Source organism: Inconstantimicrobium porci, from assembly GCF_009696465.1.
GTDB lineage: Bacteria > Bacillota > Clostridia > Clostridiales > Clostridiaceae > Inconstantimicrobium > Inconstantimicrobium porci.
In genome coordinates, this window is the sequence record NZ_VULX01000013.1 from 1 (window position 1) to 57671 (window position 57671).

A 57671-nucleotide genomic window follows, 5' to 3' on the forward strand; every position below is an offset into this window, starting at 1 on the left:
ATCATCCTCATGGGGATAGTATACCCTTTTTTGAGTCACTTTATTAATAAAAAACCTAACTTTTCCAAAATATTTCTCTATATCAATATTAAATTTTTAAAGATCAATTATGCTCATGTCTATTTTATTTTTATAATCTAACAATCTTGTTAATTGCTTATATCATTGCTTTTCTGAATTTATAATAGTTGTAAGCTTGTCTATAGAAGAGCTCATTATTTCTATTGTTTCATCATCCAAAATACATAGAAGTCTTTCAACATAACTACTATCTGCTTCATTTGATATCTTTTTTAGTAATTCTTTTCCCTGTGTGCTTAACTTAACACGGCTTATTCTCCTGTCAGATTCGTCTTTTACTCTTACAACCAGATTCATCTTTTCAAGTCTAGTAACTCTTTCAGAGATTGTATTCTGAGATAAATTCCTTCTGCTTGCAATATCACTTATTTTAGGTCCAACGTTATCTGGAACCTTTATTTCCAGTTCCTCCAGTTCCACAAGAAGATGAAACTGATCAAGTGTCAGCCCGTATTCTTTAGCTGTCTTATGAAATCTTAAATTAACATGCTCCTCTATGAAATCTATTCCTTCAACAATCTTCTTTATCTTATCTATCTTATTCATATTATCTAATCATCATCTCCAAAGATAAAAATAAATCGTGCAGCGATATAATCGCCTCACGATTTATTTTATACTTCTATTTTTGCTTTTTCAATATTTAAATTATTAATTTGCTATAAAAGCTTAATTTATTTTTATATAGGCCTATAAAATCTTTTTAATTATCTTTTCATACTTTAGAAATATTTTAAAGTTAAAACTAATGCTATAATAATCTTATAGGGGGTTTTGTAATGACAAGAAAATATCATACTCGAAGAAGGAAAAAACGAAGGAAATTCAAGTTCAAAATAGATAAACATCGTATAGAATTATTTCTTATACTACTGATTATTATTCTTATTGCAATTTCCTCATCATTATCTTCATGCATAAAGACAAAGTACAACTCATCTTCAAAGAATATATTTTCTGAAATGAGATTAAAACGTCATTTAAATAAGTCTTACCCTGTAAAAATTAATGAAGTAACTTATAACTGGAAATCTCCACTAAATACTAAGGATTTTATCCCAACACAAATAGTACTTCATCATACAGCTACAAGTACTGCAAACCCACAGCTTGTTAATGCTGCACATTTAGCAAATGGCTGGAGCGGTATAGGTTATCATTTTCTTATAAGAAAGGATGGTACTATCTATAGAGGGCGTCCAGAAAACGCCATTGGTGCTCATGTTCTGAATTACAATGCCCAGTCCTTAGGTATCTGCCTTGAAGGCAACTTTGAGAATGAGAACATAACAGCTGCACAGGAAAAGGCAGTCACATCACTTTGTGGTATGCTTATGGACAAGTATAGTATAAATAAAATCTGCAAACATTCTGATTTATATAATACAGCATGTCCCGGAAAAAAGTTTCCTTTTGACAAAATATATTCAGAATCAAAAGAAAAAGCGGAAGAATATAAAAAACTACCAGATTAATAGATTAATTTATTTCTTATTAGTTTGTTGCAAAAAAAACGCTTTTTCACAAAAAACTTTCTATTAAATCATTAACTTTTTAACAAATAAGTGATAAAATATATAATTAATTTATATGTTTTACATTTCACTGCACACAGTTAATTACTCAATTTCATGTATAAAATAAGGAGGGATTGTTTTGAGTAAAGATGTAAATATTGATTGGGAAAATCTTGGTTTTAATTATATAAAAACAGATTTTCGTTATATTTCAAAATGGAAAGATGGCAAATGGGATGATGGCAAATTAGTTACTGATAACAAAATTTGTATAAGTGAAGCTTCAACTTGTCTACATTATGGCCAGGAATGTTTTGAGGGATTAAAAGCATACAGAAGAAAAGATGGCAAAATCCAATTATTCAGAGTTAATAAAAATGCTCAAAGAATGAAGACAAGCACAGACAAACTTCTTATGCCTGAGTTTCCTGAAGACAAATTTATTGATGCCTGCATGCAGGTAGTAAAAGCAAACGAACACTATGTTCCACCATATGGTACCGGCGCCACTTTATACTTAAGACCTTACATGATTGGTGTTGGAGATAATATAGGTGTTAAACCTGCTCCAGAATATATATTCAGTATATTCTGTGTTCCAGTTGGACCTTACTTTAAGGGCGGACTTACTCCTTGCAACTTCAACGTAGCTGACTATGATAGAGCAGCTCCTAGAGGAACAGGCGGATACAAAGTTGGAGGAAACTACGCTTCATCATTACAGTCACATAAATTAGCTGCTGAAGCTGGATTTGCAGACTGCATCTACCTAGATCCTGCAACTAACACAAAAATTGATGAAGTTGGTGCTGCAAACTTCTTTGGTATAACAAAGAATGATGAATTTGTAACTCCACATTCTCCATCAATATTACCAAGTATAACAAGAATATCTTTAATGCAGATTGCTAAGGATTATCTTCACATGCCTGTTTATGAAAGAGAAGTTTTCATAGACAAGCTTGATGAATTTAAAGAGGCTGGTGCATGCGGTACAGCTGCTGTAATTACACCAATCGGCGGCATAGAATACAAAGGAAAAATGCATGTATTCTATGATGAAAAAGAAGTTGGACCAGTCGTTAAAGAATTATATAGAATCTTAAGCGGAATCCAGTTTGGAGATGTAGAAGCTCCAGAAGGATGGATATACGTAGTTGAATAAAAGAAATAAGCTGCCTTGGCGGGCAGCTTATTTCTTTTATTCAATAATTTATAATTTAAAATTTATAATGTATAATTGTGGATTAAACTCCGCTAAAGCGGAGTTCCAAAAAGAAGGCTACGCCCTCTTTAAAATACCTAATTATATAGAGGTTTGGATGCAAAGCCTCCATTAAAATAAAAAAGGGTGAAAGACATATTCCGAAGCCTCCGTCGTTCCCTGCGGTCTCTCCAAGTCGTTTCTTCATATGTCTTTCACCCCTTGATGACTAAAGGACGAAATTGCATTCTACCATTCTTTTACACAAACGTGTAAACCCTTTATTATCAAAACTTTATGTTATTAAAAATTGCAGTTTTTGAATGCAATTTCCTATACAATAAAAAAGAATCCCTGCCAGGGATTCCTTCCTTCAATTCTAAATTTTAAAATCTAAATTCCAAATTATTTTTTATAATGTTCTTCAATTTCCTTTTCCATATAAGAAATGACTTTAATCTTTTTCTTATTCTGATGTACCCACAACATAATCGCTATGATAAGCGCTGTAATTGTTCCTGCAATTATGTCTGACATTGTATCTACAAGACTGTTGTTCTGGCATAGAAGTCCCAATAGATGATCTACTGTGAACTCATATATCTCCCATATCCCTGCACAGGCTGAACCAAACAAGAAAGAAAATATTACACTACACCATGCGTTCATCTTTTCTCTTGCTTCTTTAGGTACCAGATTTAAAAATACTACATATCCCAGCATTCCAAGTATAAGCCCTGACGTAAAATGAAGTATCTTATCCCAATGCTTTATTTTAAAGTATAACTCCATAGCATTTCCAAGATACTGTGACATAAAAATAAAAATAACAGTACTTATATATATAAGGCTAGGCATTTTTATTCTTGTCTTAAGCAGGACCACATAACTAAGTATAAGTGTCCCAAAACAAAGTAAAATGATCTGAAGCTTCTTAGGATTATTAAATACAAAAAATATTGCTGTTACTGCTAAAATTAGAATATATAAAATAGTAACTATTTTATTTACATTATGCTTTTTCATTTTCTCCTCCAATTACTTCTTTCATATAGTCATATATAAATATATCATAAATATAATATTCCTCGTCGCAATTATTTATATTTATAATGTATAATTTTTGTTTAAAGAATTCATTTAATAATATCATATTTATAATTTATAATCATAGATTTTATTATAAGAAATTATATAGGAGATTATCGCTATGATGTCCAATGAAGAATGTGATAAAAAATTTTTTTTAGATACTCCCTATCCTGAAATAAAGGTATCTTCACCTAATCCTGATTACGCAAAGATATTGCTAAAAGATTATGCCGGTGCTATCTCCGAATTTTCAGCTATAGCCCAATATGAATATGGCGCTTTCAGATTATCTAAGGCTTATCCTAAAATATCAAATGCACTTGCCTGCATAGCTAGAACTGAAATGAAGCACTTGAAAATAATAGCTTCTCTTATTGTAGAACTTGGCGAAGATCCTAAGTACGGTATACTAAGAAGAAATAGAACGCTTTTCTGGGATGCCTCATTTGTAAATTATGATGCAACTGTAGAAGCTATCCTAAAACAAAACATACAAGATGAAACAATGCAAATAGCTGAATATAATGAAACAATAAGTGCTATTCCTGATCCAGATATACAAGCTGTACTTAAAAGAATAATTCAGGATGAACAGCTTCATATCCAAATCCTTAATGCTATAGTAAAAGCCACTCCTCAACTATATTAAAATAAGAATTTAAGACCTATTCTGAGCCCTACCTCTCATAATCTAAGTTTGCTCTGCATAAGTCTTAAACTTCAACGCTTACTATAATAAAAGAATCGGATTTTTATATCCGATTCTTTTTTACTATATTTCTTTATTCAAATTATCAACCACTATTTTGTTAATTGACTTCTTATAACTGTAAGTTAAAAATAATCCTATGGCTATAACGCATAGTCCAGCACACAGTGCAAATGAAAACTGCAGTGATTTGTCTGCGGCTTTTCCAAGCACAGGATTTATAAATGCTGACACAACATCGCTTACAATAGAATATAGCGAAAGCATTGTTGCTCTGTCATTACCTATAATCGATTTATTTTCTATATCCATTGCTAAAGGATTCATTAAGGCTATTGAAACTGAAACCATCATAATACAGAGAATACTTATGACTGCATTAACTGTAAATATAAGACTTATACAGCTTAGAGCCATTATACTGTAAAGCGCTATTATTATTTTCCTTCTGCCAAACCTTTCTGTTATCTTATATGACTTAGCAGCCCCAAGTCCCATAATCTGAATAAGGGCAAGAAGAATTCCAAAATATTTTATATCAATGCCGCTCCTTGAATATTGAGCTTGGTTAAGAAATACTGTAACCGTCTGATTCACTTCTGTAACAAGGGCTAAAGATACAATAAACAGTATAATTTCCTTTTTCCCGAACAGTTGTTTAAAACTTTCCTTGATTCCTGTTTTCTCTTCTTTTTCTTCATGTGTTTCAATAAGAAAAAAACTTAGAATAGCCGCTGCTGCGTATGGAAATATAGTAAGAATTGCTGTAAGATCAACGGATATCTTAACTATAAAACTTGATGATACAGATGCTACCAAAAATCCTGCCGTTGAAAACGCACTATATTCCCCAAAAACTTTTTCAGATTTATCCTCATCTATGGATGAGTACAAAATCGCACTATCACAACCTGATATTCCTGATAAGGCTATAGATATAAAAACTCTTTCAAGAAGGAACATTACAAGGGAATGAGCCTGCCAGAATATTATTTTTGATATAAAATACATAATATTCGATATTATTATAGTATTCTTATAGCCAAACCTATCAGCAAAGTATCCCCATGGAACTTCTAATAAAATCATCAAAACCCATGATACTGATTCTATTAAAAATATATCATACAGAGATATACCTCTTCCCTGCCTGTAAACTGTCGCTACTGATCCATAGAACACCAATCCTTGAAGGAAAACAATAGCGTACATCAAATACACATTTCTCTTTTTATTCAATTTAACCATCTCCTAAACTGCATTGCAATACAGAGCCGTTGTACAAATTTGCCTTAACTTATATTCATTTTCTTAACTACAACTTAAAAAGTTTAGGGATATGAGATTAGGGATTAGAGTAAAGGAGGAAACTTATTCGCTTATGCCTTGGCTTGAAACTCCCAAAAGGAGTTTCATCCGATTCTCTTCTCTCTTAGTTCTTAACTCTAATCTACTCTATAATTAAGTACAACAACTTCTAATTTTTCTTGTTTAGATATTGGTTAAATTGGATTATGCATAAGAAATGTGCTCCTTTATCTATTTATTTTTTATGTTCTTGCTGCACTACTTTGCTAAAATCTTTCCTGCTGTGAACAATTGCATATTTTTATTGTTCTTATATGAGTCTGTTTCAAGCAAAGATTTAAGAACTGGTAATCCTTCGCCACGCTTTATTAACGTTTCATTTGTATTTTCAATTATATACTTTAGAAACTCATATTACAAGTTATTCCTTTTCAATACATCCCCACTTAATCTTTAGTTCTCACCTTTAACAACGTCTAAATACTTTCTTATAAACTTTTCCGGACTCCATGCAGCTATCTTCATCCACTTAACCATAGACTTGCCATATCTAGGAGTTCTCATTTTTGCTTTCATTAAATATCTATGTACACTCTTATCATCTAAAATATCTAGGACTTCTTCAGCATTATCCTTATTCAGATATCCCAATATCTGATACATTATATGTTCAGGTATAAATTCTCCAATAATAGGCTTTTCCAGTGATACATCCATTTCCTTATATTCTATAAACTTAAGTACATCCTCAAATGCATCTATAACTGTCATATTTTTTTCTATATTAATATTGTTTGTAAGAGATTCTTTTCTCTGGCAGTAATATGATAAAACATAATTAATTACTTTTACCCTATCTGTACTTAAAAGTGCTTTAAATTGAAATCCTAAATCTTCTGCCGCATGCGCTTCAGGACAGAAAATAATTTTCTTCCTTCTTAAAAATTCCCTTCTGTATATTGCAGAAGATGTCCACATGTTAAATTGATTTTCCTTATACTTTTTAATAATCTCACAACCAGCTACATTGTCATCTGAACTTAAGCTGATCTTATTTTCTCTTGTTGTTCCATCTTCATCAACTCTCTTATAATCAAACATCAATATATCAGGCTTTTCCAAAACTGCTTGCTTACATTCTGATACAAGATTCTTAGATACAATGTCATCACTATCAAGGAATAGAATGTATTCACCCTTTGCACTCTGCATACCTATATTTCTGGCAATACTCTGTCCCTGATTATTCTTTTTTATAACCTTATGATTTATATATGAATTTTCTAAATATGATACTGCTGTTTCATATGACTTATCAATAGAACCATCATCTACTAAAATAACTTCAAAATCATTGTCAGTCTGTCTAATTATTGATTCAAGACATCTATCTATATATTTTTCCATATTAAACACAGGAATTACTACACTTAAAAACATTTAAATTACTCCAATCTGAACTGCTAAGCTTACTATTATAAATATACTTACAGTATAAACTAACTGACATAAAAATTCATCAATATTTTATCTTAAAACTGCATATGCAGTTTAGCTACTAATTGTTCATAGAACCTTTTGTTCCCACAAAAATATACTATATTGAAACTATATATGAAGGAGGTTCTTATGCAAGAAATTATGGCTGCTCTTGTGCTTGCAGTATCTGCTAATTTAGATACTTTCTCTGTAGCAGTTTCCTACGGAATTAAAAAGATTAAAATACCTATGGCCAGCAATATTCTCATTTCATTACTTACAACTATTGGTACATTTCTTTCAATGGAATTTGGTCTTCTAATATCAGAATTTATCCCCTCAATCTTAGCTAATGCCATTGGAGGCATTGCAATAGCATTGATTGGAATATGGTTTCTTATAGATTACTTTAAAAAAAGAAATAAAGATACTATTCCTATGGCTGATTCTGATAATTCTGGTGACATAAGTTTACAAGAAGCACTTCCACTTATAATCGCTCTTACAGTAAATAACCTGGGAGTAGGAATCTCAGGAAGTATGGCAGGTGTAAGCACAATATACACAACTACTTTTACCTTTATAATTACAGTATTATTCTTAGTAATCGGAACATTTGCAGGAAAAACAGTATTTGGTAGACTCTTTGGCAAGTATACACCGTTAATATCTAATATATTATTAATACTTCTTGGTATATACGAAATCTTCTTTTAGATCAATGAATAGTGAATAGCGAACAACGAATAGAAAAGGATGAAACTCCTACAGGAGTTTCAAAAAAGAGGTTTGGAGGATTAGTCCTCCATTATTTTAAATTCATAAGCGCAGCGATATGAATTTAAACCTTCATTTGGCACTTGGGATCTGGCATTATAAAAAGTGGACTTCCTAAATATTTAGGAAGTCCACTTTTTAATGGTTCTATTCAACTTTATACGAGTCCACATCTATTATCTCCGGTGTATTTTCTCTTACAGCTGGAGCCTCAACTTTTCTTATCTTGGGAATTAATAGTATAAGCTGACCATTTTTAAAACTAGCAGCAAGCTTTGAAACATCAACTTCACCAATATAAAAATTCTTTTCTAAATCTCCGCCGCTCTGCATAATTGTCATCATAGCATTTTTGCCATTAGAATATGTTCGCTTATTCTTTATTGACAGTATAGCTTTATTCTTTTCAAAATCTATATCTATATCCTTAGGGCTTACACCTGGAAGATATCCTGTAATCATATAGTAATCATCATATTCTTTCATCTGAACATTATACTCACTCTGCTCCTGCATCATCTCACTTGTAGCAGTTCTGATAAAATTACTGTCGAAAATTTCATCAACCATTCCACCTATAAAATCCATATTAAAAAAGTTCATAAAAGGATTCATTCTGGTGAGATTAGAAATTGCATTGAAAGCATTGTTTCCACTATTTAAAGGATTATTAAATAAAAAAGGAAACATCCCAAACATATATTATTCCTCCCTATAGTAAAGCAATATACTATATATGTATTAAAATACTTCCTTTTTGTTACAATTTAATGTAATGCTGCTGTATTTTTATTCTTTTAACTATATAACTTACAGATATATCTTTATTTCAGGAAGCTTTGGAAACTCATACTGTTGAAATGGCAAATCCTTAAGAACATTTATAACTTCATCAAAGTTATCTTCAAGATTAATATTCTTCTCTCTAAGCATCATTTCCAAAGAATAATTTTCCCAATCTATACATCTCACATAATTCTCACGTTCTTCAATATATTTTTTGTATTCTTCCATATGGCTTATTTTATTAATTACCTCATCACAAATAAAAAAATTACATACATAGCTTCTATACTTAGCAGGTAATGTACACCCCTCCCCAGACTTAACAAATGGACATGTCCTAAAAAATATTGATTTATCCTTTGCTTCAGAATAAGGTTTGTACTCATTCATCATATACATATTGTATGCTTTTTTATCAAATGAACCTTTAGCATGTATATAGTAATGATATATAATCGTCTTTGGCATGCTTAGTATCCTTTTAAGAATAGCTAGTCCCTTTTCACTCTTTACCATCCTATGAATTTCATATAATGTGAATTTAGGAAAGTACCAACAGCATCCTCTATTTTTTATAGCACATAAACTCTTTGAAAATAAACTGTCACAACTACCGCAACAATTACATGAATATTGAGGAGTACCTTCACTTAATTCAGATTGAATTTTTATCATGCACTCATCCCCTATTTTTATAATATTTACCCTACCTATATTATAGTCCAATCTTATTATACACCTAAAATTATCTATATAAACCGAAACCTAACAACTAAGTCATAGGTCAAAAGTCACAGGTACAAGGTAAGGAAATAGGCTTTGCCTCCAAACCACTAAATTCTTGAAACCTAGAGGTTTAGAGGTGCAACCTCCATTTTGAAACTCCATCAGAGTTTCATCCTTACTTTGTTCTTTCGACCTGTGACTTATTTAATTCTCATTTATCAAATAGTTTTATATTGATGTTAAAAAAAATAACTACTGTAATTGCTTTTATTTTATACACCATAGATTGGCTGTTGCAAATCTCTTTCATATATTCCTAAAGCTCCTCTGTAAGAATAAAAACTGCTCAACATTCCAAGCACATTACCAATATTTATATCTATATTAGGCTGAAGTGAATAACTTATTTCTCCATTTTCATAACTCTCATACAGCTCATTATATTTTATAAAACCTATTTGCATAAAATTATACCTTGAAATAATACCAAACAGCAGTGACTGTATTGCCAAAATATCTGCAGCATAAAATAATGATTGATCAATTGCTTCCAACCTGTCATTATTCTCATGCTTAACATTTAACAACTCGATACCTGCAAGCGTAGAATAGTATGAAAGCATACTAGAAGAAAATATCAGCATCTGATTCCTTAGCTGTTCCTGTAATAATGCCATATTATGTTCATAATTATTACCATTTGTACTGTTGCTTTTTTGAGTATTATTACGACTTTTTCTACTTGAATGCCTCCCCATATTACTACTCCCAAATACATTTCTATAATATATACTATGACTTCTTATTTAAAAGTAACCACAATATATATTCACATTCCCATAATTATTACTCACAAATAATTTTTTAATATTATTGACACATAATGTATTCTCATGTTATTATTTAACAAAATATACCAAGAAGGAATGTGCCCGATGTCACTTAGAACTCGTTAACAGACTTTATCATAATAAAAAAATCATTTTTCAGCTTATTTTAATAGGCTTATTTGTGATGCTTTTATGTTGTTAACAATGAGTGATATCTTACATTCTTACTAATTTAATTTTTATATCATGTGTATTTTTTATTTTAAAAAATTTATGGTATATAAATTTCTATATATTCAGAATAGAATTGAAATGTAAGAAAGCCTTTTCTTACATTTTTTTATTTTATAACTCTTTAAATCTCGTTGTTACTCCATTATTGTAAGCAATTTATATAGATACGGGGGAAATAATTATGTTTGAATTATCATTTAATAGTGTAAAAAAATATCTTGATGCAAAACTAATACTTCAAAATGTATCATTTAATATATTTGATGGTGAAAAAGTCGGAATTGTAGGTATTAATGGATGTGGTAAAAGTACTATCTTAAAGCTTATGGCAGGTATACATACAATGACTAAAGATGATAAAGGTCTTGTACTAATGCCAAGAGGTGCTACTGTTGCCTATCTAGAACAATCTCCTAGCTTTGATGGAGACCTGAAGGTTAAAGAAGTTCTAAATTTAGCATTTAAAAAAGCAGATGATATTGAGCTTGAGATGCGCACTATCGAAAATAAAATGAATACTTCTGTTTCAACAGAAGTAGATTCTCTTCTAAAAAAATATGCTAAGCTTCAAAGTGACTTTGAGGCAATTGGTGGATATGAAAAAGCTGAAAAATTAAGTAAAGTCTGCATAGGCCTTAATTTTTCAGAAAGTTTTCTTGAGAAGCAGTTTGACCTTTTAAGCGGAGGAGAAAAAACTACTGTAACCCTAGGTAAAATTCTTCTTGAAAATCCTGACATACTACTTCTTGATGAACCTACTAACCATCTTGATATACAAGCAGTTGAATGGCTTGAAGAATATTTAAAAGCTTATAAGGGAATTGTCGTAGTTGTATCACATGATAGATACTTTCTTGATAATGTGGTTAATAAAATTATTGAAATTGAAGATGGCGAGGCTACTACATATAAAGGTAACTATTCAAGTTTTACAAAACAGAAAGAAGAAAATATGCTTATACAGTTTGAGCAGTTTAAAGAGCAGCAAAAACAAATTAAGGCTATGGAAAATACAATTAAAACTCTTAGAGACTGGGCGCAGAGACCTGGCGCTGCTGGTGAAAAATTCTTTAAAAGAGCTGCTAGCATACAAAAACAGCTTGATAAAATTCAAAGAATACAAAAACCTAAATTCGATAAACCAAATATGAAGCTTGATCTTAAAGAAGCCGAACGTTCTGGTAGCGAAGTAATTAAAATAAAGAACTTCTCTAAAAGATTTGACGACAAAGTCTTATTTGAGGACAGTAATCTTCTTGTTAAATTCAAGGAAAGAGCTGCACTTGTAGGTCCTAATGGTTGTGGAAAGACTACTCTTTTAAAAGTACTTCTTGGCGAAAAAACTGCTGATAAAGGTGAAGTAGTCCTTGGTGCCAGCGTAAAATATGCTTATCTTCCTCAAAACATCAAATTTGATGATGAAGAAGCTACTGTAGTTGATACATTTAGAAAAGATCTCTTCATGGGTGAAGGCGAAGCAAGACAATATCTTTCTAAATTCATGTTCTACGGAAGTGCTGTATTTAGAAAGGTTAAACAATTATCTGGCGGAGAAAGAATCAGGCTTAAATTAAGCAGGCTCCTTTATGATGACATTAACCTTCTAATTCTTGATGAACCTACAAACCACCTTGATATAGATTCTATTGAAAACTTAGAAGAGACTCTTGATAACTTCAACTGCACATTATTCTTCATATCTCATGACAGATATTTTATAAACAAGATTGCTACGACTATAATTGAAGCAGACAATCATAAGCTTAAAAAATATAATGGCAATTATGATTACTTCAAGCATGAAAAAACAAAACTTCTTGCTGCTGCTAAAGAAGCCGATGCTCAAAAAGAAAAAGTGGTAAAACCAAAACAGGTGAAACAAAGAGACCCTCAGCCAAAGAAAAAGAATGTTTATAAAATCACTAAACTTGAAGAAAAAATTGAAGAGCTGGAAAACACTCTGAAACAAATAGAACAAGATATGGCAGAAAACAGTACAAACTATGACAAACTTAATGACCTGTACAAAACTAAAACAGACACAGAGTCAGAACTTGAATCTGCCATGACAGAATGGGAAGAACTACAGTAGTAATGTAGAATTTATAATTTAGGATTGAACTCCTTTACGGAATTCTAACTAATTCATAATCGAACATGCCAAATCGAAGATTTGGAGGCTCCACTTTCATTAAAATAAAAAAATTAGCAGTTAAAAACCGCTAATTCTCTTCTATCTCAACTAGTAAAAAGTTTCAAAGAAGAACTCCCCCTAAGGGAGTTCAATCAATAATCATTGTTTATACAATTCCCTGTGCCATCATTGCATCTGCTACTTTTTTGAATCCAGAGATATTAGCACCCATTAATAAGTTACCTTCATGTCCGTATTCAGCAGCTGCCTTTTCTGAATTCTTGTAGATGTTGACCATTATATTCTTAAGCTTTTCATCTACTTCTTCAAATGTCCATGATAATCTCATGCTGTCCTGTGACATTTCAAGTGCAGAACATGCAACACCACCTGCATTTGCAGCTTTTGCTGGTCCAAATGCTACGCCATTATCCTGGAATACCTTTATTGCTTCTAATGTTGATGGCATGTTTGCACCTTCACTGACAACTTTAGTTCCATTAGCTACTAATATCTTAGCGCTTTCTTCATCTATTTCACCTTGAGTTGCACAAGGAAGAGCTATATCACATTTTATAGTCCATATTCCTCTACTGCCTTCAGTATAAGAAGCTGTACTTACATAATTTAAGTATTCTTTAATTCTGCCTCTCTTTACTTCCTTTATTTCCTTTACAACATCAAGATTGATTCCATTTTCATCATATATATATCCATTAGAATCACTTAATGCTACAACTTTAGCACCAAGCTGCATTGCTTTTTCTGTTGCATATATTGCTACGTTTCCAGATCCAGAAATAACAACAGTCTTTCCTTCAAAGCTATCATTTTTAGACTTTAACATTTCTTGTGTGAAATATACAAGTCCATATCCAGTAGCCTGAGTTCTTCCAAGACTTCCGCCATATGATAATCCTTTTCCAGTAAGTACGCCTGGGTCATTAGCTCCTCTAAGCTTTTTATAATATCCATATAAATATCCTATTTCTCTTCCTCCTACACCAATATCTCCTGCTGGTACATCAGTATCCATACCTATATGTCTATATAATTCAGCCATAAAACTCTGACAGAATCTCATAACTTCTGCATCTGACTTTCCCTTAGGATCAAAATCAGCGCCACCTTTTCCTCCTCCAATAGGAAGTCCAGTTAATGAATTTTTAAATATCTGTTCAAATCCAAGGAATTTAACTATGCTAGCATTTACTGATGGATGAAATCTAAGTCCACCCTTATATGGTCCTATTGCACTGTTAAACTGAATTCTATATCCTCTGTTTACCTGTACATTACCCTCATCATCTACCCATGGCACTCTAAACATAATCTGTCTTTCGGGCTCAACAAGTCTTTCTAAAAGCCCAGCCTTTATATATTCAGGGTGCTTATCGAAAACAGGGATTAAAGAAGTAGTAACTTCTTTTACTGCGTTTAAAAATTCTGCTTCATTACCATTTCTTTTTTCAACATCACTTAAAACTTTTAATACATACTCTTTACCTGTCATATAAACCTCTCCATTCAATTAAATTTTTTAACATTTTAATATATAAAGCTTAATTTTGTTAACATTTATAATATAAATAAATTATAATATACATCCATTGTTAATTTCAATAGTCATTCAGTGATAATTTGTAAATTTCTCACTATAATATCCTATTCCACAAATGCAAAAGTATGAACGAAGAACAAAACTCTTCCATGGGAGTTTCTGGACAATGCATAAATAGACATACCAAATCTTCATTTGATATGTCTATTTAAATGACTACTTATCATTAAGTCTCTCTATATACTTATTAATGTATTCTGAGTTTCCTCTGTATTTTTCAATTTCTCTGCCGTTATGTTTTATATTGATAATTGCATTTCTTCTTATAACATTCTTACCTCGCCATCCACATGATGTACAGCTTATTTTTTCTTTAAAATACTTATTATCCATATCTGCATAAACTTCCGCATTTTCATTCATGTAATCTATTGTCTTAAAATCATCAAGAACATTACATTCTGCAACTTCATTATATGGACATTTAAGCTGACAAAAATCGCAGCCAAATATATTGCCTTTAAGCAGCTTAATCTCTTTATCACTTATATCCTTCTTCTGAGTTATATAAGACAGGCAGATGTTAGGATTCCTTCTATGATTATTAATAGCCTTAGTAGGACATTCCTCTAAACATATCTTACATTCTCCACATTCGGTATAATCTGATATATTTTCAAATGAACCATTATCTTCACATTCAAATTCTAAATCCGTGATAATTTCCCCAAGAAAAACGTATGAACCATATTTTCTAGTTATTATCATGTTATTTTTGCCTATAAATCCAACACCACATAAATATGCAATATATCTTTCTGGAAGTGAATTACTGTCCACAAAAGCTTCTGCTTTTCCTCCTAGTGTTTCTATAAATGCACATATTTGATCAAGGTATTTTCTTACCACCCTATGATAATCAAATCTCTTAGTATAAACAGAAAATCCATTGTTTTCTGCATGATCATCATGATAATAAGGAAAAGCTATTGAAATAATAGTCTTTCCATCATCCATATAAACATTAGGATTAATTCTTTTCTCTATATCATCTTCTTCAAACTCATTCTGAAGATTATTTTCTTTTCTATATTGATAAAAAGCACGTAATTCCTCAAATCTTCTACATCTTATAAATCCAATAGTATCTAGTCCTAATGATGCACAAAATTTTTCTATATCCTTCTTCAACATTGTTAATCACCTTTATTAAATATTTAGCTCAAATCTAACTTTATTACTGATAATTATAATACAAAAGATCTATGAAAAATACTAGATTACAATGGATGAAAGTACATCAGCTGACTGAACTTTCTTATATAATAAAAAGTGCTGTAAAACCTTTTATAGGCTTAACAGCACTTTAACTATATGAAAATATTCTATTTTCCAAAAACATTTCTTATTATGCTTAATATTTCAGTTGCAACTTCTAAGTTTGACTTAACATTATCCTTAGCAACAATAAAATCTGCAGTAACATCAGTGACAACTTCTGAAACATCTTTAATGTTTTCACTTGCATCACTTATATTCGTAACAAGCGCTGGCAGATCATCGATTGCTTCTTTTAATGATTGCTTATTATCTGCTAAAATTTCATTTGACTGTTTTAAAAGCTTGTTAAAATTCTTAAGTACAATAATAAGATAAAATACAGCAATGCAACCTGCTGATGCTAGGATAAAATATATTGTGTTTAATTCTATATACATCTTATTCCTCTATGTTTTCTTCAGTTTCCTGAACAGTTTCTACAGTTTCAACTTCTTCAGCATCTTCTTTAACTTCTTCAATCTTCTTTCTCTTTTCTAAGTATTCCTTAATCTTAGTCTTAGATTCGCTTACTTTTTCCTTAGTATTCTTAACACCTTCATCAAGTTTTTCTTTTGCAGTTTTTGACTTGTCTTTTAATTCTTCTCTAGTCTCTTTTCCAGACTTAGGTGCAAAAAGTATTCCTGCAGTACCACCAACTAATGCTCCTACTGCTGCTACAGCTGTTGCAACTGCTGCTTTCTTTCTCTTTTCTACTCTTCTTTGTTTCTTTCTCTTCATCTCTATTTTCTTTAATAAACTCATAGTTCTTATCTCCTGTAAAATTATTTTTATACTATATAGTCGGTTTTTTTCGAAAGAAATTTAGTATTTTTTTTAATAATTATTTAGAAATGCTTTCAATTAATAAGCGCAGCGTAATTAATTTCATCCTTAATTGATCATTAATCACCGATTATTGATCATTGGATCCTAGCCTATCATATCAAAGAAACTTACCTGGTCGCTTTCCTGTAGCCCGTTTAAACATCCAAACTTTCTTAAAAGATCTATAGAAGCATTTCCTATCTTTGCTCTTTTTCTTAAATTATCTATAGAACTAATTGGTGTCTGTTCATGACAAACTTTATATATTGCTTCTGCTGCTACATTACCCATACCAGAAATACTGTTAAGTGGTGGTCTAAGTCCATCTTCTTCAACTTTAAACTTAGTTGCATCTGATTTATATAAATCAATTGGCAAGAACTTAAATCCTCTTTCATACATTTCTAATACAAGTTCCATATCATCATACATATCCTTGTCTTTAGGAGCTGCATCATTTCCCTGCATCTTTATTTCCTTCATTTTTTCTTTGACTTTTTCTTTGCCGAAAATCATAAATTCAGCATCAAAAGCCTTTGCTCTTATACTAAAATAAGCTGCATAATAAGCTTTTGGTATGTGAACCTTAAACCATGCAATTCTAAATGCCATCATTACATAAGCTGCAGCATGGGCCTTAGGGAACATGTATTTAATCTTCTTACATGATTCTATATACCATTCAGGTACATCATGCTCTCTCATTAAAGCTTCATATTCTGCCCACTTTACAGGGTCCTTTAATGCTTTACCCTTACGTACAGTCTCCATTATCTTGAATGCAGTATCTTTAGGTAACCCCTGCTTAATTAGGTAAACCATAATATCATCTCTACAACATACTGCATCACTAATACTTGTTATTATTCCTGAATCAATAAGATCTTTAGCATTACCTACCCATACATCTGTACCATGAGAAAGTCCAGATATACATAAAAGGTCAGCAAAATGCTTTGGCATTGTATCAACAAGCATTCCCCTTGAGAACTTAGTTCCGAATTCCGGTATTCCGTATGTACCAACTTCAGAATTTATCTGCTGAGGTGTAACTCCCAATGCATCAGTTGAAGAGAATATGGACATAGTCTCTTTATCATCAAGTGGAATCTTATGCGGATTAACTCCTGTTATATCCTGTAGCATTCTAATTACAGTGGGATCATCATGACCAAGTATATCAAGCTTCAATAGGTTCTGATCAATTGAGTGATAATCAAAATGTGTTGTAATTATATCTGAAGTTGGATCATCGGCTGGATGCTGCACTGGACAGAATTCAAATATTTCTCTTCCCTTAGGTACAACTATGATACCTCCTGGATGCTGTCCAGTAGTCCTCTTTATTCCAGTACATCCCTTGGCAATTCTCATTGTTTCCGCCTTACTTATTGGTTTATTCCTTTCCTCAAAATACTTTTTAACGTATCCAAATGCTGTCTTTTCAGCAACTGTACCTATTGTTCCAGCCTTAAATGTAGTTCCTTTACCAAAAATAACTTCTGTATATCTATGAGCCTTTGCCTGATATTCACCTGAGAAGTTTAAATCTATATCAGGTTCCTTATCACCGTTGAATCCAAGGAATGTTTCAAACGGTATATCCATTCCATCCTTATCAAGTGGTTCACCACAGACTGGACAAGTCTTGTCAGGAAGGTCAAAGCCATTACTTACGCCATAATCGTTAAAATCTGAATATTTACACTTAGGACATCTGTAATGAGGTGCAAGTGAATTAACTTCTGTAATACCTGTCATATAGGCAACAAGCGAAGAACCAACTGATCCTCTCGAACCAACTAGGTATCCATCTTCATTTGATTTCCATACAAGCTTCTGAGCAATGATATACATAACTGAGAAACCATTCTTAATAATAGAATCAAGCTCTCTATCAAGTCTTTCCTGTACTATTTCAGGAAGCGGATCACCATAAAGTTCATGTGCTTTGTTATACGCAATATCCTTTATTGTCTGTTCACAACCATCTATATGAGGCGGACACTTTTCTGGGGAAATTGGGCTTATCTGCTCACACATATCAGATATCTTATTTGTGTTTGTAACAACTACTTCATAAGCCTTATCACTACCTAAATATGCAAATTCATCAAGCATTTCCTTTGTAGTTCTAAGATATAAAGGTGCTTGGTTATCTGCATCTTTAAATCCTTGTCCTGCCTCAAGAATTCTTCTGTATATTTCATCTTCAGGGTCCATAAAATGAACGTCACCTGTTGCTACTACAGGCTTATTAAATTTATCTGCCAGTTTAATTATTTTTTTATTAATTGTTTTAAGATACTCTTTATCTGGCACTTCACCATTTCTAACAAGGTAATCATTATTAGCTAATGGCTGTATTTCTAGATAATCATAATATTGTGCAATTTTCTCAATTTCTTCTTCAGCTTTTCCTAGAAGTACTGACTGATAAAGTTCTCCTTCACTACATGCACTTCCTACAATAAGTCCTTCTCTGTACTTATCCAGCATGCTTCTAAGTATACGAGGTTTCTTGTAGAAGTAATCAAGATGAGAATAAGATACAAGTTTGTATAAGTTCTTAAGTCCAACGTAATCTTTAGCAAGGATGATAACATGATAAGTTTTAAGCTTTTTATATGCTACCTTCTTTGACTCTTCAGTTGAAGCAAATTCATCTATATCGCTAACAGTCTTTGCTCCTCTTTCCTTAAGCTCATCTATCATCTTATTAAAAACTTTTACTGTAGTATCAACATCATCAAGTGCTCTATGAGCAACTTCAACTTTAATTCCTAGATTTTTAGCTATTCTGCCAAGCTTATAAGTTTTAAAATCAGGATAAATATCTTGTGCTAATGAAAGTGTATCTAAATAAGTAAAATCAAAATCATAACCTAATTCTTTTGCATAATGTTTTAAGAATCCAACATCAAATTCAGCATTATGTGCTACAAGAACTGAATCCTCTAAAAACTCAAGCATCTTAGGGAAAACTTTATCAATTGTTTCTGCATCCCTTACCATATCATCAGTAATATTAGTTACTTCAACAACTCTAGGCGGAATAGGTTTTTCAGGATTTACAAAACAACTGAAACTATCTATTACCTTTCCTTCTTTAACTTTCATAATACCTATTTCTGTTATCTTTTCAGTAATAGGTGAAAAACCTGTAGTTTCAAGGTCAAGCACACAATAAGTTGTATCTATATCCTGTCCCTTTATGTTCTTAACTGATGGTTTTTTATCTGGTGCAAGATAGCCTTCAACACCGTAAATAATTTTCATATCAGGATTGTCTCTTCCAAGAAGCTTATGTGCTTCAGGGAACGCCTGAACCACACCATGGTCTGTAATAGCTATTGACTTCATTCCCCACTTCATAGCTCTCTTTATAAGGTCTCCAGCACTTGTCATGCCGTCCATCTGACTCATCTTAGTATGCATGTGAAGTTCTACTCTCTTCACTTCTGCATCATCCATTCTTGTTACCTTCTTCATACCTTCAGTTTCAAGAATTGTATTTGCCAGCATTTCCACTTCTCCAGAGAAATTACTATGACTTGCTCTTCCTGCAAGCTTTACACCTCTGGCTTTTTTAAGCCTTGCGTATACTTCATCATACTGATCAGGCTGTACGAATGATTTACATGTCATAGAACTTGATCCATCATATAAGTCAAATGATATAAGCATTTTACCGCTTCTAAGTTCTTTTGATTCAAGATTTGAAATTTCTCCTTCAAGTGCAACAACGCCTTCATCTGGTGTTATATCTGTAATTTTGATTACCTTTTCTTTTATATAGCCATATCTTCCGTAAATGACATTGGCATCTTTCTTTTTAGTACCTTTGCCATTATCCTTACTATCACTATCAGAAGTATCTTTAGCTACTGCTACTTCTTTCTTCATAGTTGTATCAGTTTTAGGTGTAGCATGTATATGCTTTCTTGCTTCAGAAAGTATCTTTCTTTCCTCTTCCATCTTAATCTTCATAAGTTCCTCAGCACTTATGTTATCTACGAAATTTATCTTATATGTTTTACCATAAAAGTTTCTTATGGCATCTTCAATCTTCTTATCATAACTCATTCCTCTTAAAATATCTGATACCACTATTTTAAATTTAAAGTTAATGATTTTATCTTCAATTTCATAATCACAATTATTTAATGAGGCTTTTAAAAATGGATATCTATCACAAAGCATGACAATAATATCTTCAATACTCTCTTCTATAGGTTTTTTAGTTACTTCATCTGTATAGTTAATACTTATTATGGAATCATTAAGCATAAACCTTTTTCTTAAAAACGTATTAAGTCCCTGGACTTCATTTAGACTTATATATTTATCTGAACTTATAGTTAATTCTAATGTTTTTGTCTTTTTCCTCAGCGCCGCATTTTCCACAATTGCAGCACATATGCTGCCTCCAGACTTATAATCACTAAAAATTTCATTTACCTTTTTCATTGTTTTACCTTCCTAAAAAAATTTTTAGTATTTCTCGCTACAAAATATTATATCACATATAACATCTTAAATAGATTGTACATTATTACATTTAATCATAAAAAAAGAAGGCCTTACCGGCCTTCTCATTATCTATCTAGTTGCTTGATTTTATGTGCACCCATGCTGCATCGTAAATCTTCTTAACATCACTTGATAGATCCTTGTATATTTCGCATCTAGACATTACTTCCTTAGTCATATATGCATTTGGATTATTCTTTACTTCATCAGGCTGCATAGCTTTTGCTTCCTTGTTTGGAGTAGTATATCCTATCTCGTCTGCTATTCTTAAAGCTGCATCTTTATCACTTACAAAGTTGATAAACTTTTCTGCACCCTCTACATTTTCAGCATTCTTAGGTATGCAAAGACTGTCTATCCAGAAGTTCGCACCTTCTTTAGGTACTATATACTCAAGATTTGGATGTTCTTTCTGAAGGTTAAGACCTTCTCCTGACCATATCATATTGATAGCAGTTTCACCATTAGGAATCATTGTAGTTCCTTCGTCAACACCATATATAGGCTTAACAGTTTCTCTCTGCTTTATAAGTAACTCTTCAGCTTCCTTAATCTGATTCTTATCAGCTGAATTTAATGAATATCCAAGCTTCTTTAAAGCTGCTCCCATTGTGTCTCTGTAAGTATCAAACATAAAGATATTACCTTTATATTTTTCATTCCATAATATATCCCAGCTGTCTACCTGTTCTTTCACCTTATTCTTGTCATAAACAATACCTACAGTTCCAAACATGTATGGTACTGAATACTGGTTTCCCTTATCTATATCAAGATTTAAATAAACATCATCCATTTGTGATAAATTCGGTATGTTCTTCTTATCAAGCTTCTTTAGAAGATTCTGTTTTATCATTCTTGGCATTAAAGCATCAGATACAAGGATAACATCGTATTTTACGCTGCCACTGCTTACCTTCTGATACATAGTTTCCATGTCATCAAATGTGTCCATGTTAACCTTGATGCCATATTTTTTCTCAAATTCGCTTAAAGTCTTATCATCTATGTTTTCGCCGTAATTCAAAAAATTAACAACTTTAGCTTCATTCTTTTTGCACCCAACAAAAACTGAGCCCATTATAAGTACACAGATGCATAAACTCAATAATCTTAATTTTCTTTTCATGCTGCACTTCCTTATTAATAATTATTATCCTTTATAAACATACTATATTATAATCAGTCAATCAACTAATAATACTGATTTTCACATAATAATTCAAAGCAGGCATTCACTTCTTCATCAGTAAACAGCTCTTGATACTGTGGTTTAACAATTATTGCTTCCATAGTTAATTCAATATGTCCCTTTTCTGCTAACTTGTTAAAACAATCAGAAGTTCTGCCTTTTCTGATAATTTCCTTAGCAGTATTAACTATACCGAATCTTTCTATAGTACCTATAAGTCTTGTCATTTTACATCCATATTCTTTTTCTGCTGTTTTACAGCCTTTTAAAACTTCCTGCTGTAATTTCTTTTCTATCTCTGCCATCTTTCCACTCCTGTGTCATTTATCTATTTTTCTTTGTATATTATAACATCACCTTATATATTTTCTTACTTCTATTATGGTTTTAAATGTATTTTTATATGTATAATAAACTTATAGGGTATATATTGATGTGATTAAAATCAAATTTTATTTAAAAAGGGGATATAATCTATGAAATTAATTGAACAGCTGGAGAAGTATCAGCCTGTTAATGAGCAGGAAGAAAAAGATAAGTCATTTATCATTTCCTGTCTTAAGCAGTTTGATAATATTTTTTCAAGGGAAAATAATCTTGCCCACATGACTGCATCAGCCTGGGTGGTTAACAAAACACATGATAAGGTGCTGATGGCTTACCACAACATATATGATTCATGGTCATGGCTTGGAGGACATGCAGATGGAGAGACAGATCTGTTAAGCACCGCTATGCGTGAAGTTGAAGAAGAGAGTGGTATACATAATATTCATCCAGTTTCAGATGATATCTATTCACTTGAAGTACTAACTGTGGATGGACATATTAAGAGAGGTGAGTATGTTTCTTCCCACCTTCACTTAAATGTTACATACCTTATAGAAGCAGATGAAGCTGAATCTTTATCAATAAAACCTGATGAAAACAGTGGCGTTAAGTGGTTTGCACTTGATGAAGCCATAAAAGCCTCTTCAGAAAAGTGGTTTAGAGATAATATCTATAACAAGTTAAATGAAAAGCTGAAATATTTCAGATAAAAATAGCCTTAACCCTTGGTAATACTGGGTTAAGGCTAAAGTTCTGTCTTCGGCTTTAAATGACGTCCCGCTTAGACTGCGCTCAGAGAGGTAAGTACTTAAGGTCATCTTTTTACGCTATAAGCGTTTAATGGCATCCAACCTCGACCTTGCTCGGTTGGGCAAGTTCGAGAAGCCAAATCATAGATTTGGACTCTCACTTATGGTACGGTTCACCGTAACATGTCAAAAGGAGAGTTTTCATTACTTCCTCAATATAGCTCCCAAAATGAAAATTGTCTGGAGCAATCATAATAGTTGCTCCAAACAATTTGTAACCAACCTCTTGTTCTAAGATTCTTCATTATTAAATTCTGTAATACGTCAAGGTCTATAATATATACTTTTCGACCAGCAAATTACTAATTTACTCGTACCAGCCTCCATTGCTGATTATAGCCATTATTTGAGTACCACTGAATTACATTTGCTCCATTTTCATTAGATCCATACTCTACATCTAGCACCTTACCACTATTAATGTTCTGTAATATATAGTAACCATCATTAGTCTTTTTGATATTCCATCTTTGATTTGTCTGTCCATTAACAACATTATATACTGAATTTGATACAGTTTTAGGACCATATGATACTGCATCTTTATTTACCCAATCTATCTTTTCAATTTTTACTCTTGCCTTAGATGAGATAAATGAAGGTAAATTTCTAAATGTCGTATTAATTGTTCCGTCATTTGGACCACCAAAAATAAAGCTTACATATTTTTGATTGTTATCTACGCAAGCTACACCATCCACTTTATCACTATTATCATTAGGTGGAATAACATTAACCATATTACCAGTCATATCACCATACCACTTATAGAAGTACCATCCAGCTCCCTTTTGTGTATTAGTTGCTAGTAAACTTCCCAAACGTCCTGGTGCATTAGTAAACCACCATGATATTGCAGCACTGTCAATCTTATAACGCTCAAATTTTCCAATAAATCTTGCACTTGATCCAGGTTGTCCTTCAAGCTCATGCTTTGAATCGCAGTACTCATTTATAGATATTGGTAATTCTCTAATTCCTAATTCTCATTCTAACTTACGATATTCTTTTATATGGCTAGATACTCCACTAAGTCCAGAAAGTTCATGCCAACTCATAATATCAGGGAGACAATTGTTTGCTTTACAGAATTGTAAAAATGATCTCATTCTATTATGATTATACCAACTATCACAAGGTCCTATAATTTTTTCAGTTGGATCAAGTGATTTAAGTAAACGATAAGTTTGTTTCCACATTTTCTCAAATGAAACACCATTGTTTTTTGAAAGTACCATCTGGCTCATTCCAAATTTCATAACCATACCAGTTCCTACATCCAGATGCTTTTTTATCATTTACAAATGATCTTACTTGATTTAACCAGCCATCCATTCCTGGCCATCTATAAGGCCAATATGGTAACATATCTGCTAAATCAATTGAAACTCTTGCACTTGGTATACTTGAAAGTCGTCTTGCAACCTTTATAGCATCTCCATAAGGATGCTGACTTCCATTGCCGCCGCGTGCAGGATTTCTAAATACATATGGATGTAATGGTGCAACAAGTTCATTCAAATCATAGGGAACGTTTTCTATTAATCCATAAAGTGATCCATTTGCACAATGTGTTGCTCCTCTTATAACAGCGTTACAGTCTACAATCATTGTATCTGCTGCATGAGCTGTTATTCCATTTCCTACCAATCTTCCAATAATCAGCATAAATACAAGAACTGCTGATATTATTTTTTTCTTCTTTTCATACTTTTTCCTCCTTTTAATAAATATATTATTAAGCGGCCTTTACTTACATAAATATCCACCCCTATTCATAATACATTAGTTGTAAATAAACTTAACTATCTTATTCGTATATTGGCTATATGTATTCTTGAATAAATAAAAATACAAATTTGTTAGAGTATAATTTTTGTAGGCAGGAAAATTGATAAATAAAATAGATTTACAGGGAAGGGAAAAAATACAATTTATATGTAAAATAATGGATAATTAATAAAAAGTTTAAAAAGATATATTTTTGCCAACATTTACTTGACACAAACTACAAATTTTCAACAATTGACAATGTATTTTTTGAAGCGTATAATGCTTTTTTACTGACTAAAAAAAATTAGGGGGCTGAATATATGACATTTTATGAAGAATTGCAGTTAAACCAAGCAGGTTCAAAAGAGCTTATTAGAAATTCACAAAATAATAAAGAAAAATTAAGACATTTAGCTATTTATATTTTTAAGATTTTTATAACCATGGTATTTTGTATGGCGTTTGTAATTGCTTATAGCAAGTTTTTTGGTAATGATAACAGTATTGTTGGTGTTATTGTTCTTCTTTTTGTTTTAGTATTTAGAAATATAGATTTATCAATAAAAACATCCCATGCACTTCCTTCCTTAATAGCTATATTTGCAATTTTAGCTATAGGACCAAGATTAAGTAATGCTAGTAATATATACGTTGAATCATTAGTGAATAGTGTATGTATTTTTCTATTAATGTTTTTAGGATGTCATAATGAAAAAATGTGTAATCATTCTACATTAGTATTAGGATACCTTTTACTATATGGTTATGATGTATATGGAAATGCTTATATTAAAAGATTAGAGGCTATTGCTGTAGGTGCTATAATTACTGGAATAATATATTTTAGAAATCATAGAAAAAAGACTTATGAGCTAAACTTTTTAAGTTTCTTTCAAGAGTTTGATATCAACGCCCATAGAACAAAATGGCAGTTATCTCTTACTCTTGCTATATCTTCGATCCTACTTATTGCAAGAATGATAAATCTTCCAAGACATATATGGGCAGGTATTGCAGTTATGTCTATAGTAACTCCTTTCCCAACAGGTAAAAAGCAAAAAGTAAAGGAAAGAATTTTAGGAAATGTTTTTGGAGCTTTACTAGTATTTATTATTTATGCTTACTGTCCAGAATTTATGTATAATAACATTGGAACTATTGGAGGAATAGGGGTAGGACTTTCTGCAACTTATGGCTTCCAGTCAGTATTTAATACATTTGGAGCTATATCTGCTGCATCAACGCTTCTAGGCTTTCCAGCAGCTATATTCTATAGAGTTTTTAATAATGTTCTAGGTTCTGTATATGGAATAGTTTTTAATAAATATTTTTGTAAACTTGTAGGTAATGAAAGATAATTATAAAACCGCCAATATGGCGGTTTTACTTTTTAGATATTATTATTCTCATATTTTCATCATACTTAATCCCTAATTCCTTAGATAACTTATCATTTAACGTTGTAAGTTTATCATGATAATCTTTGTACTCACTACTTAATATTTTCATGTTAGGTATAAATACATCATAATATCCACTGCTATCAAAGAAATCATTAATCTGTTTTTTAAATTTATTAAATGGATTTATTAATTTTACTAGAGATTTATCATTTTGTTTTTCTATATTATCCAATAACTTTTTCTTATACCTTTCTAATTCCACACCTTCTGCATTTAACATATTATTTATCTCATTTCTCATATTTTCATTCATATGTTTTGCCATCTCTTCAGTTGTATTTTCATATACAGCTTGAATAATTCTAGGTACTTTTATATCCGGAACATTATCCAAAAATTCAACAATCTCCATCCATGCTTGATACTTCTCTTGTGTATCTATTGGTTCATTTAAATATGGCGCAAAGTGATATGATAAATATATACCTATACCATTTGGAAAAGCTCTAATTAATTCTTTTTTAATAAATTCACCATTATTTTTTTCTATTTCTATAATTTCTTTATTCATCTCTCTAATAAAAATTTCATTAAAATTATTATTTAATACTTTTTCTAGATATACCTTCTCTTTTTTTATCTGTATTTCTTTATCTTGTTTTTCTTTTATAATGTTATTAATTATGCTCTTCTTATCTTTACTATTTATTATTATTTTAATATCTTTAATAGCTATATCTAATTTTCTATATAATGATATTTCATTTAATAATGCTATGTCTTCTTTTGAGTATTCTCTATATCCATTATTACCTTTTCTAACTCTTATAAGGCCCTGTTTTTCATAATATGAAATTGCTTTCTTTGTTAATCCTGTTAAACTACAAACTTCTTTTATTAACATATAACCACCTCTAATTTATATGTTAATCTAATCCCCTAGGTATCAGTCAATAACAATTTATTATTTTAAAAATTTCATCTTATTTATACATATAAAAATAGTGCTAACCCATTTATTCCAATGGTTAACACTAAAAACATCACTTACTTGTGATACGGTTCTCCGTATCGGTATTAAGTGAGGTTTTACCATTTTATTCTTGTGTATATATTCTAGTTAATTATGGTATAATCCAAAAGTACAATTTAATAGTTGAATGTGGGCTACTGGTATCGCTCACCTTTCTTGTGAAAGGAGGTGATACTTATGAGTAACGATGATTTAATGTTACTATTTACAGCAGGTATATTCTTAATAGCATTATTAACTTTTATAGTGTTACTTATAGAAAAAATCACAAAAAAATAGTAGCCCCATCTCGCAATTGACAAGCTACTATTTTTATTTCATAAAAATCTAGTGCTACCAGTTGCCTAAGCAACTAGAATTGTATAAGAAGGGTGTTACAGCACTCTTCTTTTTTATTATCTGTATTTCTTATTTATATTATATCAAATTTTTATAAAAAATAAACATAATAAATTTAAAACTTAACGTTCTGCCATATATTTTTCTATTTCATTAGAATCTAATTTTCTCACTTCAGTATTAGGAAATTCTCTGTATTCTCTAACCGAAAAAACAGGAGACATTTTATCACAGAACTTTCCTTTATTCTTTTTTAAATAAACTTCTACATCTTCAGCATCAGCAAAAATTTTATATGATATTCTACCTTTATTATTCTTTATCTCATAAATACCACATGACTTCTTCATAGTATAATCAGCAGTTCTTAAATAAAGTTTTGCAATATCTAGAGATTTAAATGGGAAGTTCCATCTCTGTAGTCCTCTTTTTGAGTCATGCTCTATACATATACAACGTCCACAAGTTCCACAAATATATTGGGTATGATTCTTTAAACATTCTAATGGTTTAAGTAATGGCGTTATTCTATTATTATCTACATAGCATTCTTCACACATATATTATCCTCCACATTAAACTACAATTTCAAATATATTAACCGTACTTATTTACAATGATATTGTAACATATTCTGTAAATAAAATATTACTTATGATACGCCATTTTCACGTATAAAAATTGTGTTAACCCAGTATTGTGAAGGTTTAAGGCTAAAAACATCACTTATTTATGGTACGGTTCATTGTTTGCTATTCTGAAGTTTCTATATATCTGCTCTAGGAGCATTACTCTGAATAGCTGATGTGGAAATGTCATTTTTGAAAAACATAGTTTATAGTCTGCTCTTTTGATGACATCTTCTGAAAGACCAAGTGAACCTCCGATGACAAATGCCATGTTTGAGTTGCCCATTAAGCACTGCTTTTCTATAAACTTTGAGAATTCCACTGATGTAAGTTGCTTACCGTTAAGATCCATGGCTACAACAAACATGCTGTCTTTAATTCTGCTAAGGATAGCGTTGCCTTCTTTTTCTTTTATTGCAAGTTCTTCTTTCTCTGAAGCATTTTCAGGAGTCTTTTCATCCTGAAGTTCTATAATTTCAAGTTTGCAGTATCTTGAAAGTCTTTTTGCATACTCATCAATTGCTGCTTTTAAATATTTCTCTTTTAATTTACCAACAGTTATAAGTGTAATGTTCATAAAAAATCCTCCTAAGTGTATACAGATATTGTACCACAAAGGAGGATTTATAATAAATTAATTACTTAGTAATATATAGATAAACAAGCTTAATTGTATTCTCAAAAGCTTCATAATGAGTTCTTTCCATTCCATGAGAAGCATGAACTCCTGGTCCAACAAGTGCACCTCTTATATCATTTCCACCGCTAAGAGCAGCACTTACGTCCGATCCATATCTTGGATATATGTCTACAGCATAGCTTATACCATTAGCCTTTGCTAAATTTACAAGATCAGTAGTCATATTATAATCATATGGACCACTTGAATCTTTAGCACATATAGAAACATCATATTCTGTACAGCTTAAATCATCGCCAATACATCCCATATCAACAGTTAAAAGTTCTGTAATATCCTTTGGAAGATATGCAGCTCCATGCCCAACTTCTTCATATGTAGAAATAAGTATCTTCACATTGTATGAAGGAACAATGTTTTCTCTGCTCATCATTTCTAAAAGTCCTAAAAGACAAGAAACACTGCCCTTATCATCAATAAATCTTGACTTAATAAATCCGCTTTCAGTAATTGTAGTCTTAGGATCTATGAATATAAAATCTCCAGGACATATTCCAAGCTTTTCAACATCTTCTTTAGATTTAACCACTTCGTCAATTCTAACTTCCATATTTTGAGGTTCGCGTTTCTTGCTTGATGCGTCATCAAAAACATGAACAGATGGACTTGTGCTTAAGAAAGTACCTGTATAAATCTTTCCATCCCTAGTTCTTATCTTACAGTATTCTGAATCAAGAGTCGGTACACATGGTCCTCCCAGTAATGTGAACTTTAAAGTTCCATCTGCAGTGATAGACCTAACCATAGCTCCAAGTGTATCAACATGGGCAGACAATCCTATAGTCTTTTCACTACTTTTACCTGGAACTTCAATAACTGCACATCCCTTATTAGTTCTAGTAAGTTTATATCCAAATTCATTAACCTTCTTTTCAATTAAATCAACTATATCAAAGCAAAAACCTGTTGGACTATCAAACTTTAATATTTCTTCTGCTGTCTTTAACACGTATTCTTTATTTATTTTTAATTCCATTGATTAATCCTCCTCTTTATGATCTTTATTTAACAAATTTAAGAATTCATCAAAAGGTACTGGTTTACTGTAATAATACCCTTGATAATATGTGCATCCAATATTCTTCATCATGTCATACTGTTCTTTATCTTCTACTCCTTCACTTACTATATCAAGTCCTAACTTTTTAGCCATAGATGTTACCTGCTGAAGAATAATTCTATCCTTTGGTTCCTTCATACTACTATTCGTAAAACCTCTATCAAATTTAAGTTCATCAAGATGCATTTTTGAAAGATATGATAATGATGAATATCCTGTTCCAAAATCATCAAACGAAAATCTAAAGCCGACCTTTTTGAGTTTCCTCATTGTATCATTAACAAGTTCAATATTATTTATAAGCACTGATTCTGTTCCATCTCACAAGAGCTTCTGCTCCTGATATATTATTAGTTCCTAAAAAAGGCTTAGGCTGTAGATATACCTCCCAGCTGTCATGCATAATTGCATTCTTTAACTTTGCCTGCATATTAAGATTTTTTTTGAAGCTGCTCATACATTTTATATTCATATACAGAATATGATTCTGGACTTTTTTTAGCATTATCGCAAGCTAGTTCAAGTTCACTTAATAGTTTGTCAAACCCTATTTGTCCTCCATCAATAACAGTTATCCCCACATATGGTTCAAGATCTATCATACATGGTGAACTTGAACTTATTACTCCTATTGATATTAATATAAATGAAAAAAAGCTATAATCCTAGCGACTTTCTCTTTAATCCCTGCCTGTATACAAAAATATATAGTGACAAAGAGCGATGCTTCCAAAGAATAGGCTACAGAAAACTTTTTAATATCATCTATAGACTTAACATAATATTCATGTCTTGATAACTTATCTTCGTAATAGACAAAAAATATGTATGATGTTATTACAATTAAATTTAATACCGTTACTATAAATTCTAGCATCTGTCGAATAGTAGATATGTCCACGTCTTCACATCCTAATCTTAGTCCTTATATTAATATATTACTAATAACATGATACCTTGTCAATTTGTGCTTTATATAGTAAATATAATCAAACAACAGAGGCAGTTAATTAAAAATTAATTAACTGCCTCTGTACTATTCTAATTCATTTTTTGTTGTATACTATATGTTCTTACCACAACATTTTTTATATTTCTTTCCACTACCGCATGGACAAGAATCGTTTCTGCCAACTTTATTTTCGTTCACTATTATTTTTGATTTTCTAAATTCTTTAGCTAATTCTTTTCTCTTCTCCTGTGAGAATATAGCATCCCATTGTGGAAGTTGATATAAGTAATCTGCTTTTGCATCAATCATGTTTATGTATAATTTCTCAAAATCAATATCTAAAACCACTTCATCATCAGCTGTAATTTTTTCCAAGTCATATTCCTTCTTTAAGCTGTCATTGATTCCATCTAAGAATCCCATAGCAAATTCTACTGTTGTATCAGCTTTCTTTGCAAGTTCAGTTAAAGATGTCTTTACTACAGTTTCATGATTAGCTAATAGCTCCATGTATATTTTCTTTTCAATAGAACCATATTCTTTCCAAAAAGCAGGCTCTCCATTTTTCTTAACAAAATCTACAACCATATCAGTCCATTGTTTATATAAATTCATATCTCTCATTCTCCTATCAATACTAACTATACTACATAAATTATAAATATTTTTTACTTATTTTTCAAGTAGTCATATTTAAAATATATAACATTCACTAGCATTATTTCTTTCCGCTAATGATAAGTGTACATCGTTTCCTATCACTATTCCGTTATCCTCAAGAATATTACCTACTGTTTTATAAGCAAGTTCAGGATAATTATTCGTGTTACTTAAATGTCCTAAGAATATCTTTCTTTTATCTTTAATTCTTAAAAGATCAAGTATTGCATTACCGCAATCATCATTTGATAAATGACCAATTTCACTTAATATTCTTGTCTTAAGCGGATATGGATATGGTCCATACTTAACCATCTGTACATCATGATTACTTTCTATAAGCATTACATCTGATTCTTTTATATTATCCTTTATCTCTTCAGTAAAAGTTCCCATGTCTGTTGCAACACTACATATCTTTCCATTGCAACACATTGAATACCCAACTGGTGCAGCTGCATCATGTGGTATATTAAAACTTTTAATATCAAGATCTTTTATTGATACACTACTTCTTCTATCCATAAATTTAACGTTATGACTCTTTATATTACCAATACTTTTTTCCATAGCAATCCACGTAAGTTCATTTGCATATATAGGAATATCATATTTCCTGGATAAGACACCGACACCTTTTACATGATCAATATGTTCATGTGTTATAAATATACCATCTATATCTCTTGGATCTTCATCAATAGATTTTAATGCCTCATCTATCTTCTTGCCTGCCATACCTGCGTCTACAAGAATCCTTGCGTTTCCTGATGATATAAAAATACTGTTTCCACCGCTTCCACTATACAACGAACAAAACTTCATCTCTGTCCCCCATAAAACTAGTCGCTTACTCTTTCTATATTTGCGCCTAATGCTCTAAATTTTTTCTCTATATGTGGATATCCTCTATCTATATGTTCAATATTATGAACTTCTGTAACTCCCTCAGCTATTATTCCTGCTATAACCATAGCTGCTCCAGCTCTTAAATCAGTAGCCTTTACACTTGCTCCTGTAAGCCTTTCAACACCTTCTATTATTGCAGTTCTACCTTCAACCTTGATATTTGCACCCATTTTTCTAAGTTCATCTACATGCTTATGTCTTGCTTCATAGATAGTTTCTATTATAAGGCTTCTGCCTTTTACAGTAGATAAAAGTGTACACATTGGCTGTTGAGCATCTGTAGGGAATCCTGGGTAAGGAAGAGTTTTAATATTAACTCCCTTCATTTCTCCAACATATCTTACTCTTACAGAATCATCACCACATGTAACTTCTGTGCCCATTTCAACAAGCTTAGCTGTTATTGATTCTAAATGCTTTGGTATAACATTCTTAACTGTTACATCTCCATGGCTTGCTGCTGCTGCAATCATAAAAGTAGCAGCTTCAATCTGATCAGGTATTACACTATAAGAACATCCTTTTAATTCTTTAACACCGTTAATTCGTATTACATCTGTACCTGCTCCCTTTATTTCAGCTCCCATTGTATTAAGGAAGTTTGCCACATCAACAACATGTGGTTCTTTTGCTGCATTTTCAAGCACTGTAGTTCCTTCTGCAAATACAGCTGCAAGCATAACATTTATAGTAGCTCCGATACTTACAACATCAAAAAATATGTTTGTTCCAATAAGTCTGTCTGCCTTTACAATTACAGTTCCATGTTCGATACTGACTTCTGCACCTAGTGCTTCGAATCCCTTTATGTGCTGGTCTATTGGTCTTACACCAATAGGGCATCCACCTGGAAGATCAACTTTTGCATGTTTAAATCTTCCTAACAAAGCTCCTATAAAATAGTAAGAAGCTCTCATGTTTCTTACATATTCAGTACATGCTTCACAGTTTGAGATTTCACTTGCATCAACTTCAACAGAATTACTATCTATAGTATTAATCTTTCCGCCCAAATCAGTAATTATCTGTTTTAAACATTCTACGTCTTCAATTTCAGGTATATTATCTATTATGCACTTTCCTTTACTTGCCAGAACAGTAGCTGGTAATATAGCTACTGCCGCATTTTTAGCTCCATTTATGTCTACTTCGCCATTTAAAGTTGTACGGCCTTTAATAACTAATTTTTCCATCGTTTCCACCCTTATCAATAAATTTTCTCTATAAAAAATTTACTTTCATAATCGAAAAATTCCTTGCAATATTATAAGTAAAATTCTAAATTATCATGTTTTTTATTTATTATAATTAATTTTTGTCCATAGCTTCCATTATATCATATAAGCCTAATATTTAAAGATATTTTTTTATATACTATGTGGTAATTTTTCCTTGTTAATGATAGGATTGTTGTTTTATCTTCCAAGTATATGATATAATTTATGATAAGTTTAATAACTTATTTTGGAAAGGGGCTTAATATGAAATATTATTTAGTTGCTTCATTTGATAATGACTCATACAGTCATATAGAAGCTGTTCAAAAAAGAATCTCAAAAAAATATAAAACATCTAGAAACGCTACTAAGCCTCGAATCTTATTAGAAACTATAGAAGATCCTGATTTTGATAAACTTGATAAGATTATTACAGGTTTTCTAGCGCCTTATAAAAAATTTAAAGTTGAAGTACTAAACGTTTCTGCTCAGAATAATTCATACCATTCCCTTAATTTAAACATTGAATCAAAAGGATATATCAAGAGGTTTAATAGATGCTTTAACGCATTATTATATTCTAATGGCTTTAATGTTAAGTCTAACCATAATATGGATGAATTATGTATATTTTTAGGAAACCTAAACATTAAAGATCAAGTTAATATTTCTAATGTTGATATTCCTTTAAACTTTCAGACAATAAAAGTTAATAAAATAGAACTGACTAAATCTCTAAACAATAAACCTGACTCTATTATTAAGACATATACTTTAAGAGATTATTAGGTCGCTTATTTTTATATCCTCTATTGGTCATAAAAAACATTAAAATAATAAAATGTAAAAAAAATATTCTGATACCGTTTACCTCACTTTAAAATTTTTTTAATATTTTGTAAAATATTATTATGGTTTTTTCTAATAAAGATGGGAGGCTTTTTATGAATATTGGTAAATTCTATGATCAACAGAGGAAGTATAATAAGCTATTAGTAATAGACCCAAAAATAAACAAAGCAAAAATGTCTACAAGAAAATATTTGGCCTTAAATGTAAAGCTAAGTGCATTAGCTAATGAAACTCAGTGCTTTAAATATTGGATTGATAAGAATTACAAAATGATTAGTAGCAAAATATTTGACAAGTATATTGAATGCTTAAGTCACATACTTACAATTGGACTTGATAAAAATTATATCGATATCGAGGAAGTAGATGTACGTCCAAATGATTATTGTTTAAGCGATCAGTTCTTAAACTTATTTGTAGATATAAATGATATGATGATTTCATGTTCAATAGATCATTACCAAACACTTTTTGAAGACTTTATAAGTCTTGGAATAAGCCTAGGCTTTTCACAGGCAAAAATAGAAAAAGGCTTTCTAAACAGTTCAACATGTTTTAGTATAGCTCTGTAATTTTATACATTTATTAAGCGCCTATCGGAAATACTAATTTTCGGAGGTGTTTTTTATGTTCGGAATAATTTTTTCAATAATTGCAGGTGTTGCAATGAGTATTCAAGGAGTCTTTAACAGCAGGTTAGGTGAAAAAATAGGTCTATGGGAAACAAACACTATAGTTCAGGGTTCAGCATTTGTTTTAACTCTTATAATTACTCTATTATTTGGTAAAGGAAATTTCAAAGAAATTCAAAGTGCAAATAAATTATATCTTACAGGTGGAATAATAGGAGTTATTATAACTTTTACCGTAATGATGAGTATCCTGAAACTTGGTCCTACATATGCTATTTCAATAATCCTTGTGGCACAACTTATTGCTGCTGCATTAATCGACCTCTTTGGTTTATTCGATTCTGAGAAAATTGGATTTGGATTTACAAAAATAATTGGCGTAATAGTAATGATAATTGGTATAATTATATTTAAATGGAGAAGTTAACACATTTAATATAAGGAGTTTATTATGTCTTTTTTTAAAAATATTATTTTTTTGTCTAGAATGACATTTAGGAATTTATGTACAGTTCCAAAGCAAAGAAGAAACTGTCATACAGACTCATTAGAGGTGAATTCCGCTTTATGGCTTGGTCATGCTACCGTCCTTTTAAACATAAACGGTACAACAATACTTACTGACCCTGTTTTATGCGGCTATCTTGGATATATGAAACGAGTAGTTAAAATTCCTGTTGATATATCTAAATATCATGTAGATTACATACTTTTATCACACGGTCATACAGATCACATACACTTTCCTTCATTAAGAAAAATAAATAAGGATGCTATAGTAATTGTTCCTACAATATATAAGCGTTTTTTAAATCATATCGGTTTTAATAATGTCTATAAACTTTCACCAGGAGAAGTTTTTGAAGATGATAATATAAGAATCGAATCACTTGAAGCTATTCATGATGGAAGAAGATTTTATATTGGCAAATTTACTGAATCTAACGCTTATCTTATAAAATGCAATAATAAGACAGTTTTTTATGCAGGAGATACAGCATATACTGAAAACTTCAATGATATTAAAAGCGACATTGCATTGATGCCAGTTGGGTGCTATACACCTGAAAGATTTTCTGTAATGCATTGTTCACCAGAAGAAAGCTTTAAAATGTTTAAAAAAATGAAAAGTTCTATAATGCTACCTATACATTATAGAACATTTATCATTTCTCTTGATGACGAAGAACGCACAATGAAAAAACTTCAAGAACTGAATGATGGTTCAATAAATATTGCTGATATAGGGCAAAGAGTTAATTTTTAATTCTTTGTCTTTTTATTTTATGAGTACAACTTAAAGACTAATTAATCATATACATATACTGAAACTAATTTTAAGGAGTCTTTTTATGTTTAAACGAAAGCTTGAAGAGAATCTCTTATACTGTGTGAAACGAAACATATATAAAAAATATAGAGTACTTATAAAATACAACAATTTTTCAGATAAAATTATCTCTAAAATAGAAAAATCCAATGGTACAGTCTATTCTTCTTTAAAACATATATGCCTTATATGTGCAGAAGTAAAAAGCCTTACCTTAAACAGGCTTATTGAAATGCCAGAAGTAACTTATGTATGCTTTGATGATTATTGCCACATATGTGCATCTCCTATAGGTATAGAACCTGCTAACGGACTTCGCTTTTCTCATAATTATAAGTTATGCGGCAAAAATATCTCCATTGCACTAATAGATACTGGTGTTTATCCTCATAAAGATCTTACCGAACCTGTAAACAGAATAATATACTTCAATGATATCATAAACAACATTCACTATCCTTATGATGATAACGGCCATGGTACATTTATAGCTGGCATTATGTGTGGAAGCGGTCTGTACTGCAACAATATGTATAAAGGTCTTGCCACAAAATCAAATCTATATGTCTATAAATGTTTTGATGCTAAGGGAAAAGGATTTGTTTCAGATATACTTTATGCTCTTGATATAATTATAGATATGTATGAAGAAGCTAATATAAAAATAATCTGCCTTGCTGCAGAATACTTAAGTTATAACTCTTTTATAATCAATGCTTTTAATGATATGTTTAAAAAATGTTGTGATAAAAACATCATAGTTGTGGTACCATCAGGCAGCAGCAAAAACAGTGACTGCTCAATTAAAGGCTTCGCTACTTCAAAATACTGTTTTACAATAGGAGGCTATGATACTTACAAGACAGATAAACCATATGAATATTCTTCCAGCGGTCCTTATCTAAAGCTTACAAAGCCAGAATTTGTAGCAGCAGCTTCGAATATAACATCATTAAATTCAGATGTAACCTTTGTTTCAGAAAGGCGTGGTATAAAACTGTATCCTAGCAAACTTGAAAAGCTCTATACTGTTTATTCAGGCACATCATGTTCCTCTGCTTATATATGTTCAATAATTGCATTGCTTTTTGAAGATAACATAAACCTTACATTCAATGATATTTTATCACTCTTTAAGTTATCTGCAGTCTCACCAGATATAAACAAAGAATATGTAACAAAAAATATGGTAGGCTATGGACTTATAGATCCAACACAAATACTGAAGTAAAAGTAGAATTAAAGATCTATTTCGACTCCTCAATTGTTAAAATTGAAGCTCATAAAAATAATATAACAGGGCACAAGTCACAGGTCACAGATAATGACGAAACTTCCCTGTGGGCAGTTTCATAAAGAAAACAAAGCCTTATTCTGAATTTTCTTTTTAGTGGTTTGGAGGATATGCCTCCATTACTTAAAATCCATGAGCTTGCGAATAAATTTTCTCCTTTTCTGTGACCTGTGACCTATTACCTGTGTCCTGTTAAACAAATACTTAATTATTAAACAAATTAATTAAAGTTTATAGACGCTTATTAAAATATATTATTACATTATATATTTTGCCGGATTGATTGCAACACCATTTGTTCTTAACTCAAAATGTATATGTGGCCCTGTACTATTTCCAGTGCTGCCTACAAGTGCGATTGTATCACCCTTCTTTATAACGTCACCTTTTTGCACGAGTATCTTGCTGCTATGTCCATACAATGTTTCTATACCGCCTCCATGATTTACCTTAACATAATATCCATATACAGAATTATAACCTGTTTCATTTACTACCCCATCCAGGGCAGCCCCTATATTTGATCCGTAACATGCTGCAATATCAATACCGTGATGAGTTGCTCCATATCTTCTGCCATAATTAGAAGTAATAATTCCTCTTGATGGTCTCTGAAGAAACGGTACTCCATCAGCAATAGGATTTTTCACACCATGATAAACTATAGTATCAATTGCTGGAATTGTAACATTCTCTTTTATTGTCTTTTCACTATTTTTAATGCCGTTAACATATGCAATCTGCTTATCAATAACAGCCTTTCCAGGGCTACCTTTTATCATCCTCATATTGCCTATATACATGGTGCTGTCAGGCATCATTACCGTATCTTCCTTTTTTATTTCCTGTATTTTTTCAACAGCATCTATATGTACATTAACTACTGGATAAGTCTTATTTATTTCTTTTATCCTTTTTGCCGCATCCTTATTAGATATTATTTTAGAAAGCTGTACTCGTACTTTCTTGTAAGTGCTTTTTGTATCTATATCAACTGATTTTACATTTGCTTCTTTAAGCTTCAGGTCCTTTATATAGCTATCTCCAACAGATTGGAGAATCTTTCTTCCATCATCTCTTGATGATATAATTGCAATTTCTTTATTATTAAGATACATATCGTATGCATCAACTTCTATATCAAGTGTCTTCTTTAAATTCTCCTTAATTTCCTGCACTGAAGATGCGTTTATACTTGTATCATTAATAACTCTAAATGAAATATCCTTCTGAGGAAACCTTACATTGCTATACTTTGCTGCAATTTCATTCTTAAGTTCATTATATGCCTTATCAGCTTCACCTTTATCATTTACATAACCAACTATTATCCCCTGATTTTTCACTTCATACCTAGTTATAGTTCTATCTAAAGAAAACCACATAAATAAGGGAAATATTAAGCATAATAACTTAGGCGCCTTTATATTCTTTTTAATTTTATCCATAATACATCCTTCCATAATTATCTTAATTATTTGCAACACATCTTTTACTTTACCCATACTTTCATTTTTTATACAAAAAATCATTAGTTGTTACTTATTGCACCCTTTGATATAATTAGCTTTAAGAGAACAAATACGTTTTATAGTCATATTCATTCATTAATTAATATGATAAATTGAACTTATTATTAAATAAAATTTGGAGGTGATACTGTCCTATGAGTACTTTTATGCTAAAAAATTCTCCTATTGAATTTACTCCTGTAAGCAATATTTTTATAGATAAATATATGGCTGAAGCTCGTGGCGAATTTGTAAAAGTTTATCTCTTAATGCTGAAATATAGAACATCAGGAGAAGTTGGCGTAAATTCATCAATTGTTGCATCAAACCTTCATCTTCTTGAATCTGATGTTATGAATGCTCTTGATTATTGGAATACGGAAGGCATCATAAAATTAACTCCTATCGACAACATGGGAAACTATGATATAGACTTCTGTGATCTATCAAATGATACAAATAATAATGAAAGCGTTGATCTTCTTTCAGAACTTGATAACAACAATTCAAAGGATATGCTTAAAGATATAGAAAAACTTATATCAAGACCTCTTTCCACAAAAGAAATGTCAACTTACTTAAGTTGGCAGAAAGAGCTTAATTTTTCTTATGAACTTATTCTTCTGCTTATTGAATACTGTGTATCCAAAGGAAAAACAGATGTAAGATACATAGAAAAGGTTGCACTTGGATGGCATAATTCAGGTATACAGAATATTGAAGATGCTCAATCCTATATAGCAAAACATGAAGATAAATGGATACAATTTAGAAAAATATTAGACTTTCTTGGTATGAAAAATGCTGAGGTCATGAAACCACAGCAAGATATGATGGAAAAATGGATTTATACTTATAATTTTTCTATTGAAATGATAAAAAAAGCTGCAACTATATGTTTTAACAGGCTTAATCATTCAGATTTTAAATATATTGATGGCATACTTTCTAAGTGGCATGCAGATAATATAAAGACTATTAAAGATATTGAATTGAAAGATGCAGTAAGAAAAAATAATACAACTTACAACAAATCTAATACTACTGCTTCAAACAGCAAAAATAATGCTGGTCTTAAATTTAATAACTTTAAACAACGCGAATATGATTATGATGAGTTAGAGAAAAAATTATTAGGATGGGATGACAATGATTAAGGGATATAAAACTCAAATTATGGATTACTATGAAAAAATTCGTTACCATGAGAGAAAAGCTCTCCAGGAAAGAAAAGATAATATAAAAAGAGAACATCCTGAGATACTTGACCTTGAAAATGAGATCGGACGTCTTTCAATAAAGCTTTCTATGGATATACTTAGACACGGAAATGCTGATGATGTAGTAAGTAAAACCAGAGAAGCCATAACTGATCTTAGAGTACAGAAAGCAGAACTGCTTGTTGCTTACGGCTATGGGCAGGATTATCTTTCAATGCACTATCAGTGCAGTAAATGTAATGATACAGGTTACATAGGAACAAAGAGATGCTCATGCTTTGACAGATACCTTGTTAAACTTTATTATAAAAGTTCTGAACTTGCAGAATCAATAAAAACAAATAACTTTAATACATTCAACTTAGATTTTTATTCTCCAAGATCAGATGGAAGCGAAAAGTTTTCGCCTAGAGATAATATAGAACAAATATTATCTTATATTAAGAATGATTATATCCCTAACTTTAAAAACCATTCTGTAAATATGCTTTTTTATGGTGATCCTGGTACAGGAAAAACTTTCATGACTCAATGTATAGCAAAGGAACTCTTAGATAAAGGTTTCCTTGTTATTTATAAAACTTCTGACGAACTTAATAAGGATTTGAGAACTATAACATTTGATAATGATAAAGCATTAGAAGAATCACTTATAAATTGTGATCTACTTATTATTGATGACTTAGGTGCTGAACAGATAACAGACTTTTCAGTTACTAATTTCTTTACATTTCTTAATAAGAAACTTATTAAGAATAAGAAAATGCTTATTTCAACAAATCTATTACTATCAGACTTAACAAAGTCATATACAGAAAGAATTACATCAAGATTATTTGGAAACTTCAGGCTTCAGAAATTTTATACTGAAGATATAAGAATACAGAAAAAATCCTTAAGGCAAAATAGATTTTCAGAAAAAACTATACTTAATCAATAGATGCTCTTTTTAATATATAATTAATGATGAAACCAGCAGACCATGACTGCTGGTTTCTTTATTTTAATTAAATCCTTAATAATGCATATCGCATAATGAAGGAAAATTAAGTGAGTAACTTATAAATTATCTTATGTACAAAAAAGACTATTACAGTTATTGTAATAGTCTTTATATTTGGCGACTCAGAAGGGACTTGAACCCACGACATCCAGCGTGACAGGCTGGCACTCTAACCAACTGAGCTACTGAGCCACATATGGTGGTCACAATAGGGCTCGAACCTATGACCCTCTGCTTGTAAGGCAGATGCTCTCCCAGCTGAGCTATGCGACCGTATTGGTGACTTCTAGGGGAATCGAACCCCTGTTACCACCGTGAAAGGGTGGTGTCTTAACCGCTTGACCAAGAAGCCATATTATTTTTTATTTTGTATTGTTTTTAAAATGGAGCTGGCAATAGGACTTGAACCTACAACCTGCTGATTACAAGTCAGCTGCTCTACCAATTGAGCCATGCCAGCAGTATTTTAAAAAAATGGCGACTCAGAAGGGACTTGAACCCACGACATCCAGCGTGACAGGCTGGCACTCTAACCAACTGAGCTACTGAGCCACATATGGTGGTCACAATAGGGCTCGAACCTATGACCCTCTGCTTGTAAGGCAGATGCTCTCCCAGCTGAGCTATGCGACCGTATTGGTGACTTCTAGGGGAATCGAACCCCTGTTACCACCGTGAAAGGGTGGTGTCTTAACCGCTTGACCAAGAAGCCATATTATTTTTTATTTTGTATTGTTTTTAAAATGGAGCTGGCAATAGGACTTGAACCTACAACCTGCTGATTACAAGTCAGCTGCTCTACCAATTGAGCCATGCCAGCAGTATTTTAAAAAAATGGCGACTCAGAAGGGACTTGAACCCACGACATCCAGCGTGACAGGCTGGCACTCTAACCAACTGAGCTACTGAGCCACATATGGTGGTCACAATAGGGCTCGAACCTATGACCCTCTGCTTGTAAGGCAGATGCTCTCCCAGCTGAGCTATGCGACCATAATGGTGACTTCTAGGGGAATCGAACCCCTGTTACCACCGTGAAAGGGTGGTGTCTTAACCGCTTGACCAAGAAGCCATATTGTTTTGTTTTTTCAAGTCTCCCGACCTGACATAGACTATCTTACAAAAAATAAGCCTTTGTGTCAACATTTTTTTTTAACTTTTTTTATTTTATTATATTATTTAGTTTTTACTACTGCTTTTGATTCCTCCTCATCTCCTTTACTATAGCTGTTTATAGCCATTTCATAATGTTTAATAAGATCTCTTCTTCTTTTTATTTGTTTCTCCACCTCTGACATCTCAAACCTGCATCTTTCAATAAATTCTTCCTTATTTAACCTAGAAATATTTATATTGTAACTATCTTTCCTGAAATTTTCTCCATTACATAATATATTTAATGGAGTTGTATTATTTGCCTGAAGAAGAATTTCTTTTTCCCATCTTCCTCTTTTACTTGGTTGTTTATATATATCCTTTAGAAGATTTATATCATATAATCGTCCATTAATTTCTTCTTCTATAGAATCGATAAGTGCCTTATAAAAAAAACTTCCTACTCCTCTGGGAATTTTTATTTTCAATATAAATCTATTTTTTAAAAGCAGTTCATCTTTTTCGCATTCAGTAATATACTCTACATCTCTAGACGAAAAAGTCTTCATTCCATTACCCGTAGGATATGATACTATAACCTGATCATAGTTGATTCTTTTAACATCAAACTGCCTTCCGAAATCTTCACTTTCCTTATTTATTATTTTTACTTTCATATTACTGCACCTCAATATTATTATTCTCAATATAGTGTTATTTATGTTTAAATTATTATTATTTGTGATAAAATTTTTATAAGATATCTTTGATTAAGGAGTGTTTTATAGAGATGATATATCATGACATAATAGTACTTGGCGGAGGCGCCTCAGGATTAATGGCAGCTATTACCGCGAAAGATTTTGGTGCAGATGTTGCAATAATTGAAGGAACTGATAGAGTTGGTAGAAAAATTTTAGCTACAGGAAATGGACGATGCAATATTTCCAACTCCACTATAAAATTTCCTTTTAATCAATACCATAGTAATAATAAGAACTTTTTCAACTCTGTATTATCACAGTTTGGCGTAGAAGAAACTAAAAACTTTTTCTATTCACTAGGGCTTCCTTTTGTTGAACTTCAAAATGGTAAACTTTATCCACAATCGCTGCAATCTTCATCTGTTGTGGATATTTTCAGATTTGCAATAGAAGATAGATGTATACCTGTGTATAACTCTTTTAAAGTTAAAAATATATCCACAACTAAGAAAGGTTTCATTTTATCCACAGTGGATAATTCCAAAGAAGTTATCCACTGCACTAAACTTATCGTTGCCTGTGGAGGAAAAAGTGCAGTGAAAACAGGATCTGACGGTTCAGCTTACAATCTCTTAAAATCTCTTGGTCACAATGTAACTCGTACATATCCTGCAATAGTTCAGTTAAAACTTGACTACGGCAGATTAAAAGCTATTTCTGGTGTTAAATTTGACGGATATGCTTCTGTATTTGTGGATGATAAAGAAATTAGAAAAGAATTTGGCGAAATACTCTTCACAGATTACGGAATATCAGGTCCTCCAGTTCTGCAGATTTCAGCTATTGCTTCTTTAAACACTGAGCTTAATAAGAATGTGAAAATAAAAGTTGATATGATGCCTAAAATGACAGATGATGAATTGCAGTCATTCCTAGAAAATCACCTTGGAATGCTTTCTTATAGGCCTATATGCGATGCTCTGACAGGAATAATAAATAAGAAACTTATACCTGTTATACTTAAGGAAGCTGGCATTTATGATATTCATATACCATGTTATGAACTTTCATGGCAGCAGAAAAAATCCCTTATGTCATTGTTTAAAAACTGGTCTTTTAAATGCACAGGACCAAATGGCTTTAATAATGCCCAGGTAACGGCTGGTGGTATTGATACTAATGACATAGATGATAACACTCTTGAATCCAAAATAGTCCCTAATCTTTATTTCTGTGGCGAAATAATGGATGTTCACGGTGACTGCGGTGGATATAACCTTCAGTGGGCATGGAGTTCAGGATTTGCAGCAGGAAAAGCAGCAGCAAAAAATTAGATATGAGATAAGAACTAAGCGATAAAGAGATTTGAATATTTTTCCTCTATTAAAATTAGAAATTTATGCCTGCTTAACCGCAGCGCATAAATTTCATCCTGTTCTCTTCTCTCTGCTCTCATATCTCTAATCTATTTTTCTTTTTTCCACTCTGTTTCGCATAGTGCGAGTATTGTGTTTTCTTCGTTAAGTATTCTTGTCTTTACGACTATTTTTTCATCTTCATTTACGACTTTAGCTTCAACACATACTGTGTGTCCATATTGTACCTCTTTAATAAAGTTTACCTTTATTCTGCTCATCTTATATTTTAAGATTATATCTCTTGGTACTATTTCAAGTGCCCATTCCATATATTTTGTATTGTTAACGTGTCCGTTTGTATCTATATCACTATATCTTACTGCAAATTGTTTAGACATTTCACTTTCAAACTTTTTATCAAGGTTATCAAGTTCAAAACTATCCTCTTCACATTTATAGATTGTTTTCATCGTTTCAGGAACTCTCATAGCTCTTCTCTTTTTAAGATCTAAAAGAAGGAATAATCCTCTTCCCTTAACTATGATATTTCCTTCTGCGTCTTTAATAAGATAATTTCTATATGCATAGAACTTTCTCATTCCAAGTGCATCTGTACAAACAGTAAGCTTCTCTCCCAGCTTTGGATATCTTAAAACCTCTATGTCATACTTATAGAATATCCATGCCATATTATCACTTATAAGCTTATTAAGGCCTAATCCTAACGCTTCTGACTGGTGAAAGCCTATATCACAGAAGAAATCAGCTATAGACGTTAACTTTGCATCTCCCCTTGCATCTACATTATAGTAGTTAACGTCATATTCTTTTTCATATACTGCTCCCATAACAATACCTCCTTCACTTTCCCTAAATTGCAATAAAGAGGTCATTGACAAGCAATAACCTCTTATATTATTAAGTATATTTATTATTTATTTAATGCTTCTATTAGAGCATTTACATCTAATCCATGTACCATAGCTGCTTCTTCAATTGTTTCTGCCTGAGCTGATGGACATCCAACACAACCCATTCCAAATTCCATTAGAGTAGCTACTTTTTCAGGAGCAGTTCTTACAACTTCACCTATAGTCATATCTTTAGTTATCATAATTCTCACCTTCTCCTATTCAGTATATACTATACATCCATAATTATACTAAATAAGATTTTTAAATGCAACTAAAACAGTAGGATTTATATTTCCTCTCTAACCCTGATAGTCTGAGCTCTTTCAGGTCCAACAGATACGATAGAAATCTTTGTTCCAGTAAGTTCTTCTATTCTTCTTAAATAGATCTTTGCGTTTTCAGGAATTTCATCATAAGATCTTGCATTTGCAACTGATTCATCCCATCCATCAAATTCTTCATATACAGGTTCGCACTTAGCAACATCTTCAAGACTTGCTGGGAAGTAGTCAATAACTTTTCCATCAAACTTGTAGCCAACGCACACCTTAACCTTATCAAGTCCAGCTAAAGTATCTATCTTAGTTACTGCAAGTGAAGTTAATCCACATACTCTTACAGTTGTCTTTAAGATAACAAGGTCAAGCCATCCACATCTTCTTGCTCTTCCTGTAGTAACACCAAATTCATGTCCTTTTTCTCTGATCCATTCTCCCATATCATCATTTAATTCTGTTGGGAATGGCCCCTTACCAACTCTTGTAGTGTATGCTTTACATATACCAACTGCATTAGTGATCATAGTTGGTCCTATACCAGTTCCGTTTGAAACTCCACCAGAAGTAGTATTTGAAGATGTAACATATGGATAGCTTCCGTGGTCTATATCAAGAAGCATTCCCTGAGCACCTTCAAATAATACGTTCTTGTTGTTCATGATTTCATCATAAATTCTAACAGAAGTATCACATACGTATGGTCTTATTCTTTCTGCATACTCTAAGTATTGCTTACATATTTCATCAAAGTTTAAAGCTTCTCCACCATAAACCTTAGTTATATAAGCATTCTTTATTTCAATATTTTCTTTTAGTTTTTCTATAAAAACTTCTTTATGAAGAAGATCACATATTCTTATTCCTGATCTTTCAATCTTATCTGTATAGCAAGGTCCTATTCCTTTACCTGTAGTTCCTATATCATTTTTTCCTCTTGCTTTTTCTTTTAAAGCATCTAGTATTCTATGATATGGCATAATTAAATGAGCTCTGTCACTTATTATAAGTTTCTCTGGAGTAACCTTTACTCCTAATCCTTCTAGATAATCTATTTCTGTAAATAATGCCTTTGGATCAACAACGACACCATTTCCTATAACATTTAACTTATTATCATATAAAACTCCTGATGGTATTAAGTGTAGTTTATAATCAGTGTCTCCAACAACTACTGTATGACCTGCATTATTTCCACCCTGGAATCTTACAACTACGTCTGCTTCTTCTGCAAGATAGTCTGTCATTTTTCCTTTTCCTTCATCGCCCCATTGAGCTCCTAAAACTATAAATGCTGACATTTGACTTCCTCCTTTTGCTTTTATGCAAACTCATTAGTGAACATATTGTCCCTATACAATACTATCAAACGATACTATATTGGTCAATAATATCCACGAATATTTTTGTAAAGTATATTTTTATAATTCGTGAAAAACTATATTTTTTGATAATTTCTACTAATTCAATAAAATCCTTAAAAGTTGTTTTTGGCGCTTATTTTCCTTTATAAAAAAAGGTTTGCAATACATATTAAGAAGACTCTGTCGCTAAATCGCTCCAAGTCGTTTCTACATATGTCTTGCAAACCCTGGATTACCAAAGGACGAAATTGCATTCTACCATTTTTGAATGCAATTTCCTAGACTATAAGAAATAAAAAGTAGCATCTCTGCTACTTTTTAAAAATACTAGTTTAATCGGCCTAAATCGATGTTCTACTATATCGATTTTTTATACCCTTTGTTTTTCAAGCATTATTTTCATATTCAAGTATATTATACACTAAATTCAGAAAATTAAAAACTATATTTATAATTTATTTTTATAATTTTTTAGATTTTTCTTCGCAACATTTCATTGCCTTTTCAACTGAACTTCTAAAGCCACTATTCTCTAATTCTATTACAGCATCAATTGTTGTACCTCCAGGTGAGCAAACCATATCTTTTAAAGCTCCTGGATGCATTCCTGTCTCCAATATCATCTTTGCAGATCCCATCACAGCCTGAGCCGCAAACTTATATGCTTTACTTCTTGGTATACCCATCTGTACTGCAGAATCAGCCATAGCTTCTATCAGCATAAATATATATGCAGGCGAAGAACCACTAACTGCTATAAAAGCATGAAAATATTTTTCTTCAAGTTCCTCACACTTACCGAAAGAATTAAAGATATCAAAAATATCCTTTTTACCTTCGTCTTGCATATATTCATTAAAGCATATGGCAGTCATTGATTCTCCTACAAGTGCAGGAGTGTTAGGCATTGTTCTTGTCGCCTTAATCTCTCTGCCAAACCACTGCTCAATATTATCAATGGTTACACCTGCAGCTATTGATACAATAACTGTGTCGTTACTTACGAAACTTTTAATTTCATCTATAATACTCTTAAATATATTTGGTTTTACAGCTATAAATAATATATCTGACTTTTGAGCGACCTCTATATTGGAGCAAACATTTACTGCTAGTTCATTCCTTATCTTTTCTAAAGTTTCTTTTGTTCTTGCTGATACAAATACATCAGAAACATTACACAAACCACTATCTATTATACCTTTTAATATAGCGTGGCCCATATTGCCGCAACCTATAAATCCAATTTTCTTATTCATAACATCCCCACCTGCTTTTAATTATGATTAAATTCAAGATTTCCAAATTTACTGAATTGACCAAGCCATGCAAGTTTCACAGTTCCAACCGGACCGTTTCTCTGTTTAGCTATTATACATTCAGCTACATTTTTATCCTCGGTTTCTTTATCATAATATTCATCTCGATACAAAAACATAACAACATCGGCATCCTGCTCAATTGATCCAGACTCTCTTAAATCTGAAAGCATCGGTCTATGATCTGCTCTCTGTTCAGGTGCACGGGAAAGCTGTGAAAGTGCAATTACAGGGCACTCCATTTCCTTAGCAAGTGCCTTGATGTTTCTTGATATTTCTGAAACTTCCTGCTGTCTGCTTTCGCCACTTCCAGTCATAAGCTGAAGGTAATCTATAAGGATCATATCTATACCGTGCTCCATCTTTATTTTTCTGCACTTAGATCTTACTTCCATTACAGATACACCTGCAGTATCATCTATATATATTTTTGCATTTGAAAGAGGTCCAGCTGCACGTGCGATATTTTCCCAATCCTTATCATCAAGATTACCTGTTCTAAGGGCAAGCATATCTACATTTGCTTCTGAACACAGAAGCTTATATGCAAGCTGTTCCTTTGACATTTCCAGAGAAAATATAACTACACTTTTACCTTCCTTAAGCGCCGCATTTTCAGCAATATTAAGTGCAAAAGTAGTCTTTCCCATAGATGGTCTTGCAGCAACAAGAACCATATCGCCCTTCTGGAATCCCGAAGTCTTATCATCAAGATCTGTAAATCCTGAACCAACTCCAGTGATTTCTCCTTTATTATTAAATAGCCTTTCTATTTCAGCAAAACTTCTTTCAAGTACATCGCTTAGTGCTTCATATTCGCCAGTATTTCTCTTTTCGCCTATATCGAACACTCTTTTTTCAGCAGAATCTATTACTTTAACTACATCATCCTGCTTGTTATAACAGTCTTCAATTATATCAGTTGACGATCTTATCAGCTTTCTTAAAAGTGATTTTTCCTCAACTATTTTTATATAAGCAGTAAGATTTGCTGTACTTGGTACAGCATTACTTATCTCTGTTACGTAAGTAATACCCCCCGCTTTTTCAAGCCTATCTGTAGCTTTTAAATGTTCAAGAAGAGTTATTTCATCTACAGGCTCATCCTTCTGTACCATTTCCATTATACTGGAGTATATTGTTTTATGAGAGTCTCTATAAAAGTCTTCGGCTTTTAAAAACTCAGCAGCTTTTGCTATTGCATATTTATCAATTATCATTGATCCTAATACCATCTGCTCTGCTTCTATGCTCTGAGGCAGACTTCTCATTACTGGTGCATCCATAAAGCTGCCCTCCTTTAATATGCTTTATTAAACTACTATAAATAAGTCATTTTTCTTACTTATCAAAAACTATCTTCATAACATCATCTATATGAGATACTGTCTTAACTTCAATATCCTCAAGACCTATTGGAACATCTTTCTTATTATCTTCTGGAACAATTACAAGCTTTATGCCTTTTCTCTTTGCTCCATATATCTTTTCAAATATTCCGCCTACAGGCTTAACATTTCCTCTTAAAGATATTTCACCTGTTATTGCAATATCCTGTTTAATAGGTTTATCCAATAATGCAGATATTATACATATTGTTATTGCAGTACCAGCTGACGGTCCATCGATATTTCCTCCACCAATAACATTGACATGAACATCGTAATCCTTAATATCTATATCGGTAACCTTTCTGATTACAGATGCAGCATTAACAACAGAATCCTTTGCCATTGATCCAGCTGTATCATTAAACTTTATAGTTCCCTTACCCTTATGCTGAGCTTTAAAAACGGCAGTTTCTATTTCTATAGTTGAACCAAGAAATCCTGCAACACCTAGTCCATATACATGTCCAATTTCGCTTCTATCAAGATTATCAAGTATTTCATAAGGAGCATATCTTCCTATAGATAATACATCCTCTAAATCACTTTTTGTTATTTCGCTTCTATATCCATCATTTTTATATAATGAATAAGCATAAGCATCGGCAAGTATGTTTACTGCCTTTCTTCCTTCTATAGTATAGTTAGATATAGTATCAGCAATACCATCTTCAAGTGTTACTTCAAGCTTCTTTGCTGCATTCTGAACTATTACCTTTATATTTCCTGATGAAAGTGGTTCAAAGAATACTTCAGTACATCTTGAACGTATAGCAGGATTTATATCCTGGGGGCTTCTTGTTGTTGCTCCTATAAGGATAAAATCAGCTGGTGCTCCTTTTTCAAAAAGATATCTTATATACTTTGGTATGTTTTCATCATCTGGGTCATAGTAAGAAGATGAGAACTGAACTCTCTTATCTTCAAGAACTTTAAGAAGTTTGTTCTGAAGCATATCATCAAGCTCCCCGATTTCATCTATAAAAAGAACTCCACCGTGAGCTTCTGTTACAAGACCAGTCTTAGGTTCTGGTATTCCTGTTTCAGCGAGATCCCTTTTACTTCCCTGATATATAGGATCATGTACAGATCCTAAAAGAGGGTTTGTAATTTCTCTTGGATCCCATCTTAAAGTTGATCCATCAACTTCTACAAACTTTGATTCTTCATCGAATGGTGTATATTCAAGTTTCTTTGCTTCTTCAAGAGCAAGCCTGGCTGCTGTAGTCTTACCTACTCCAGGAGGTCCATAAAGAATAACATGTTGTGGGTATGGAGATGCAAGCTTTGAAATAAGTGACTTAATAGCTCTCTCCTGACCTATTATTTCTTTAAAACTTGATGGTCTTAAAAGACTCATAACACTCTTGTTAGAAGTTCTTGCATCAAGATTCATTAATTTCTCATACTTTTTCTTAGTCTTATCATTTTCAGGACCTTTTTGCTTTTTAATAATGCCAAGCCTTATCTCATCTATATACTTATCCTGCTTATCAACAAGATACTGCTCAACCTGTCCTTCAATCTTATTCTGAACATATTTTCTTGCAAGTTCTTCTGAAAACCACTGATATGTATCTTCCAGAGCCTCTTTAAGATTTGCTTCAGTTGGTATTTCCTTAAGGCCTCTGCCATCTGAAGCAACTTTATTTAAAGCATAAAGTCTTTTGAATTCATCATCAGACTTCATGTTTTTCTGCATCCTATGTCTTATAACTCTGGCTCTTATGGTTCCTTCATCTAATATGTTCTTTAATATATCAAATAATACATCAACCTGAGCTCTAAGTCCCATATCACTATTAATGATATATTCTAAAACATTCATTTCATTATTTGAATTCAAGTTAAATCCTCCTTATTGTTTAGGAACAACTGTTACTTTCATTTTTGTTGAAATTTCTGGATAAACTTTAACTTCTATTGTAAATGTTCCTGCTGTTTTTATCGTATCCATTACTATCTTCTTTTTATCAATAGTAACATTATGTTGTGCTTTTATATATTCAGCTACATCTTTGCTTGTTATAGCTCCAAATAATCTGCCATTTTCTCCAGCCTTAGCAGTTATATTAATTTCCTTATTCATTAAGTCATTAGCAACAGCCTGAGCTGCTTCTGTTTCAGCAAGTTTCTTTCTTCTTTCAGTTTCCTTCTTGGCATTTAATATATGCATATTAGCATCAGTAGCTTCCTCTGCTAATTTCCTTGGAAATAAAAAGTTTCTTGCATATCCATCAGATGTATTTACTACATCCCCTTTCTTTCCTACTGTTTTAACATCTTTTAATAAAATAACTTTCATTATTAATCACCTTCCTCTAAATATTTACCAATAGCCTTTTTAAGTCTGACAAGTGCTTCATCTATTGTTGAATCAAAAAGCTTTGTGCCAGCAATATTCATGTGACCTCCGCCTCCAAGTGACTCAAGTATTACCTGAACATTAATATCTCCAAAACTTCTTCCGCTTATGGATACATCATTATTTATTTTAACAAGAACAAACGATGCTTTTATAGATGTAATATTAAGCAACTCATCTGCTGCCTGTGCAGGTATTATTGTATCTTTAACACTTGATGGACATATAGCTATAGCTATGCCATTTTCAACTGTGGCAGATTTAATAGTATCACTTCTCTTTATATAGCTTTCAAGGTCATCACTGAACATTTTCTTTACATCAATTGTATCAGCTCCAAGCCTTCTTAAAAATGATGCTGCTTCAAAGGTTCTTACACCAGTTTTAAAATAAAAATTCTTGGTGTCAACACATATTCCAGCAAGAAGGCCCTCTGCTTCTATCTGTTTAAGCTTAGGCTTATCTAACATATATTGTACCATTTCGGTTATCAATTCGGAAGTGGATGATGCATACACTTCAATATAAGTAAGCAATGCCCCTTCAATTGCATCAGCACTTCTTCTATGATGATCTATTATAACAACCTTTTTAGCTCTATCTACAAGCTCTATATTACTCACATAATTTCTAGCATGAACATCTACTACAATAACAAGAGTATCATCATCAAGATTATTCATTGCGCTGTCATAATCTATAAATAATTCTTCACTTTTATATTGTTCCTTAAGCTTTTTAAGATATAAATCAATACCTCTAGTATCATTTCCCATAAGTATCTTACAGTTCTTTCCCAGCTGCCTTATTACTGATGAAATACCAACAGCTGCTCCAAAACAGTCCATATCAGGGTTCTTATGCCCCACTATATAGACCTTGCTGCTTTCATAAACAAGATCAATAAGAGAACGAGCTATAACTCTTGCTCTTACTCTTGTTCTTCTTTCAATTTCCTTAGTATTACCGCCAAAAAAACATAACTTATCTTTTCTCTTAACAACTACCTGATCTCCACCTCTACCCAGTGATAATTCAAGTGCTGTAACAGCATACTTCTGATTTTCTCTTGGATTTACTCCGCCTCTTCCAACACCAATGCTTAAAGTAGGCTCAAGTTTATTTCCAACAGAAATTTCTCTTACTCTATCAAGAATATCAAACTTTTTGCTCATTTCTGCTTCTATTACAGAATCTGAAACTGATAATATATACTTACTTCCTTCATACTTTTTAATCATGGCATTAAGACTCTTAGCATATTCAGTTATAACACTGTCTATTTCAGCAACAAGCAGTGAAGACTTAATAGAATCGATACTACTGCTGACTTCAGTAAGGTTATCAACGTCTATAAGCATTATACTTTCTTTTGTTCCTTCTTCAATGTATGTTACATCATTAAAGAATACCATTATAATATTTGTATTTTCATAGGCATCTACTATCTTTTTAGAATAAACTTCATAACTGCTTCTATTTATTGATATCTTCTGAGAATAAGTTTTGCTCATCTTTAAGACATTTTCTAGTGACAAACCTCTGACAATAGATGCAATATTACAGCCGCTTATCTTTTCTGATTCAAAGACTTCTTTAAATCTGCTGTTACACCATATCATTTCTCCATCTTCTTTTATAAATGCAAGAGGATAAATCTGTTTAAATAGATTATCCTTTATAAAATACTCACTAAACCTTCCTATATCTTCTGTATCAGCTACCTGTTTTTTCTCCTTATATCTTGCTCTATACAGAATTCCTGAATTCATAGCAAGAGTTAAAATTATGATTATATAAGAATATATATAATACCCTTCACTGATAAAAAATATAGTTACCATAGAACTAAATATCAAAAGAACTAATAATTTGCCATAAGTATTATCCTTGTTATCCATACTCGTGCCTTCCTAACTAATAAGATTTTCTAGAAGATTTATTGTTTACTGTTAATTCTTCTTCTTAAAGCAGAACCAATACTATTTTCATCTTTTCCCCTAATATCAAAAATCAGATCTACAATTCCTAAAGACAGTAATAATACACTTAAAGGTGAGACCATTAATACGCATAATATGCCCGCCATAACTCTGCCCATCTTTAATTTATTAACTAGATAATAATCCACAATTGTTAATCCAGATATTATCATTATTAATGAAAACAAGCTTAAGCTTGCACCCATAATATATTCTGAATAAATAACTTTCTTTTGTACTAAAAACATTGCAATACATACAATAAGAATAAGGGCCGCACCAGCTTTTATTCCAATATACCAATCTGCAAATTTTATCATAGGCTGAACATTTATATTCATATTTAATCTGTTAATTACTTTCCTAGCTATATTATAAGTTATAATAGATGAAATCACTGCACCAACTACTAGCGCTGCAGGTACAGCCATTAAAAGCATCTTTGCATCTATATTCATCATCTGTACATATGCTGGATTACTATTTAAATTTATCCCCATTTTTTCATAGATAGACAGCGAATCCTGTATCAGTTTTATAGTTTCATCTGCCCATTTCATAAAAGTCATATTCATTAATAAATATAAATATACTGTTGAATATACAATAATAGAAATTATATTTGTTATTGTTAAAATAACTGCTGTATATGATGTCTTTTTATTTTTTCTTATGCATACGCCTAATATAAGTCCACATGGTGCATAAAGTATCAGCGGCATAATTGCATTGAATACACCGCTAAAAATTCCGATAATAACTGCACTTACCAGAACAGCTCCAATACCGACTTTATAATTATATTTTATATTAAGCACAACTATAGGGATAGGTGCTATAAAAATGAATAACGGCACAATTATAGGCACATATGATGCCATAAGTGAAAATACCACTATAAGAGCTGCCATTAATGCTGCTTCAACTATGGCATGAGCTGAATATCTTTCTTTCATTTTTGTCCTCCGCATCTTGTAAGCAAATAAAATGCTTACCTATTATTCTCTTGTTTTTAAGTGACTATATAATTTAGAGAGACTTTTTCCTTCCCTCTCTACAGTATCATCCTCAATTACTCCTATTTTTAATTTCTTTTTCATATCTTCATCTATCTCGACTGCAGAATATCCAAGTTTATCTCCCAGTACATATAGTACTATTATGGCATTTGATATACAATTAAGTATTGCATCTTTCGCCACATTGCTTCCTTTTGTAAGAAGTCTAAAAAACTCTCCTATTATACATAGAAGCTGTGCTTTTAATTGCTCTATAGATTTAATATTACCCATTATATTAAAATCGTCTCTGTTCATATTTATACCTCTTTTTACACCATTTTAAGCTATATTTACATTTTAATTTTTTTATACCCACTTTTCAATAAAAAATGCTTTTATACCTCAAAATTTACATCAATATATAAAAAAACCTGAAAAGATAATCTTTTCAGGTTTATATGTTTTATTATTACTCAGTTGTGAATGGTAATAATGCTATATTTCTAGCTCTCTTTACTGCATCAGTAATTTGTCTCTGATGCTTTGCACATGTACCAGAAATTCTTCTTGGAAGAATCTTTCCTCTTTCTGTTACATATTTTCTTAGCTTATTAACATCTTTGTAGTCTATTCCTTCAGCTTTTTCAGCACAGAATACACAAACCTTTTTTCTAGATCTTCTCATCTTTCCATTAGGTCTTCTGTTGTTATTAGCTTCTTTATTCATCATTCTTCCCTCCTTACCTAATTTATTAGAATGGTATATCTCCATCATCTACAGGAGTCATATCTTCTTCACCATGGCCGCCTCCAAAGCTACTTGAAGGAGCACTATCATATCCAGCAGAGTGTCCGCCAAAGTTATCAGTAGCCTGACCTGAATGTGAACTCTTACCTAAGAATTCAACTTCATTAGCTACAACTTCTGTGACATATCTCTTTGTACCATCTTTGGCTTCATAAGACCTTGTTTGGATTCTTCCGCCAACAGCCATCTGACTACCTTTGTTCATATAATTAGCTACAGATTCTGCCTGCTTACCCCATACTACTACAGGAATAAAATCAGCTTCTCTCTGCTTAGTTGCTGCATTATACTTATCAACTGCTAGTGTTAATGTTGTGACTGCTGTACCTGAACCTGGAGTAAATCTTAATTCAGGATCCTTTGTAAGTCTTCCTATTAGAAATACTTTGTTCATGTTAGAACACCAACCTTTTATTACTCTTCATCTTTAACGATAATATGTCTCATAACGCCGTCAGTAATTCTGAATATTCTATCTAATTCGCTTGGTAATTCAGGATTAGCTGAGAAGTTTATTAATGTGTAGAAACCTTCAGACTTCTTGTTTATTTCGTAAGCAAGCTTTCTCTTACCCCAAACGTCAACATTGTCTACAGTTCCACCTTCATTTTCTATTACACCCTTGAATTTTTCAGTAGCAGCCTTTATAGCTTCTTCATCCATTGCTGGGTCTAATATAAATATAGTTTCATACTTTCTCATTATGTTTGCACCTCCTCCCCTCGGTCTATGGCTGTGTTTTACACAGCAGGGATTACAATAAATCATTTTATCATAGGTATTTGTTAATTACAAGTAATATGAAAAATTATATTACTTTATTTTTTAGATTTTTAAACATTTTTAACCATATATCTTTTTAGCATTCTTCTGGAACTTAGATCTTGGCAACATGACAATTCTTCCACAGCCAATACATTTTATTTTTACATCTGCTCCTACTCTTATTATTTCCCAGTCATAACTTCCACATGGATGCTGTTTCTTCATTCTTACAACATCACCAACATCAAAACTTTCTATCATATATATCCCCCTTTTGTATTATTTCTCAATATTATCAAAATTAACTATATGCAATTTCTGATAAGGAATTTCTACATTATTTTCATCAAGTGCTTCCTTAAGCATCTT

Annotated in this window: 60 protein-coding genes and 11 tRNA genes (1 of these 71 running past the window's edge); 16 read left to right on the forward strand and 55 right to left on the reverse strand. The window is 31.8% G+C overall.

The window, feature by feature from the left end:
- Positions 1 to 162 precede the first annotated feature (162 nt).
- Positions 163 to 627, reverse strand: coding sequence for a MarR family winged helix-turn-helix transcriptional regulator (locus tag FYJ33_RS09460; protein WP_154531504.1), 465 nt, complete (start codon positions 625 to 627; stop codon positions 163 to 165).
- 233 nt (positions 628 to 860) lie between these two features.
- Here FYJ33_RS09460 and FYJ33_RS09465 point away from each other — a divergent pair, with 233 nt between their 5' ends.
- Positions 861 to 1556: a peptidoglycan recognition protein family protein gene (locus tag FYJ33_RS09465; protein WP_235900822.1), complete on the forward strand. Its 696-nt coding sequence runs from the start codon at positions 861 to 863 to the stop codon at positions 1554 to 1556.
- A gap of 181 nt (positions 1557 to 1737) precedes the next feature.
- Positions 1738 to 2763, forward strand: coding sequence for a branched-chain amino acid aminotransferase (locus tag FYJ33_RS09470; RefSeq protein ID WP_154531505.1), 1026 nt, complete (start codon positions 1738 to 1740; stop codon positions 2761 to 2763).
- An 82-nt stretch (positions 2764 to 2845) separates the two neighbouring features.
- Here the strand turns inward: FYJ33_RS09470 and FYJ33_RS09475 are convergent, their stop codons facing one another.
- On the reverse strand, positions 2846 to 3010 hold the full coding sequence (locus FYJ33_RS09475; protein ID WP_154531506.1) for a hypothetical protein: 165 nt from the start codon (positions 3008 to 3010) through the stop codon (positions 2846 to 2848).
- A 197-nt stretch (positions 3011 to 3207) separates the two neighbouring features.
- Entirely contained in the window at positions 3208 to 3828 is a 621-nt protein-coding gene (locus tag FYJ33_RS09480; protein WP_154531507.1) for a hypothetical protein, read from the reverse strand.
- Between the two features lie 184 nt (positions 3829 to 4012).
- Here FYJ33_RS09480 and FYJ33_RS09485 point away from each other — a divergent pair, with 184 nt between their 5' ends.
- The gene (locus FYJ33_RS09485) at positions 4013 to 4543 is read left to right on the forward strand and encodes a ferritin-like domain-containing protein (protein ID WP_154531508.1); all 531 of its coding nucleotides are present in this window, start codon (positions 4013 to 4015) and stop codon (positions 4541 to 4543) included.
- Positions 4544 to 4666: 123 nt separating this feature from the next.
- On the opposite strand, the gene FYJ33_RS09490 is transcribed toward FYJ33_RS09485, so the two are convergent.
- Together FYJ33_RS09490 and FYJ33_RS09495 are read right to left on the reverse strand one after the other, a co-directional pair.
- Positions 4667 to 5842, reverse strand: a complete 1176-nt coding sequence (locus FYJ33_RS09490) for an MFS transporter (protein ID WP_154531509.1) — start codon at positions 5840 to 5842, stop codon at positions 4667 to 4669.
- 522 nt (positions 5843 to 6364) lie between these two features.
- Positions 6365 to 7351: a glycosyltransferase family A protein gene (locus FYJ33_RS09495; RefSeq protein ID WP_154531510.1), complete on the reverse strand. Its 987-nt coding sequence runs from the start codon at positions 7349 to 7351 to the stop codon at positions 6365 to 6367.
- Positions 7352 to 7540: 189 nt separating this feature from the next.
- Between FYJ33_RS09495 and FYJ33_RS09500 the strand changes: the two genes are divergently transcribed.
- A complete protein-coding gene (locus FYJ33_RS09500; protein ID WP_154531511.1) occupies positions 7541 to 8107 on the forward strand; it encodes a manganese efflux pump in 567 nt (188 codons plus the stop codon).
- Between the two features lie 207 nt (positions 8108 to 8314).
- Here FYJ33_RS09500 and FYJ33_RS09505 read toward each other — a convergent pair whose 3' ends face one another.
- The 3 genes from FYJ33_RS09505 to FYJ33_RS09515 all read right to left on the reverse strand — a co-directional run bounded on the left by FYJ33_RS09505 (position 8315) and on the right by FYJ33_RS09515 (position 10437).
- On the reverse strand, positions 8315 to 8866 hold the full coding sequence (locus FYJ33_RS09505) for an Hsp20/alpha crystallin family protein (protein WP_154531512.1): 552 nt from the start codon (positions 8864 to 8866) through the stop codon (positions 8315 to 8317).
- Between the two features lie 111 nt (positions 8867 to 8977).
- Positions 8978 to 9628 carry a hypothetical protein gene (locus FYJ33_RS09510; protein WP_154531513.1) on the reverse strand — a complete coding sequence of 217 codons (651 nt, stop codon included), beginning with the start codon at positions 9626 to 9628 and terminating at the stop codon, positions 8978 to 8980.
- 323 nt (positions 9629 to 9951) lie between these two features.
- A complete protein-coding gene (locus tag FYJ33_RS09515; protein ID WP_154531514.1) occupies positions 9952 to 10437 on the reverse strand; it encodes a hypothetical protein in 486 nt (161 codons plus the stop codon).
- A 487-nt stretch (positions 10438 to 10924) separates the two neighbouring features.
- Between FYJ33_RS09515 and abc-f the strand changes: the two genes are divergently transcribed.
- Positions 10925 to 12835: a ribosomal protection-like ABC-F family protein gene (gene abc-f / locus FYJ33_RS09520; RefSeq protein WP_154531515.1), complete on the forward strand. Its 1911-nt coding sequence runs from the start codon at positions 10925 to 10927 to the stop codon at positions 12833 to 12835.
- Positions 12836 to 13043: 208 nt separating this feature from the next.
- On the opposite strand, the gene gdhA is transcribed toward abc-f, so the two are convergent.
- The 7 genes from gdhA to FYJ33_RS09555 form a co-directional block, all read right to left on the reverse strand.
- Positions 13044 to 14390, reverse strand: a complete 1347-nt coding sequence (gdhA, locus tag FYJ33_RS09525) for an NADP-specific glutamate dehydrogenase (RefSeq protein WP_154531516.1) — start codon at positions 14388 to 14390, stop codon at positions 13044 to 13046.
- 264 nt (positions 14391 to 14654) lie between these two features.
- Positions 14655 to 15632, reverse strand: coding sequence for a tRNA epoxyqueuosine(34) reductase QueG (queG, locus tag FYJ33_RS09530; protein WP_154531517.1), 978 nt, complete (start codon positions 15630 to 15632; stop codon positions 14655 to 14657).
- 191 nt (positions 15633 to 15823) lie between these two features.
- Complete coding sequence (locus tag FYJ33_RS09535; RefSeq protein WP_154531518.1) at positions 15824 to 16156, reverse strand: hypothetical protein; 333 nt, start codon at positions 16154 to 16156, stop codon at positions 15824 to 15826.
- Between the two features lies 1 nt (position 16157).
- The gene (locus tag FYJ33_RS09540; RefSeq protein ID WP_154531519.1) at positions 16158 to 16520 is read right to left on the reverse strand and encodes a YtxH domain-containing protein; all 363 of its coding nucleotides are present in this window, start codon (positions 16518 to 16520) and stop codon (positions 16158 to 16160) included.
- 168 nt (positions 16521 to 16688) lie between these two features.
- A complete protein-coding gene (gene polC, locus FYJ33_RS09545) occupies positions 16689 to 21053 on the reverse strand; it encodes a DNA polymerase III subunit alpha (protein WP_154531520.1) in 4365 nt (1454 codons plus the stop codon).
- Positions 21054 to 21189: 136 nt separating this feature from the next.
- Positions 21190 to 22245: an ABC transporter substrate-binding protein gene (locus FYJ33_RS09550; protein WP_154531521.1), complete on the reverse strand. Its 1056-nt coding sequence runs from the start codon at positions 22243 to 22245 to the stop codon at positions 21190 to 21192.
- A gap of 65 nt (positions 22246 to 22310) precedes the next feature.
- Positions 22311 to 22613: a hypothetical protein gene (locus FYJ33_RS09555; protein ID WP_154531522.1), complete on the reverse strand. Its 303-nt coding sequence runs from the start codon at positions 22611 to 22613 to the stop codon at positions 22311 to 22313.
- Positions 22614 to 22784: 171 nt separating this feature from the next.
- Here FYJ33_RS09555 and FYJ33_RS09560 point away from each other — a divergent pair, with 171 nt between their 5' ends.
- On the forward strand, positions 22785 to 23348 hold the full coding sequence (locus FYJ33_RS09560) for an NUDIX hydrolase (protein WP_154531523.1): 564 nt from the start codon (positions 22785 to 22787) through the stop codon (positions 23346 to 23348).
- Between the two features lie 401 nt (positions 23349 to 23749).
- Here FYJ33_RS09560 and FYJ33_RS16370 read toward each other — a convergent pair whose 3' ends face one another.
- Positions 23750 to 24268, reverse strand: a complete 519-nt coding sequence (locus tag FYJ33_RS16370; protein ID WP_235900823.1) for an RICIN domain-containing protein — start codon at positions 24266 to 24268, stop codon at positions 23750 to 23752.
- 382 nt (positions 24269 to 24650) lie between these two features.
- Positions 24651 to 25115: a hypothetical protein gene (locus tag FYJ33_RS16375; protein ID WP_235900824.1), complete on the reverse strand. Its 465-nt coding sequence runs from the start codon at positions 25113 to 25115 to the stop codon at positions 24651 to 24653.
- A gap of 425 nt (positions 25116 to 25540) precedes the next feature.
- Between FYJ33_RS16375 and FYJ33_RS09570 the strand changes: the two genes are divergently transcribed.
- Positions 25541 to 26578 (forward strand): FUSC family protein, encoded by a 1038-nt coding sequence (locus FYJ33_RS09570; protein WP_154531524.1) that lies wholly within the window; start codon positions 25541 to 25543, stop codon positions 26576 to 26578.
- A 25-nt stretch (positions 26579 to 26603) separates the two neighbouring features.
- Here the strand turns inward: FYJ33_RS09570 and FYJ33_RS09575 are convergent, their stop codons facing one another.
- Entirely contained in the window at positions 26604 to 27527 is a 924-nt protein-coding gene (locus tag FYJ33_RS09575; protein ID WP_154531525.1) for a MerR family transcriptional regulator, read from the reverse strand.
- A gap of 306 nt (positions 27528 to 27833) precedes the next feature.
- Here FYJ33_RS09575 and FYJ33_RS09580 point away from each other — a divergent pair, with 306 nt between their 5' ends.
- The gene (locus FYJ33_RS09580; RefSeq protein WP_154531526.1) at positions 27834 to 27935 is read left to right on the forward strand and encodes a putative holin-like toxin; all 102 of its coding nucleotides are present in this window, start codon (positions 27834 to 27836) and stop codon (positions 27933 to 27935) included.
- Between the two features lie 182 nt (positions 27936 to 28117).
- Here FYJ33_RS09580 and FYJ33_RS09585 read toward each other — a convergent pair whose 3' ends face one another.
- The 9 genes from FYJ33_RS09585 to FYJ33_RS09625 all read right to left on the reverse strand — a co-directional run bounded on the left by FYJ33_RS09585 (position 28118) and on the right by FYJ33_RS09625 (position 34098).
- Positions 28118 to 28555 carry a hypothetical protein gene (locus FYJ33_RS09585; RefSeq protein WP_154531527.1) on the reverse strand — a complete coding sequence of 146 codons (438 nt, stop codon included), beginning with the start codon at positions 28553 to 28555 and terminating at the stop codon, positions 28118 to 28120.
- 166 nt (positions 28556 to 28721) lie between these two features.
- Entirely contained in the window at positions 28722 to 29201 is a 480-nt protein-coding gene (rlmH, locus tag FYJ33_RS09590) for a 23S rRNA (pseudouridine(1915)-N(3))-methyltransferase RlmH (RefSeq protein ID WP_154531528.1), read from the reverse strand.
- 61 nt (positions 29202 to 29262) lie between these two features.
- On the reverse strand, positions 29263 to 30300 hold the full coding sequence (locus tag FYJ33_RS09595) for a M42 family metallopeptidase (RefSeq protein ID WP_154531529.1): 1038 nt from the start codon (positions 30298 to 30300) through the stop codon (positions 29263 to 29265).
- A gap of 3 nt (positions 30301 to 30303) precedes the next feature.
- A complete protein-coding gene (locus FYJ33_RS09600; RefSeq protein WP_154531530.1) occupies positions 30304 to 30690 on the reverse strand; it encodes an EAL domain-containing protein in 387 nt (128 codons plus the stop codon).
- Positions 30677 to 30814 carry a hypothetical protein gene (locus FYJ33_RS09605; RefSeq protein WP_154531531.1) on the reverse strand — a complete coding sequence of 46 codons (138 nt, stop codon included), beginning with the start codon at positions 30812 to 30814 and terminating at the stop codon, positions 30677 to 30679. The genes FYJ33_RS09600 and FYJ33_RS09605 overlap by 14 nt, the downstream gene beginning before the upstream one ends.
- A 1-nt stretch (position 30815) precedes the next feature.
- The gene (locus FYJ33_RS09610) at positions 30816 to 30986 is read right to left on the reverse strand and encodes a hypothetical protein (protein ID WP_154531532.1); all 171 of its coding nucleotides are present in this window, start codon (positions 30984 to 30986) and stop codon (positions 30816 to 30818) included.
- A 461-nt stretch (positions 30987 to 31447) separates the two neighbouring features.
- A complete protein-coding gene (locus FYJ33_RS09615; protein WP_154531533.1) occupies positions 31448 to 31951 on the reverse strand; it encodes an SEC-C metal-binding domain-containing protein in 504 nt (167 codons plus the stop codon).
- 78 nt (positions 31952 to 32029) lie between these two features.
- Positions 32030 to 32821 (reverse strand): MBL fold metallo-hydrolase, encoded by a 792-nt coding sequence (locus FYJ33_RS09620; protein WP_154531534.1) that lies wholly within the window; start codon positions 32819 to 32821, stop codon positions 32030 to 32032.
- A gap of 17 nt (positions 32822 to 32838) precedes the next feature.
- The gene (locus FYJ33_RS09625; RefSeq protein ID WP_154531535.1) at positions 32839 to 34098 is read right to left on the reverse strand and encodes a UDP-N-acetylglucosamine 1-carboxyvinyltransferase; all 1260 of its coding nucleotides are present in this window, start codon (positions 34096 to 34098) and stop codon (positions 32839 to 32841) included.
- 288 nt (positions 34099 to 34386) lie between these two features.
- Here FYJ33_RS09625 and FYJ33_RS09630 point away from each other — a divergent pair, with 288 nt between their 5' ends.
- From FYJ33_RS09630 to FYJ33_RS09650, 5 genes are all read left to right on the forward strand, one after another.
- On the forward strand, positions 34387 to 34911 hold the full coding sequence (locus FYJ33_RS09630) for a hypothetical protein (protein WP_154531536.1): 525 nt from the start codon (positions 34387 to 34389) through the stop codon (positions 34909 to 34911).
- Between the two features lie 155 nt (positions 34912 to 35066).
- Positions 35067 to 35546 (forward strand): dUTP diphosphatase, encoded by a 480-nt coding sequence (locus tag FYJ33_RS09635; RefSeq protein WP_154531537.1) that lies wholly within the window; start codon positions 35067 to 35069, stop codon positions 35544 to 35546.
- Between the two features lie 55 nt (positions 35547 to 35601).
- Positions 35602 to 36033, forward strand: a complete 432-nt coding sequence (locus FYJ33_RS09640) for a DMT family transporter (RefSeq protein ID WP_154531538.1) — start codon at positions 35602 to 35604, stop codon at positions 36031 to 36033.
- A gap of 24 nt (positions 36034 to 36057) precedes the next feature.
- Complete coding sequence (locus FYJ33_RS09645) at positions 36058 to 36873, forward strand: MBL fold metallo-hydrolase (RefSeq protein ID WP_154531539.1); 816 nt, start codon at positions 36058 to 36060, stop codon at positions 36871 to 36873.
- A gap of 85 nt (positions 36874 to 36958) precedes the next feature.
- Positions 36959 to 38167 carry a S8 family serine peptidase gene (locus FYJ33_RS09650; RefSeq protein ID WP_154531540.1) on the forward strand — a complete coding sequence of 403 codons (1209 nt, stop codon included), beginning with the start codon at positions 36959 to 36961 and terminating at the stop codon, positions 38165 to 38167.
- Between the two features lie 320 nt (positions 38168 to 38487).
- Here FYJ33_RS09650 and FYJ33_RS09655 read toward each other — a convergent pair whose 3' ends face one another.
- A complete protein-coding gene (locus FYJ33_RS09655; protein ID WP_206046662.1) occupies positions 38488 to 39735 on the reverse strand; it encodes a M23 family metallopeptidase in 1248 nt (415 codons plus the stop codon).
- 161 nt (positions 39736 to 39896) lie between these two features.
- Here FYJ33_RS09655 and FYJ33_RS09660 point away from each other — a divergent pair, with 161 nt between their 5' ends.
- Positions 39897 to 40898, forward strand: a complete 1002-nt coding sequence (locus FYJ33_RS09660; RefSeq protein WP_154531542.1) for a DnaD domain protein — start codon at positions 39897 to 39899, stop codon at positions 40896 to 40898.
- Positions 40891 to 41901, forward strand: a complete 1011-nt coding sequence (locus FYJ33_RS09665; protein ID WP_154531543.1) for an ATP-binding protein — start codon at positions 40891 to 40893, stop codon at positions 41899 to 41901. The genes FYJ33_RS09660 and FYJ33_RS09665 overlap by 8 nt, the downstream gene beginning before the upstream one ends.
- A gap of 178 nt (positions 41902 to 42079) precedes the next feature.
- Here the strand turns inward: FYJ33_RS09665 and FYJ33_RS09670 are convergent.
- The 12 genes from FYJ33_RS09670 to FYJ33_RS09725 form a co-directional block, all read right to left on the reverse strand.
- Positions 42080 to 42156 (reverse strand) — tRNA-Asp (locus FYJ33_RS09670).
- Positions 42157 to 42161: 5 nt separating this feature from the next.
- Positions 42162 to 42237 (reverse strand) — tRNA-Val (locus FYJ33_RS09675).
- A gap of 4 nt (positions 42238 to 42241) precedes the next feature.
- Positions 42242 to 42316, reverse strand: a tRNA-Glu gene (locus tag FYJ33_RS09680).
- A gap of 32 nt (positions 42317 to 42348) precedes the next feature.
- Positions 42349 to 42424, reverse strand: a tRNA-Thr gene (locus tag FYJ33_RS09685).
- A 15-nt stretch (positions 42425 to 42439) separates the two neighbouring features.
- Positions 42440 to 42516: transfer RNA gene (locus tag FYJ33_RS09690), tRNA-Asp, on the reverse strand.
- Positions 42517 to 42521: 5 nt separating this feature from the next.
- Positions 42522 to 42597: transfer RNA gene (locus tag FYJ33_RS09695), tRNA-Val, on the reverse strand.
- A gap of 4 nt (positions 42598 to 42601) precedes the next feature.
- A tRNA-Glu gene (locus FYJ33_RS09700) sits at positions 42602 to 42676 on the reverse strand.
- A 32-nt stretch (positions 42677 to 42708) separates the two neighbouring features.
- Positions 42709 to 42784, reverse strand: a tRNA-Thr gene (locus FYJ33_RS09705).
- 15 nt (positions 42785 to 42799) lie between these two features.
- Positions 42800 to 42876: transfer RNA gene (locus tag FYJ33_RS09710), tRNA-Asp, on the reverse strand.
- Positions 42877 to 42881: 5 nt separating this feature from the next.
- Positions 42882 to 42957 (reverse strand) — tRNA-Val (locus FYJ33_RS09715).
- Between the two features lie 4 nt (positions 42958 to 42961).
- Positions 42962 to 43036 (reverse strand) — tRNA-Glu (locus FYJ33_RS09720).
- A gap of 103 nt (positions 43037 to 43139) precedes the next feature.
- On the reverse strand, positions 43140 to 43736 hold the full coding sequence (locus FYJ33_RS09725; protein WP_154531544.1) for a hypothetical protein: 597 nt from the start codon (positions 43734 to 43736) through the stop codon (positions 43140 to 43142).
- Between the two features lie 113 nt (positions 43737 to 43849).
- On the opposite strand from FYJ33_RS09725, the gene FYJ33_RS09730 reads away from it, so the two are divergent.
- Complete coding sequence (locus FYJ33_RS09730) at positions 43850 to 45097, forward strand: BaiN/RdsA family NAD(P)/FAD-dependent oxidoreductase (RefSeq protein WP_154531545.1); 1248 nt, start codon at positions 43850 to 43852, stop codon at positions 45095 to 45097.
- 131 nt (positions 45098 to 45228) lie between these two features.
- Here FYJ33_RS09730 and FYJ33_RS09735 read toward each other — a convergent pair whose 3' ends face one another.
- The 15 genes from FYJ33_RS09735 to FYJ33_RS09805 form a co-directional block, all read right to left on the reverse strand.
- Complete coding sequence (locus FYJ33_RS09735) at positions 45229 to 45969, reverse strand: acyl-[acyl-carrier-protein] thioesterase (protein ID WP_206046663.1); 741 nt, start codon at positions 45967 to 45969, stop codon at positions 45229 to 45231.
- An 83-nt stretch (positions 45970 to 46052) separates the two neighbouring features.
- Positions 46053 to 46235, reverse strand: a complete 183-nt coding sequence (locus FYJ33_RS09740; protein ID WP_154531547.1) for a DUF1858 domain-containing protein — start codon at positions 46233 to 46235, stop codon at positions 46053 to 46055.
- Positions 46236 to 46321: 86 nt separating this feature from the next.
- Positions 46322 to 47611, reverse strand: a complete 1290-nt coding sequence (locus tag FYJ33_RS09745) for an adenylosuccinate synthase (RefSeq protein ID WP_154531548.1) — start codon at positions 47609 to 47611, stop codon at positions 46322 to 46324.
- Between the two features lie 524 nt (positions 47612 to 48135).
- Positions 48136 to 48933 carry a pyrroline-5-carboxylate reductase gene (proC, locus tag FYJ33_RS09750; protein WP_154531549.1) on the reverse strand — a complete coding sequence of 266 codons (798 nt, stop codon included), beginning with the start codon at positions 48931 to 48933 and terminating at the stop codon, positions 48136 to 48138.
- 17 nt (positions 48934 to 48950) lie between these two features.
- The gene (locus tag FYJ33_RS09755) at positions 48951 to 50279 is read right to left on the reverse strand and encodes a replicative DNA helicase (protein WP_154531550.1); all 1329 of its coding nucleotides are present in this window, start codon (positions 50277 to 50279) and stop codon (positions 48951 to 48953) included.
- A 55-nt stretch (positions 50280 to 50334) separates the two neighbouring features.
- Positions 50335 to 52227: a Lon family ATP-dependent protease gene (lonC, locus tag FYJ33_RS09760; RefSeq protein ID WP_206046664.1), complete on the reverse strand. Its 1893-nt coding sequence runs from the start codon at positions 52225 to 52227 to the stop codon at positions 50335 to 50337.
- A 12-nt stretch (positions 52228 to 52239) separates the two neighbouring features.
- Positions 52240 to 52686, reverse strand: a complete 447-nt coding sequence (gene rplI / locus FYJ33_RS09765) for a 50S ribosomal protein L9 (RefSeq protein WP_154531551.1) — start codon at positions 52684 to 52686, stop codon at positions 52240 to 52242.
- Between the two features lie 2 nt (positions 52687 to 52688).
- Positions 52689 to 54647 carry a DHH family phosphoesterase gene (locus FYJ33_RS09770; protein ID WP_154531552.1) on the reverse strand — a complete coding sequence of 653 codons (1959 nt, stop codon included), beginning with the start codon at positions 54645 to 54647 and terminating at the stop codon, positions 52689 to 52691.
- Positions 54648 to 54685: 38 nt separating this feature from the next.
- The gene (locus tag FYJ33_RS09775) at positions 54686 to 55684 is read right to left on the reverse strand and encodes a DUF2232 domain-containing protein (protein ID WP_206046665.1); all 999 of its coding nucleotides are present in this window, start codon (positions 55682 to 55684) and stop codon (positions 54686 to 54688) included.
- A 42-nt stretch (positions 55685 to 55726) separates the two neighbouring features.
- The gene (locus FYJ33_RS09780) at positions 55727 to 56044 is read right to left on the reverse strand and encodes a MazG-like family protein (RefSeq protein ID WP_154531554.1); all 318 of its coding nucleotides are present in this window, start codon (positions 56042 to 56044) and stop codon (positions 55727 to 55729) included.
- Between the two features lie 154 nt (positions 56045 to 56198).
- Positions 56199 to 56459: a 30S ribosomal protein S18 gene (rpsR, locus tag FYJ33_RS09785; protein WP_154531555.1), complete on the reverse strand. Its 261-nt coding sequence runs from the start codon at positions 56457 to 56459 to the stop codon at positions 56199 to 56201.
- Positions 56460 to 56481: 22 nt separating this feature from the next.
- Positions 56482 to 56931, reverse strand: a complete 450-nt coding sequence (locus FYJ33_RS09790) for a single-stranded DNA-binding protein (protein WP_154531556.1) — start codon at positions 56929 to 56931, stop codon at positions 56482 to 56484.
- Between the two features lie 20 nt (positions 56932 to 56951).
- Positions 56952 to 57239, reverse strand: coding sequence for a 30S ribosomal protein S6 (rpsF, locus tag FYJ33_RS09795; protein ID WP_154531557.1), 288 nt, complete (start codon positions 57237 to 57239; stop codon positions 56952 to 56954).
- A gap of 141 nt (positions 57240 to 57380) precedes the next feature.
- Positions 57381 to 57563 (reverse strand): DUF951 domain-containing protein, encoded by a 183-nt coding sequence (locus FYJ33_RS09800; protein ID WP_154531558.1) that lies wholly within the window; start codon positions 57561 to 57563, stop codon positions 57381 to 57383.
- Between the two features lie 18 nt (positions 57564 to 57581).
- On the reverse strand, positions 57582 to 57671 hold the end of the coding sequence (locus FYJ33_RS09805) for a mechanosensitive ion channel family protein (RefSeq protein WP_154531559.1). It continues 810 nt past the right edge of the window; only the last 90 of its 900 coding nucleotides appear in the window; its start codon lies beyond the right edge, outside the window; its stop codon occupies positions 57582 to 57584.

Excerpts from the sequence above, each read along its gene's own strand:
- FYJ33_RS09755 (WP_154531550.1), bottom strand. The coding sequence starts at position 50,279 with ATGGATGCACCAGTAATGAGAAGTCTGCCTCAGAGCATAGAAGCAGAG.
- FYJ33_RS09595 (WP_154531529.1), bottom strand. The coding sequence starts at position 30,300 with ATGGAATTAAAAATAAATAAAGAATACGTGTTAAAGACAGCAGAAGAA.
- FYJ33_RS09480 (WP_154531507.1), bottom strand. The coding sequence starts at position 3,828 with ATGAAAAAGCATAATGTAAATAAAATAGTTACTATTTTATATATTCTA.
- FYJ33_RS09660 (WP_154531542.1), top strand. The coding sequence starts at position 39,897 with ATGAGTACTTTTATGCTAAAAAATTCTCCTATTGAATTTACTCCTGTA.
- FYJ33_RS09770 (WP_154531552.1), bottom strand. The coding sequence starts at position 54,647 with ATGGATAACAAGGATAATACTTATGGCAAATTATTAGTTCTTTTGATA.
- FYJ33_RS09580 (WP_154531526.1), top strand. The coding sequence starts at position 27,834 with ATGAGTAACGATGATTTAATGTTACTATTTACAGCAGGTATATTCTTA.
- FYJ33_RS09465 (WP_235900822.1), top strand. The coding sequence starts at position 861 with ATGACAAGAAAATATCATACTCGAAGAAGGAAAAAACGAAGGAAATTC.
- proC (WP_154531549.1), bottom strand. The coding sequence starts at position 48,933 with ATGAATAAGAAAATTGGATTTATAGGTTGCGGCAATATGGGCCACGCT.
- rlmH (WP_154531528.1), bottom strand. The coding sequence starts at position 29,201 with ATGAACATTACACTTATAACTGTTGGTAAATTAAAAGAGAAATATTTA.
- FYJ33_RS09555 (WP_154531522.1), bottom strand. The coding sequence starts at position 22,613 with ATGGCAGAGATAGAAAAGAAATTACAGCAGGAAGTTTTAAAAGGCTGT.
- FYJ33_RS09460 (WP_154531504.1), bottom strand. The coding sequence starts at position 627 with ATGAATAAGATAGATAAGATAAAGAAGATTGTTGAAGGAATAGATTTC.
- rpsF (WP_154531557.1), bottom strand. The coding sequence starts at position 57,239 with ATGAGAAAGTATGAAACTATATTTATATTAGACCCAGCAATGGATGAA.
- FYJ33_RS09475 (WP_154531506.1), bottom strand. The coding sequence starts at position 3,010 with ATGAAGAAACGACTTGGAGAGACCGCAGGGAACGACGGAGGCTTCGGA.
- FYJ33_RS09665 (WP_154531543.1), top strand. The coding sequence starts at position 40,891 with ATGATTAAGGGATATAAAACTCAAATTATGGATTACTATGAAAAAATT.
- FYJ33_RS09510 (WP_154531513.1), bottom strand. The coding sequence starts at position 9,628 with ATGATAAAAATTCAATCTGAATTAAGTGAAGGTACTCCTCAATATTCA.
- FYJ33_RS09655 (WP_206046662.1), bottom strand. The coding sequence starts at position 39,735 with ATGGGTAAAGTAAAAGATGTGTTGCAAATAATTAAGATAATTATGGAA.
- FYJ33_RS09630 (WP_154531536.1), top strand. The coding sequence starts at position 34,387 with ATGAAATATTATTTAGTTGCTTCATTTGATAATGACTCATACAGTCAT.
- FYJ33_RS09645 (WP_154531539.1), top strand. The coding sequence starts at position 36,058 with ATGTCTTTTTTTAAAAATATTATTTTTTTGTCTAGAATGACATTTAGG.
- FYJ33_RS09780 (WP_154531554.1), bottom strand. The coding sequence starts at position 56,044 with ATGAACAGAGACGATTTTAATATAATGGGTAATATTAAATCTATAGAG.
- FYJ33_RS09575 (WP_154531525.1), bottom strand. The coding sequence starts at position 27,527 with ATGTTAATAAAAGAAGTTTGTAGTTTAACAGGATTAACAAAGAAAGCA.
- FYJ33_RS09725 (WP_154531544.1), bottom strand. The coding sequence starts at position 43,736 with ATGAAAGTAAAAATAATAAATAAGGAAAGTGAAGATTTCGGAAGGCAG.
- FYJ33_RS09605 (WP_154531531.1), bottom strand. The coding sequence starts at position 30,814 with ATGCAGGCAAAGTTAAAGAATGCAATTATGCATGACAGCTGGGAGGTA.
- FYJ33_RS09515 (WP_154531514.1), bottom strand. The coding sequence starts at position 10,437 with ATGGGGAGGCATTCAAGTAGAAAAAGTCGTAATAATACTCAAAAAAGC.
- FYJ33_RS09650 (WP_154531540.1), top strand. The coding sequence starts at position 36,959 with ATGTTTAAACGAAAGCTTGAAGAGAATCTCTTATACTGTGTGAAACGA.
- FYJ33_RS09560 (WP_154531523.1), top strand. The coding sequence starts at position 22,785 with ATGAAATTAATTGAACAGCTGGAGAAGTATCAGCCTGTTAATGAGCAG.
- FYJ33_RS09620 (WP_154531534.1), bottom strand. The coding sequence starts at position 32,821 with ATGAAGTTTTGTTCGTTGTATAGTGGAAGCGGTGGAAACAGTATTTTT.
- FYJ33_RS09775 (WP_206046665.1), bottom strand. The coding sequence starts at position 55,684 with ATGAAAGAAAGATATTCAGCTCATGCCATAGTTGAAGCAGCATTAATG.
- FYJ33_RS09485 (WP_154531508.1), top strand. The coding sequence starts at position 4,013 with ATGATGTCCAATGAAGAATGTGATAAAAAATTTTTTTTAGATACTCCC.
- FYJ33_RS09740 (WP_154531547.1), bottom strand. The coding sequence starts at position 46,235 with ATGATAACTAAAGATATGACTATAGGTGAAGTTGTAAGAACTGCTCCT.
- FYJ33_RS16375 (WP_235900824.1), bottom strand. The coding sequence starts at position 25,115 with ATGCTGATTATTGGAAGATTGGTAGGAAATGGAATAACAGCTCATGCA.
- FYJ33_RS09585 (WP_154531527.1), bottom strand. The coding sequence starts at position 28,555 with ATGTGTGAAGAATGCTATGTAGATAATAATAGAATAACGCCATTACTT.
- FYJ33_RS09500 (WP_154531511.1), top strand. The coding sequence starts at position 7,541 with ATGCAAGAAATTATGGCTGCTCTTGTGCTTGCAGTATCTGCTAATTTA.
- FYJ33_RS09495 (WP_154531510.1), bottom strand. The coding sequence starts at position 7,351 with ATGTTTTTAAGTGTAGTAATTCCTGTGTTTAATATGGAAAAATATATA.
- rpsR (WP_154531555.1), bottom strand. The coding sequence starts at position 56,459 with ATGATGAATAAAGAAGCTAATAACAACAGAAGACCTAATGGAAAGATG.
- FYJ33_RS09535 (WP_154531518.1), bottom strand. The coding sequence starts at position 16,156 with ATGTATATAGAATTAAACACAATATATTTTATCCTAGCATCAGCAGGT.
- FYJ33_RS09635 (WP_154531537.1), top strand. The coding sequence starts at position 35,067 with ATGAATATTGGTAAATTCTATGATCAACAGAGGAAGTATAATAAGCTA.
- FYJ33_RS09505 (WP_154531512.1), bottom strand. The coding sequence starts at position 8,866 with ATGTTTGGGATGTTTCCTTTTTTATTTAATAATCCTTTAAATAGTGGA.
- FYJ33_RS09745 (WP_154531548.1), bottom strand. The coding sequence starts at position 47,611 with ATGTCAGCATTTATAGTTTTAGGAGCTCAATGGGGCGATGAAGGAAAA.
- polC (WP_154531520.1), bottom strand. The coding sequence starts at position 21,053 with ATGAAAAAGGTAAATGAAATTTTTAGTGATTATAAGTCTGGAGGCAGC.
- FYJ33_RS09790 (WP_154531556.1), bottom strand. The coding sequence starts at position 56,931 with ATGAACAAAGTATTTCTAATAGGAAGACTTACAAAGGATCCTGAATTA.
- FYJ33_RS09570 (WP_154531524.1), top strand. The coding sequence starts at position 25,541 with ATGACATTTTATGAAGAATTGCAGTTAAACCAAGCAGGTTCAAAAGAG.
- FYJ33_RS09615 (WP_154531533.1), bottom strand. The coding sequence starts at position 31,951 with ATGAATTTATATAAACAATGGACTGATATGGTTGTAGATTTTGTTAAG.
- gdhA (WP_154531516.1), bottom strand. The coding sequence starts at position 14,390 with ATGACAGGTAAAGAGTATGTATTAAAAGTTTTAAGTGATGTTGAAAAA.
- FYJ33_RS09640 (WP_154531538.1), top strand. The coding sequence starts at position 35,602 with ATGTTCGGAATAATTTTTTCAATAATTGCAGGTGTTGCAATGAGTATT.
- FYJ33_RS09730 (WP_154531545.1), top strand. The coding sequence starts at position 43,850 with ATGATATATCATGACATAATAGTACTTGGCGGAGGCGCCTCAGGATTA.
- FYJ33_RS09610 (WP_154531532.1), bottom strand. The coding sequence starts at position 30,986 with ATGATAGATCTTGAACCATATGTGGGGATAACTGTTATTGATGGAGGA.
- FYJ33_RS09735 (WP_206046663.1), bottom strand. The coding sequence starts at position 45,969 with ATGGGAGCAGTATATGAAAAAGAATATGACGTTAACTACTATAATGTA.
- abc-f (WP_154531515.1), top strand. The coding sequence starts at position 10,925 with ATGTTTGAATTATCATTTAATAGTGTAAAAAAATATCTTGATGCAAAA.
- rplI (WP_154531551.1), bottom strand. The coding sequence starts at position 52,686 with ATGAAAGTTATTTTATTAAAAGATGTTAAAACAGTAGGAAAGAAAGGG.
- FYJ33_RS09550 (WP_154531521.1), bottom strand. The coding sequence starts at position 22,245 with ATGAAAAGAAAATTAAGATTATTGAGTTTATGCATCTGTGTACTTATA.
- queG (WP_154531517.1), bottom strand. The coding sequence starts at position 15,632 with ATGTTGAAGAAGGATATAGAAAAATTTTGTGCATCATTAGGACTAGAT.
- FYJ33_RS09800 (WP_154531558.1), bottom strand. The coding sequence starts at position 57,563 with ATGATAGAAAGTTTTGATGTTGGTGATGTTGTAAGAATGAAGAAACAG.
- FYJ33_RS09540 (WP_154531519.1), bottom strand. The coding sequence starts at position 16,520 with ATGAGTTTATTAAAGAAAATAGAGATGAAGAGAAAGAAACAAAGAAGA.
- FYJ33_RS09625 (WP_154531535.1), bottom strand. The coding sequence starts at position 34,098 with ATGGAAAAATTAGTTATTAAAGGCCGTACAACTTTAAATGGCGAAGTA.